Here is a 56,106-nt window from a genome sequence, read left to right on the forward strand (position 1 = left end):
CCCCAACCCTCCCCCGCAAGCGGGAGAGGGGGCTCAACCGCCGTCGCGGCTGCTATCCAGTCTACTCGCGTGACAATCTAGCTACAGCGCCGGTAGCGCGGTGACGGCGGCCTTGATGGTGCCGTCGGTTTCCACGACCACCCGGAGCGTCTTCGAATCGAACGCGATGCCGGCAAGGCGGATGCTGTTGACGTCGGCGTCAACCCGGATGCCTTCCTCGTTCTTCTGCAGGTCGGCGATGGCGGCGGCAATCTTGCGCTGCGCGTTGCTCGCGAACGGCTTGAGGTCGACCACCAGCCGGTCGGCGAGCGCCTGCTGCATGTGCGGGATCGCCGCGCGCGCGGCGGCGCCGAGCAGGCCGAACGCGGCCTCGGACTCGACCGCCAGCTCGACGTCGGCGAGCCGCAGCGTCTGCGCCGCCTGGTCGAGCCGCGGCCGACCCCAGATGTGCACGGTCGCCTCGGCGCCGAGGCCGAAGAAGCTCTTCTTCTCCTTGGCGTGCACCAGAAGCGAGATCAGAAGCCGGTCGCCGGAGGCGGCGATGCTCGCGCTCTTGACGGTGACGTCGACCGGGCCGGAGCCGTCCTCGGGGAAGGTCTTGCCCTTCAGCTGCGCCTCGACGAGTTGCGTCAGCGTGGTGAAGGACATGTCGACCGGCAGGCCGACCGAGACCTGGCTCGGCATCGGCGGCACGATCGAGAGCTTGTCGGGGAACGGGCAGTTCGGCGTGGTCTGCGTCTCCGTGATCCGGGTCTCGGCCTCGATCCCCATGGTCAGGATCAGCGAGGACGCATCGACCTTCGGCTGCGCGGCGATCGCGCGGGTCGGCCGCAACTCGAGCCACATCGGCGGCATCGATGCGGTGCCGCCGGTGCCCTGCAGCGGGATCGAGCGGCAGGCCTTGGTCCATTGCGTGCGTGCGGTGTTCTGGAACACCGGGTCGTTGTGCAACCGCGCCTCGACCACGGAGATCTGGTCGGCGACCGCCTTGTCGATGACAGGCTTGACCTGGGCCGGTACGCTGATGCGGACGCCGGCGGCCGACAGGCCGGTGTCGCCGAGATTGACCTGCGCCTGCAGGTTCGGCTCGATCCGCCAGGACGCGCCGAGCTTTGGCCGCGCGGTCAGCGTGACGCTGCCTTTGATGTCGGCATTGGCGTTGATGTTCTTGATGTTCACGGCGCCGATCTGCTTGGCGACGTTGCCGCCGAGCAGGTTGCCGAGCGCGTTGGTGACGGCGCCGGTCGCCTTATCCGACAGCGAGCCGGTGACCTTGAGCGTGCCGTTGATCGGGGTCGTCAGCGTCAGCACGTCCTGCGCGCCAGTGGCTGCGATCGGCCCGCGCGACGCGGTCCAGCCGATGTCGGCATTTTGCAGGATTTGCTGGACCGGGTTGTCGGCCTTGCCGCCGAAGGTCTTCGGCGCGCCGCGTTCGGCGGCATCGCGGATCGCCGACAGCGCGACCGAGACCTGCGCCACGACCGTCGAGGAGCGCGGCGCCTGCGGCAGCGGCGGCAGTTGCACGAGCGGCGGCGTCTGCACGGTGAGGCTCGGCGCGAGCCAGTCCATGGCCTTGAGGCTGATCGCGAACGAGACCAGCACCACCGTGAGCCCGAGCGCGATTGTCCTTGGATGCATCGGTAGACGCATCGTCCCCCCGGATGAAAATCAACTTGACGGGTTGTACAGGCCCCCCGACGAGGGCGCCAGTGTGGCGGGATCAAGCTGCTTCAGGGGCGGAAGCCCGCCGCCCGCCCGCGATCACCCAGACGTTAACGATCCCTGCGTTAACGATTGTGAACGCGACAACGGCCCCGGCATGATGCCGGAGCCGTCGTCGATGTCTGAATATGTCGGGTTTAGCGGACGGCCGAGCCGAGATCGGCGCGGCGGTCGGTCATCGGCAGCACGATCACCTTGGTGCCGACGCTGACCCGCGAATACAGGTCGGCGACGTCCTGATTCGTGAGGCGCAGGCAGCCGGACGACACGTGGGTGCCGATCGTCTCCGGCGCGTTGGTGCCGTGGATGCGGTACACGGTGCCGCCGAGATACATGGCGCGGGCGCCGAGCGGGTTGCCGGGGCCGCCGGCCATGTGGCGCGGCAGATAGGGCTGGCGGGCGATCATTTCCGGCGGCGGGGTCCAATCCGGCCATTCCGCCTTCTTGGTGATGGTCTGGGTGCCCGACCAGGTGAAGCCGTCGCGGCCGACGCCGATGCCGTAGCGCATCGCCTGGCCGTTGCCGAGCACCAGATAGAGATAGGTGTGCGGGGTGTCGATGATGATGGTGCCGGGCGCTTCGCGGGTCGGATAGACGACGACCTGGCGGCGCAGACGGGCGGGCAATTCGACGGAACGGTCTTCTTCCTGCGCCTGCGGCATCGACTGCACCGGCGGCTGCACGGCCTCGGTCGGCGGCGTCAGGATGAAGGGGAAGATCGGCAGCGGAGCGGCCGCAGCGGAATTCGAGAAGGCAACGGTGCCAATCGCCAGCGCACCGAAGGCGGCGGCAGCGAGACGTGCGTTCAGCTTGATGGAATTGAACATTGTCGACCCCTGTTGTTTGCGCCCTGCGCGCCAGTTCCGGCGCGTCGTTGGCTCAAACCAGTACAGATGAGGCGTTTCAGGACGTTTGCACGAAATCGCCAAAATGGTTTCGTGCCGTTAGGGGTTTGTTTCGTCCGTGTTTCGTCGAACGGTTAAGGGCGGGTTGCCGGGAGGTGTCCCGTCCCAAGACATTTTTCCTGGCACGGCCCTTGCTGTCCGAAGGCGTGGTTCGGAATGGAGTGGAAATCATGCCAGCGCCTTCGATCGGGAGCATGCTGGATCGGCAGAAAGGCTTTGGTCCCGGGTTCGATTTTCTCCGCGTTGCGCTCGCGATCTCGGTGGTCGCGGGGCATACGCCCTATGTTGCCACCTGTCGCGGCGATTCCGATCCGACGTGGATCCTCTGGTTTCCGCAATTTGCGATCCTCGTGATGTTTTTCGCGCTGAGCGGGTTTCTGATCGCCGCAAGCGGGCTGCGGCTCAGCGTTAAGGAATTCCTGATCAATCGCGGCTTGCGGATCATTCCGGCGCTCGCGGTCGAGATCGTGCTGTCGGCGTTGATCCTCGGGCCGATCTTCACCACGCTGCCGCTCTCCGACTATTTCACCAGCGCCGGCACCTGGAAATACTTTACGAACGTCGTCGGCCTGGTGAATTACACGCTGCCGGGCGTGTTCAACGGCAATCCCGCGCCGGAGGTCAACAGTTCGCTGTGGACCGTGCCGTTCGAATACGGCTGCTACGCTGTGATGGCGGTCATCATGGCCCTGGGGCTGCTGCGCAGGCCGCTACTGATTGTGCTTGGCGTTGTCATTCTGGTCGGCATCGGCTTTGCCGTGCAGTTCACAGGGCATACCGCCAATCCGTCGCAACTCCCTCCCGGCGTTGCGGGCACGCTGTACGACAAGATCTTCAGCACGGCGCTGTTTCTCGGACGCGGTGCGAAATTGCCGGTCGCCTGTCTGCTCGCCATCGTGGTCTACCTCTACCGCGACCGCATTCCCTATGACGGGCGGATTCTCGCCGCCTGCTGCGCGCTCTGCCTCGGCGCAGCACTGCTTGGGCCGGCGGCCTGGATGACCCAGCCCGTCCTCAATGCCATCATCGCGCCGGCGCTGATCTATATCACCGTGTTCCTCGGCGTCTCCAATCTGCCGCGGCTGCCGCTGTTTTCGAAAGGCGACTACTCCTACGGCATCTATCTGTACGGCTTTCCGATGCAGCAGGTGGTGAAAGTGTGGCTGCCGAATGCGTCGCTGATTGTCCAGTTCGCCGTCGCGCTGGTGCTGATCACGGCGTTCGCGGCGTTCTCCTGGCACTGCATCGAGAAGCCGATCCTGAAGCTGCGCCGCCATTTCTCCTTCGTGGCGCGCAAGCGGCTCGAGCCGGACGAGAAGGTCAAACCGCTAGAGGGGATCGGGCCGCTTGCGGTCAGCGTGAGCGGCAGCCGGAGCGCGCGATCGTCCTGACGGGAAGCCACAACGGCGGCACTCAGAGGTGAATGTATCCGGCCAGTCCGTCCCACAGCAGCTTGGCCGCGGTGACGACGAGAATGGCATAGCAGGCGCGGTACAGCGCGCGCTGGTCGAGCCGTTCGTGCAGCCGCCAGCCGGCCCAGACGCCGACCGGCACGGCCGGCACGCACAGCGCCATCAGCATCCACAGGCTGCGCGACGGCGTGGCGAGCACGAGCCAGGGACCTGCCTTCAGGAGGTTGCCGACCGTGAAGAACAGGCTGGTGGTGCCGGCGTAAAGCGCCTTCGACATGCCGAGCGGCAGCAGATAGATCGCGAGCGGCGGCCCGCCGGAATGTGCGACCATCGTGGTGACTCCGGAGGAGAGCCCGGCGAAAGTGGCCTTGATCGTCGAGCGCGGACGCGGCTTGATCTCGCCGCCGCCGATGAACCACAGCGCGACGAATACCAGCGTCACCATGCCCATCACGATCTCGACGGCATGCCGGTCGAGATCGCGCAGCACGAAATAACCAAGGCCGATGCCGACGATGAGCGCGGGCAGCAGCGTCGCAAGGTCGGTGCGCGACCAGGTATTGGGCCGCCAGAACCGCAGCGCCGTGATGTCCATCACGACGAACAGCGGCGCGAGCAGCGCGCCGGCCGCGATCGGATCCATCACCAGCGAGAGCAGCGGGATGCCGACGATGGCAAAGCCGCCGCCGAACGCACCTTTCATGAAGGCGATCAGGAAGACGCCGGCCAGCGCCACCGCGAGCACGAATGGCGCGGGCAGGTCGGCGATGATGGACGTGATCATGGTGTCGTGCGGAGCGTTGTGGTCGTACTCATACATGGCCACGCGCGCATGCAGGCGCAATCCAAACATTGCTCTCGGTGCACATTGCTCTCGGTGCAATCGGCGTGTGCGCGTTAGCCGGCGCGCTTCCTCGGCAGGTCCGGCCTGTCGCCGTTGATCACGGCACGGCGGTCGGAGACGGCGTGATGGAATTGCTCGAGCGTCAGCCCGATCACCGACAGGTCGCCTTCCTCGATCGCGCCGTCGTCGTAGCAATCGAGCGCCTCGCGCAGCAATGCGTCGGCATCGCTCTGCATCGCCGCGAGCTGCTCCGGCGTCTCGGCACTGCGTACTCGCGAGATCAGCGTCAGCAGATTGTCGCGATGGGTGATGTATTGCTCGCGCTCGTCACGCTTCGTGTGGTGGCGCAGCCAGGCGCCGGCCGAACCGAGGCCGGAGATCAGCAGGATGCCGCCCCAGATATAGTCGGAGTATTTTTCTAGGAAGGTGCGCTCGGTGCCGTCGATATAGGCGGCAGCGCCCTGATGCGCCGGCAATGCGGCGTCCTTGTCGGTGTCCGGCTTCTCGATCTTGGCCGCCGCCGGCAGGTCGCGCGCGACCTGGAGGCGCTGCGTAAACAATTGCCGGTCCAGCGCGCCGACGGTCGACTCGTGCAAGCTGTGCTGCGCGATGATCAGGTGATTGACGCTGACGGTCTCGACCTTGTCTTCGGGGCGTGCCGGTGACGAGGAGAAGATGCTGCCGGCGATCTCTTCCGATTCGTAGAGCGGATGCTTCTGCGCGATCGCTTCGGAGACCTCGATGGGAATGAATTTCGGCTCGCCGCGCGCAGCAGCCGTCGCCGCGATCGCTTCCGCCGTCACCTTGCTGGCGAGCGGGCCGACGGTCATGTAGGCGTCGAGCGAAGGATCGCGCGCGAGGTCGGCGACCTTGTTGACGGCGAACTGGCTGATCGCGACCTTGTCAGGATTGACGCCGGATTCGGTCAGGATCACGCGCAGCAGCGTGACATTGGCCGGGGTGCTGCCGATCACGCCGACCTTGTGGCCGGCGAGATCGTCGATGCTCTTGATCCTGGCGGAGCGGGGCTTGCCCTTGCCGCCCGAGGGGGTCCAGAGCACGACGACGTTCTTGCGCAGGATCGCAACCGACTCGGCGCTTGCCGGCAGATTGAGATCGCCGCGCACCACCGCGAGATCAACCTTGTTGGCCGTGAACAGCGCGATGCTCTCGGCGGCGCCCTGCGTCGGGACCGGCTTCAATCGCACGGAACTTCCGTCGTGCGCAAACGCCTGCGCGAAGCCCTGGATGAGCCTGACGTCGTCGCTGCCGGTCGGGCCGACGGCGATCGTCAGCGTCACCGGACGCAGCGCATAGAACAGCGCGCCGGCGGCGGCGCCAAACACAAAGATGCCGACCGCAAGTATCAGGAGTGACGAGTTTCGCCTTCTGAGCCTGCGGCGCGTGGTGCCGGAATTTTCACTCTGCTCTGACATCTGATTGTCACGTTACACGAAAAACCGGCCGTTTGCCCTGAAAAACAACCTAACATTTCGATGACGTCATACGTTTGAAACATCCATGTCAGAACGTCATGCGAGCAGAATCAAGATTAACGATTTGGGTTTCCTGCGATGCGCATACTCGTTGCGACCGATGCCTGGCATCCGCAAGTCAACGGCGTGGTCCGGACGCTGACGTCGCTCGCGCGCAGCGCCGAGACGCTTGGCGCCGAGATCGAATTCCTCACCCCCGACGGTTTCCGTTCGGTCGGCGTGCCGACCTATCCGGGCCTGCGGATGGCGCTGCCGAACCGCCGCGAGATCGCGCGCCGGATCGAGGAGGCCGCGCCCGAGGCGATCCACATCGCGACCGAAGGGCCGATCGGCTGGGCTGTGCGCGGCTATTGCCAGCGCAACAAGCTCGCCTTCACCACGTCCTATACAACGCGCTTTCCGGAATATGTTTCGGTACGCACCGGAATTCCCGACAGCGTCGGCTACGCCGTGCTGCGCCACTTCCATGCGGCAGGCTCGATGACGATGGTCGCGACCGACTCGCTGCGGTCGGAGCTTGCCGAGCGCGGCTTCCGCAGGCTCGGCTTCTGGACTCGCGGCGTCGACACCAAGATCTTCAATCCCGACCAGCCGGCGGTGCTCGATCTGCCGCGGCCGATCTTCATGACGATGGGCCGCGTCGCGGTGGAGAAGAACCTCGATGCCTTCCTGTCGCTGGACCTGCCGGGCTCCAAGGTCGTGGTCGGCGACGGGCCGCAACGGGCCGCGCTGGAACAGAAATATCCCGACGCGATTTTCCTTGGCGAGAAGAAGGGCCAGGATTTGACCTCGCACCTCGCTGCCGCCGACGTCTTCGTGTTCCCGAGCCTGACCGACACCTTCGGCGTCGTGCAGCTCGAGGCGCTGGCCTGCGGCACGCCGGTCGCGGCGTTCCCGGTCACCGGTCCGAAGGACGTCATCGCGGATCATCCGATCGGCGCGATCGACAATGATTTGCGCAGCGCCTGCCTGCGCGCGCTGAACATGTCGCGCACGGACTGCCGCAATTTTGCGTTGGAGCGTTCCTGGGAAAACAGTGCGCGTCAGTTCATCGGCAATCTGGCCACGTTGCAGCCGAGCCGCGCGCCGCGGCCCGCCCGCCGCGTCGCCGGCCGCAGTGCGGTTCCGAATTAACAGCTCAATCGAACGAAAGACGAGAGACTCTCTATGGCTGAAATCATCAAGCTGGGCGCAGACCGTTCCATGGACTTCGACCGCGAAACGGTCGAGCAGGCCTATGACCGCTGGGCGCCGATCTACGACCTCGTGTTCGGCGGCGTGTTCAGCAAGGGCCGGCAGGCGGCGATCCAGGCCACCAACAAGATCGGCGGCCGCGTGCTCGAGGTCGGCGTCGGCACCGGCATCTCGCTGCCGCTCTATGGCCAGAACGTGCGCATCTTCGGCACTGACATTTCCGAGGCGATGCTCGAGAAGGCCAAGAAGCGCGTCGCCGAGCAGGGCCTGAAGAATGTCGAGGGCCTTGCGGTGATGGATGCCGAGAAGCTCGAATTCCCCGACAATTCGTTCGATGTGGTGATGGCGCAGTACGTGCTCTCAGCGGTGCCGAACCCGGAAGCCGCGATGGACGAGTTCGCGCGCGTGGTGCGGCCGGGCGGCGAATTGATCATCCTGACCCGGGTGAGCGCCGACGCCGGCGTCCGCCGCTTCATCGAGCAGACGCTGCAGCCGGTGGTGCGCCCGCTTGGGTTCCGTACCGCTGAATTCGCCTGGTCGCGCTACACCAAGTGGCTCTCCGGCGCGCATGGCATGGAGCTCGCGGAACGCCGCCTGATCCCGCCGCTCGGCCATTTCTCGCTGGTCCGCTTCCGCAAGGCGGACGTCGCCAAGGCGGCTTAAAAAGGCGGCCTGAAGAGCCGCCTGAGGCGGCTCAGCCCGCCGGTCCTTCCGGGTGAGGTGGCGCACAGTGCGCCGCAAACCGGAAGGCTAAGATCTCCTCTGCCTCATCCCCGCAAATCTCCGGGATGAGGCGAGACCCTTCTCCAGTCGCGTCAAGGTGTCGCTCCGCATTGTCATATGTCATTATGATGATGTCACACGCGATACATCGAATCCCTGTAGATCCTGTCCCGAAAGATGTTGGGGGAACCAATGATCAAGAATTTTCTGCAAGAGCTGCGTACCCAGCGCTGGGATGACCATCGCTTCTACCATCACAGCCGGATCAACCAGAGCCTGCACTTCGTCAGCGCGCTGAGCTTCCTGTTCGCCTATGTGATGCTGTTCTTCGATCCGGTCGTGTCGGCGCTGGTCGGCTGGCTGGTCTCGATGACCTCGCGCCAGGCCGGTCACTTCTTCTTCGAGCCGAAGGGGTACGACCACGTCAACCAGGCGACCCACGAGCACAAGGAAGACATCAAGGTCGGCTACAATCTGCAGCGCAAGGTCGTGCTGATGGCGATCTGGGCGCTGTCGCCGATGGTGCTGTATTTCGATCCGACCCTGTTCGGCCTGTTCAAGCCCTGGGTCACGATGGGCGACTTCACCCGCCAGGTGGCCAAGATCTGGCTCGCGGTCGGCATCGGCGGTCTCTTGTTCCGCACCATCCATCTGTTCTTCATCCGCGACGTCGAAACCGGCCTCGTCTGGATGACCAAGATCATCACCGACCCGTTCCACGACCTGAAGCTCTATCACAAGGCGCCGCTGTTCCTGATGAAGGGCGAGCTGATCGATCCGGGTCTCGAGAAGCACGTCAAGCACGCCTGATCGTTGCTCCCAGCGTCTTCCAACTGCGTCATGCCCGGGCTTGTCCCGGGCATCACCGTTCTTAGGCCATGTCGGATACCCTCTCGTTGAGCCGTTTCGACCGCACGAGCACTTCACCTCGCCCCGCTTGCGGGGAGAGGTCGGATCGCGTTAGCGATCCGGGTGAGGGGGGCTCACCGCGAGTCCGTCTGTCACATATCTTGTGGATGCAGCCCCTCACCCCAACCCTCTCCCCGCAAGAGCGGGGCGAGGGGGGGAGAGAGCAGGGCCAGCCGTCAGCGGCCCAGCCGCACGGCGACCATCTCCTTCAGGATCTGCCGCTTGATGTTCTTGTTGGTGAGGCCTTCCTTGTGCCACCACCAGCCGTCGCGCTTCATCTTGTCGCAAGCCGCGACGAAGCGGTCGCTGACCTCCGCGAAATCCGCGTCGGTGTAGTTCAGGCTGAAGATCAGGCGGCCGGTGCCGACCCAGCTCAGCGCCAGCCCCTCGGCGCGCAGGTAGTATTGCAGCATCCAATTGTAGCGGGACGGCTCGGTGTAATAGACGGTCCAGATCGACGAGATGTTGCCGACGCGAACCGGCAAGCCTTGCGCTTCGAGCCGGTCGTTGAGCGACTTGGCGCGGCCGTTCCAGGTCTCGTCCAGCCCGTTGTAGATCGAGCGGAAGTTCGGGCTGGCGAGCCGGCTCAGGAACTCGTCCATCGCCGTCATCACGTAGGGGTGCGAGTTGAAGGTGCCGCGGGCGAAGCAGATGTCGGCCGGCCGGTCGTCGCGGAAGCGCCGCATCAGGTCCTTGCGGCCGCACACCACGCCGACCGGAAGGCCGCCGGCAAGGCTCTTGCCGTAGGTCGCCATGTCGGCCTTGACGCCGAAATATTCCTGGGCGCCGCCGGCGGCGAGGCGGAAGCCGACGAACACCTCATCGAAGATCAAGACGATGCCGCGCTCGGTGCAGACCTCGCGCAGCTTCTTCAGCCATTCGGTGTAGGCGGCGCGGTCGTACCGGGAAGAGCGCGAGGAATCGACCAGTGCGGAATCGCCGGGCGCGTTGCCGTTCGGATGCAGCGCCTGCAGCGGATTGATGAGCACGCAGGCGATGTCCTTGCGGGTGCGCAACACGTGCAGGGTCTTCTCCGACATGTCGGCGAGCGTGTAGGTCTCGTGCGGCGACACCGGGTTGCCGACACCGGGCTGCACCTCGCCCCACCAGCCGTGATAGGCGCCGGCGAAGCGCACCAGATGCGTCCGCTTGGTGTGGTAGCGCGCGAGCCGCACCGCCTGCATCACGGCCTCGGTGCCGGACATGTGGAACGAGACCTCGTCGAGACCGGAGATCTCGCAGAGCCGCTTCACATTGTCGGCAATGATCGGGTGGTAGGGGCCGAGCACCGGACCCAGCGCATGGGCGCGCTTCTCACCCTCGGCGATGCACTCCTTGTAGAAGTCGTTGCCGAAGATGTTGACGCCGTAGGAGCCGGTCAGGTCGTAGGAGACATTGCCGTCGAGGTCGGTGACGGTGACGCCGCGGGAGGCCTCGACGAAGGCCGAGGTGCCGAGATGCTCGCGCACCAGGCGGCTGTACTGGAACGGCACGCGGTAGCTTTCAGTGAACTGCAGATCGGAGATCCGCTCCGTCACCTCGGCGGTCAGCGCGCGGCCCTTGGGATAGCGGTCCTGGTAGAGGCCGGCGAGGCGGAAGAAGCCGTCCTGGCGCTGCATCGCGATGTCCTTCGGCGCTCCGTCGGAGCAGAAGAACTGGTCGATGTCGAATTCGTAGTGCGGCACCATGCGCGCCACCATCTTGGACATCTTGGAATGTCCGGTCAGCGAGCGGTGCTTGGCGCGCGACAGCGCGATGCGGGCCTGAATCTTGGGGAAAGCTGCGGCGGCGCCGGCAAGTGCGGCGGCGGACAGCGAGAGAATCGGAAGGGATGTTTCCATGACAGAAGCGCTAGCCTCGGCACCTAACAAATTCATGACAGTCAAGGGCCTGATATCGGCATTCACCCAGCAGGAAGACCTCAATTTCCTGCTAACCAACCGGATTCCGCGGGCGGCGCTGACCCGTTTCATGGGCTGGTTCTCCAAGATCGAGAACCCCCTGGTGCGCGACGCCTCGATCGCCTGCTGGAGGCTGTTCTCCGACCTCGACCTGTCGGAAGCGAAGAAGACCGAATTCAAGAGTTTGCACGATTGCTTTACCCGTGAGCTGAAGCCGGGCCTGCGCCCGGCGGCGGCCGATCCCGCCGTCATCGCGAGCCCGTCGGATGCGATCATCGGCGCGCATGGCCGGATCGAGGACGGGCAATTGTTCCAGGTCAAGGGCGCGCCCTATTCGCTGCTCGATCTGGTCGGCGATCCCGCGCTGGTGGAGCAGCATCGCAACGGCCGCTTCGTCACGCTGCGGCTGACCTCGAGCATGTATCACCGCTTCCACGCACCCTATGATCTCTCGATTGACAAGGTGACGTTCATTCATGGCGACGTCTGGAACGTCAATCCGATCGCGTTGAAGCGGATCGAGCGGCTGTTCTGCAAGAACGAGCGCGCGGTGCTGCGTGCAAAACTGCCGACCGGTGAGGCGCTGACGCTGGTTCCGGTCGCAGCCATCCTGGTGGCCAGCCTTCGCCTGCATTTCCTCGACGTCACGCTGAACGCGCAGTCGCGGGGCCCGGTGGATTTCCCGTGTGACGCGCATGTGAAGAAAGGCGATGAACTCGGCTGGTTCGAGCACGGCTCGACGATTATCGTGCTCGCGCCCGACAATTTCGAGTTCTGCGACAATGTTGCCGAGGGAACGCGGATCAAATGCGGCGAGCCTTTGCTGCGAAAACCCTCATAGCGCTTTCGAGCGAAGTGGGCACCGGTTCGCGTGAAGAAAGCGCGTCAAATAGGAATTTTGATGCCGCTTTGTCCTTCACATGTCATTGTTTGAGCATGATCTCCGCGCAAATGCATTTTGCGTTTGTCGCGAGGGAAAAGCGGTTTCCACTTTTCCGGATCATGCTTTAGAATGGCTGCGATCGTCGTGCGACGATCCTAAATCGCAAACCTTTGGGATATGAGATGGCGCGGACGCCTGTTCTGGCGGCGGGAGGTATTGTGCTGCGGCGGGAGGCGCCGCCGCGCTTTGCCGTCGTGCGCCTGCGCAAGCGCAATGAATGGGTGCTGCCGAAGGGCAAGCTCGACGACGGTGAGACGGCGCGCGCCGCCGCCGAGCGCGAGGTGCTGGAAGAAACCGGCCACGACGTCGACGTGCACGAGTTCCTGGGCACGCTGGTCTATGATTCAGGCGGGCGCTCCAAGGTGGTGCATTACTGGCGCATGGATGCCGGCGGCAAGCCGGTGCGCGAATTGATGAGCGACATCAGGGAAGTCGATTGGCTGCCGCTCGATGCGGCGCTGGAGCGGCTGTCACGCGGCTATGAACGCGCGTTCCTGGAGAATGTCGGCCCGATCGCGTTACAGGCCGCGGCGAACGCCGAGCGCGAGCGGCGCGCGCGCTTGCGCGTTGCCGCCGCAGAGCGCCGCCGTGTGCGGCTTGCTGCGGAGGAGTTGGTCGCTGAAACGCCCGTCGACGCCGATATGGCTGCGGCCGCTGAAATGTCCGTGGTCGCTGAAGAGCGCATGGTCACCGAAGTGCCCGCGGAGGCCGAGACGCCAATCGTCGTTGACGCGCCGTCGCCGGTCACGGCGGAGACGTCCGATCTCGCGGAGATGCCGGCGGTGGATGCCGGGCCGGACCGGCGCACCGTCGCGCCGGAGCATAGCGCTGTGGATGGCCGCGAAGCGGTCGCAACCGAGCCTGTCGTGGAAGCGGAGGCATCCGACGCGTCGCCATCGGATGCGCGCGAGATCGAACCTGTTGCCGCGGCCGTTCAGCCGATCCCGCGCAAGAACCTGATCGAGCGCGTGCGCGACTGGCTGCGCCGCGCGGCGTGATCAGCGGGACACTGCCTGCCGTCGCTCCGCCCGGGGCATGGCCGGCCGGGAAGTCTCGATTTGCTGCTGCAGGGCAACGCACTCGGCAACGCGCTTTGGCGAACCCAGCTCGGTTGCCAGCAGCCGTGCGGCATGAACTTCGGCCATGGCGCCGCGACTATCGCCACGCTCGAGCTGGAGCCTGGAAATCTGCAATCTCAGGCGCACGACCTGGACCCGCCCTTCGATGCTCGACCACAATTGGCGGGCGAGATGGAGATGCCGCATGGCTGCTTCATGATCCTGGCGCGCGAGGGCGAGGATCGCCTGCGCTTCGTTGGTGAGCGCGCGGATCGAGGGCATCGGCCAGCGATCCGGATTTCCCGAGAGTTCGCAGATCAATGCCTTTGCCTGACCGCTCCGACGCGTGTGTGCAGCAACCAGCGCCAGATGGGCGAGCAGGATTCCCCGCCGTTGCAATGTCCACCAGGTCTTGCCGATCAGGCTCCGTTCCAGGCCTGCATAGGCGGCTTCCGCTTCGCCTCTTGCGAGCAACAGCATGGCGCGGCCCGGCTCCGGGCACCAGCCCAGTGTGTAGGCCCTGTCGTAGGCCTCAAGTGCTGCATCGTCATCGCCGATCGCAGCCAGGATATCGCCCAGCACCCGGTTGGCATCGCCCATCGACCATGGCGCATCGCTCGTCAGCCGCGCCAGCGCGTCCTGGATACGAGCCAGCGCTTCGTCGAGCGAGCCCCTGATGCCGAGCACCTCCGAGCGATGCAGCTGGCATGAACCTGTCAATTCCATGCCGCTGCTCGAACAGAAATTCTGGTAGCTCCGTGTCCACTGGTCGGCACGTGCCCAATCTCCGAACATCCGGGCGGCCCAGAGAATGTTGCAATAGAGGCTGCCGCCCATGATCGGGTCCAGATTGTTGCTGGACAGCGCGACCGCGGCGGCATGGTCCTGATCGGCCAGTCCGCCATGCGTATCGCCGAGGCACAGCCGATAGAAGCCGCGATAGGCCAGGCTCAGCGCTTCGACGTTGAGCGCATCCTTGTATCTGACGGACGTGTAGGCGGCGTCGGCCAACGCGAGTGCCTGTTCGGGCTCGCCGTCGAACGCCGCCAGCTTCGACTTCATCCACAACAACAGGGCGGTCGTCGGAGGATCGTCGAGCTTTGAGGCCCAATCTTCCGCGCGCGCGAGCCAGCCCTTTCCGATCGCGGCCTGTCCGCTCTCGAAATGCAGACCCGAGAGCGCGATCGCATCGACCGTGGCTCCGGTGGCATCACCGGCCTCGCTGCGCGCGGCGACCGCGCGAACCAGAATCGGGATCGCTGCCGCAGCTTTGCCCAGGCATTGCAGGGCGAGCGCCCAATCGTGCAGATCTTCGGCGCTCAGCTGACGGTCGTCCTTGGCACTCTCGAACAGGGTTGCCGCCTGCAGCCACAATTGCGCGGCCGCCGCGCGGCGGGCGAGTCCGAGGGGGCCATCGGCCTGCTTTCGGGCGATCCGTTCCGGCTGCCTGATCTCGGAATCGACAAAGAAGCGATATCCCTTGCCCGGCAGGTTTCGAACCGCGCCGTCCATGCCGCCCTGGCGAAGCGCGGCGCGCAATGAACTCACCGCCCGTTGCAGCGAGTTGTCGGTGACCGTGACGTCAGGCCAGACGGCTTCGAGGAGTTCTTCCTTGGAGATGACGCGCTCGCGGTGGCGGACGAGATAGACCAGCAAATCGAACACGCGCGGCTGCAATGCGATCTCTTGGCGCGCGCACAGCAGCACGCGTCCAGCTTCATCAAGCTCGAACAGTCCAAATGAGAATGCCATGTGTATAGGTCCGGGGTCGCCGGAAAAGGTTCAGGCAAAGATCAGACAATGATCAGCCCGCGGTAAGGACAGTTGGCGTCGACGGCGTCTATAGCTGACCATGGCCGCGATCACCGCAGCCCTGCTGTTCAACCGTCGCAACTCAGGAGATTTCGATGGAACTCTATGTCATTCGCCGCCCAAGCGCGTGGGCGAACATGGGCGAACTGGAACTCGCCGGCGCAACGTCCGCGCGGATCGGCGACGAGCAGATGCCGGACCGCGTCCGCTGGATCCGCAGCTATGTGGTGCATGAGGCGGATGGTCGCATTGGCACGTTCTGCATATACGAGGCGCGTGACGGTGACTCGATCCGCGAGCATGCGCGCTGCGTCGGCATGCCGGGCGAGGAATTCTACAAGGTCGCGGCAACCGTGGTGGTGCGCGGCGATCCCGTCGAACCGCCCATTGCAGCCGAATGACGCCTGGCGAGGCGTCGCATGGCGCATCCCGGCCAAACCAACATCCGGGCCGCCATTTTCTATTCGATCAAGGAAACGATTATGCCGATTTCATTCATGGAGTTCGTGTCAAATTCGGTGCGAAGGCATTTTTCAATCCTGCTTTTGCGCATCCGCAGACTAGTCAATCAATCGGTCGCAGGTATGCTCGCGCACCGCGAGCGGCAAGCCAGTGGCTTGATGCCGCGCAAGCACCGCGGCCGGCGGTCCAAGGCCGGCGGCATCCGCTGTTCGCAGTCGATCATTCGAAGTGCGGTGCTTGGGCTGATGATCGCGGGGTTGTCCTCGCCCGTGTTCACGAGAGCGGAGGAGCCGGTCGTTCGCGAGCATCGCGCAGCCCTGGTGAAGCAAGCGGTCCGGACCCAGCGTAGCGGGCATGGCTGCAGGCATCGCACCGATTGGAGCATCGTTGCCGCATCGACCATCCCGGCGCTTCTCGGCTATCGCACGTAGCGCGCCGCACATTGAAGTCATTGCCCGCACGACGCGGATTTCCGGCGAAGCCAGCCGCCTTGCCGCGGGCCGCGCCACTTTTTCAAAGGAGAAGCATATGAATATTCAGACCGAAATGCCCGTCGTCGATCTCGCCGCCGTCAAGGCGCGCCAGCAAGCCACCTGGAGTTCGGGTGACTACGCGATCGTCGGCATCACGCTTCAGATCGTCGGCGAAACGCTCTGCGAGGCTGTCGACCTGCGCAGCAATCAAATGGTGCTTGACGTCGCCGCCGGCAATGGCAATGCGACGCTCGCCGCAGCGCGGCGCTTTGCCGACGTGGTCTCGACCGATTACGTCGCGGCGTTGCTCGAACGTGGCCGCGAGCGGGCGGCCGCCGAGCGTCTGCCCGTCACGTTCCAGGAAGCGGACGCGGAGAAGCTGCCGTTTGCCGATGCGAGCTTCGATGTGGTGCTGTCCACCTTCGGGGTCATGTTCACCGCCGATCAGCAGCAGGCGGCGAATGAACTGCGCCGCGTCTGCCGCATCGGCGGCAAGATCGGCTTGGCGAGCTGGACGCCGGAGGGATTCATCGGCCAGCTGTTCAAGACCATCGGGAAATATGTGCCGCCGGCGCCGGGGGTGAAATCTCCCGCGCTGTGGGGCACCGAGGCGCATCTCGGCGCCTTGTTCGGCCCGCGGACGACGGTTGATGCCAAACGCATGCACTTCAATTTCCGCTACCGGTCGCGCGAGCATTTCCTCGAGATCTTCCGCACCTATTACGGTCCGGTGCTGAAAGCCTTCGGGGCGATCGATCCCGTCAAGCAGCAATTGCTCGCGACCGACATGCTCGGCCTGATGGACCGGTTCAATGTCGCCAAGGACGGCACGCTGGTCATCCCCAGCGAATATCTCGAGGCTGTCATCACCAGGCGGGGCTGAGCTCCCGCGGGCTATTCGTCGATCTGAGCGTGGCGCCGGCGTTCTCGCCGGCGCCACATTCGTTGGTTCGATCGCAGGAGCCCATGCGATGGCTCAATTATGGCGCTTGTCCTTGGGCTGCGGCCTTGCCGCGCGCGGCGGCGGTGCGCGCCGTTGCTGGAAGGCTGGGCGTGCCTGCACGGCGGGCCGTTGCATGCCGGGGCGCACACCTGGTGCAGCCTGCTGAATGCCGGGCCGCGCCTGGCCCGGTGCCAGCGGTGCGGGCTGTGCCGCGCCTTGTCGCGGCACGCCGGGTTGATGAGCCGGCTGAGTCGCTGGCTGTCCTGGCTGGCGCACGCCGCCCGGCGGCTGTGTGCGTCCGGGCTGCAGGCCGCCCTGACGTGCAGGCGACTGTTGTCCGCCGGGCTGCGCCGCGCCGCCCTGACGTGCGGGTTGTTGTCCCGCAGGCTGCTGCTGTCCGGCCGGTGTCTGGACGCCGGGCGCGTGCGGCAGCGTTGTGCCGCCGGGCTGGCCGGGCAGCGCGTGCTGCGCGCCGCCTTGCTGCTGCGTGCCCGGCTGCTGCGAGCCTGGCTGTTGCGCACCTTGCCGGCCCGGCGTGCCGGGTTGCTGCGGCTGGCCGGGACGGTTTTGCTGACCGGGCTGCTGCAACTGGCCCGGACGATTCTGCTGACCCGGCTGCTGCGGAGCGTTGCGGTTCTGGCCCGGCAGGCCGTTCTGGCGCTGCGGGTTCGGCTGCACTGGCTGGCCGCGGTTCGGATAGGGCGCCGCCGGATTGGTCCTGCGGAAGTCCGGATTGGCTCTGCGGAAGTCGCGCTGCTCGGTCACGACCTGGCGGCCCAGCGTCTGCGCGGAATGCACCGCACGCACGAAACCCTGGTCGCGCGTCATCTGCTGCGGCGAGATCGTCAGCGGCACCGCGGCGAAGCGGGCGCCACCGGTGCCGGGACGAATCGCAAAGCCGCTCGCGCCGCGCGTCAGCACGCCGAGCGAGGCGCCTGCGCGGTCGTTGACCTCGATGCGGCCGACATGCCCGTCGGCGTCGGGATAGAGCTTGATGCCGACATTGTTGCTGGTCGCGGTGGCGCCTTCGGGCACTTCGACAAGGCCGGTGGTGCCGCGGATGCCGAGGGTTGCGGTCGGCGTCGAGATCTTCATGTCGCCGGTCTTGGCGACGGCAGCGGCGACGAACGCCGCCGTTCCCTTGGCGACGTTGAACAGCGCAGCGTTCTGCTGGCCGCCGTCCTCGTAGACGTAGTTGTCGATCGTGATCCTGGCGTTGGCGCGCAGATTGAAGGTGGTGCCGTCGTTGAAGGTGATGCCGAGCGAGGAGGTCGCCGATGTGGCGACATCGTCATTGGCAAAGATGTCGTCGCGGATCTGCAGCGGCGTCGTGGTGTTGTTGCGCGTGACGGTCGCGGTTCCGGTCAGCGTCGCGACGTTGCCGATCGGCTCGGGCGCAGTCGGTTGCGCACTCGCGGCTGGCGCCGGAGTTGCAGGCGCAGGTGTTGCGGGAGCAGGAGCAGCCGGTGTTGCAGTCGGCGCCGGGGCGGAAGGCGCAGGCTGCGCTTGCGCGAGCTGCGTCAGGCCGGGCGCGGTATTGGCCGTTGTATGCCAACCCATGGTGACGCCGGCACCAAGCAGGAGCGCAAAGAGAAAGGTGCGGCGCATCACCATCGATTCCCGGGGAGGCATTGGGGATCGGCAATTGAGCCGCGTCAGGCTGAATGCCGAATGAACGGTCCTGCCTTGTTGTCATGACGGACCGGAACGATCAAGCACCGCGCTCCCTGCGGGAGGCGGTGCTCATTCGTTGGTCGGGAAGGGGTTGGATCAGCCGCGCTTGTGCGGGGTGATGTTGAGCGGCTTCGCCGGCTTGGCTGCGGGCGAATAGCTCGCGGGCTGCGCGGAGGTGGCGGGCGGCACGTAGTGGAATACGGCCTTGCATCCGTCGCTCAGCAGCGCGCGCTGGCGGACCATGCAGGCGGTGACTCGATCGACATCGGGGATTTCCGAGCTGCACAGCCGCATCGCATCGCCGGTGCACATCTGCTGCTGCTCGTCGGTGTAGGCATAGGACGCTGAGGTCAACAGACCGAGCGTGAACGCGGTTGCCGCCAGCAGTTTGCCGTGACGAAGCGCGGAAGCGGTGAAAGCCATTTTGTCCCCCTTGTGGTGATCGCGCCGATGCAGCGCGTCGTCCAGCGCATCACTAGGGAGGCTTGGTTTCAGGGATTCTTCGTGCGCCCGGCAAAATGGTTTCGTCGCGCGCCGGTTTGTTTCGTTAACCACTCGCAGACGGCGTGAGATCCGCCGTTACGGCACCGCGGGCCGCCGGAGTCCCCTCGAGCGCGAGCACGGCTTCGCGCTCGGCTTCGGGCATGGCGCGGATGCGGCGCCGGGCGGTGAGGCGGAGCGCGGCAAAGCCGCCGAGGAACACCACGATCTTGCTGACGATGCCGAAGATCGGCATCACGACCGCCCAGGTCGTGATCTCGCAGGTCAGCGCGACGAAGGCGTTCACCGCGGCGGAGATAAACATCAGCCCCGACCAGACGTAGCCGACCTTGACGGCGACATCGGGCACGACTTTCTGCGCGATCGCGGGCAGATAGCGGTTGAGCCAGCCGGGCTTCAGCATTACGACGCCGACGATGGCGTAGATCACGCTCGGCTTGAACAGCACAAAGCGCGGGTCATTGGTGAGGAGCGTCGCGGTGCCTGCGGTGACCACCAGGAACAGGCTCAGCCATTCCATGGTGTCGATCCGCTTGCCGCGCATGATCTGGAGGCCGATCTGCACGACGCCGAACGCGATGCCGAGGCCGACCGAGAGCGCCGTATTGTGCGTCAGCAGGAACAGAACAAGGAAGACGAGGGTCGACGCCAGGTCGAGGGCCAGTAGCCGTGCCGCGGTGAGGAAATGCTTCATGGGCCGTTGCGCTCCGCTTGCCTTTGTCACGCCTGATCACGCCTTGCCGCGACGCGGCGCCTGCGTCGGCGCAGCTAGGCAGATTGTGGGGCTGCAAGCCTATCGATTTCTGAAATCGAGGAGCGAATTCTCATTCCGGCCGGGCGATTTTCGCCGCATCCGCGGTTTGCCCGGCAATCGCCTGGCGACGAAACTCGGTCGGTGTCAGCCCGGTGTCCGCCTTGAAGGCGCGGTTGAACGGCGCCAGCGACTGGAATCCGGCATCGAGCGCAATCGTCAGGACCGGTACCTCGGCCTGGCCGGCGTCGGCGAGCGCCGCCTTGGCCTCGTCGAGCCGATAGCGGTTGAGGAAGGCATTGAAGTTCCGGTGGCCGAGCCCGTCATTGATCAGGCTGCGCAACCGGTATTCCGGCATGCCGAGCTTGACCGCGAGCACGCCGATGGTCAGCCCCTCCTGCCGATAGGTGCGCTCGGTCGCCATCAGGTGCCTGAGGTGATTAAGCGCGGCCTGGCTGGACGCCGGCGGGCCGCCATGCGCGAGCGCGCGTGCCCCCCGCGCGGCCTGGCCGTTGCCGCCGCCGGCGACGGCCGGCTGGCTCTCGGGCGGATCGAACAGCATCATCCAGATCGAGATCAGCGCGAATGCGGCAAGGGCGAGCGCGGCGCTGAGATTGATCGACCGGGTTGGAATTGCGGCGAGGCCAGCCGACGCGGCGAACATCATCTGCAGGCCGATGCCGATCATCAGCGTGATCAGGATCCGGCCGCGCGCCGTCGCCGCGACGGTGCGCCATCCCTTCGGAATTTGCGCGACGCCGAGCGCGGCAAAGGCGATCGTCGCCAGCGCCAGGGCGCGGCCGCACGGCCCGGCGAGATCGGGCCAGATCGTCCAGCAATTGTGGCTGATGACGCCAAGACCGGCGAGCAGCGTCCACACCGCCGCGTGCCAAGGCCGCAGCGCAAATCGCTCGTCAAACATCGCCCGCGCCCACAGCCAGAAGATCGCCGGCGAGCCCATCGCGAAGGCGATGAACGGAGAGCTCCAACCGAATGACGATGCGGGAAAGAACGGCGCGGTGGAAATGGCGTAGGACGCGCCGGCTGCGCCCATCGCGGCACCGAGATGCGCGGCGCGATGCACCGCCGCGTAGCGCAGCAGCAGCACCGCGCAGACCACCAGGAACAGTGCGACCACCGCGCCGCGGAGACCGAGTTCAAGAGCCGTCATCGCCATCGCAAGCCGCCCGCAGGTTCAAATCAACCTCGACACTGCGACGCTTATAGCTCGTCCGGCAATCGACATGAAGCGACCGCCGGGCCGGTCCGAACCGTCATCTGAGGTAGCGAACGGGCAAAACAACCGATGTCCGCTCGCCGTTTGCGCGGCGGCGGACATCAGGGCGATCCGGAAATGCGACGTGCTAGCTGACCCGCTTCCAGGTCTGGCCGCCGCAGAACATGCCGCCGAAGGCGCAGCCCTGCACGCGCATCGCATTCGGGCCCTTCATCGCGATCGTCGAGTCGTAGTTGCGGCCGGAATCGGGATCGTGGATGCGGCCGCTCCACTTGCTGCCGTCGGGCTTCATGTTGATCAGGATGCGCTCGTTGGTCTTCTCGGAATAGCCGCAGAGATTGGCGCCGCAGGCTTCGACGCGGACGTTGCCCTTGTTCTCCTCGGTGGCCCAGACGCCGATCGGTCCGGTCGGCGGCGCTACCGGCGCTGCGGCAACTGTCGCGGCCTGCGGCTGCGGCGGAAGCCGTGTGGCGACCGGAGCCGGTGCAGGCGCAACGGGTGCGGCGTCGACGGGCGCGGGGGCCACCGTCGCAACATTTGCCGGTGGCGCTGGGGGCGGAGGAGGCGGCGGAACCGCGGCGGCGACCGGCGCGGCCGGCTGCGGCGCGGCGGCCTGAACCGGCGTGGGAGCGGGCACCGCCGGTGGCGGCGAGCTCGTCGCGGCGGCATCATCATCGTCGGACTTCGAGCCGAGAGTCTTGCTGATGCCGCCGATCGTGCCGTTGTAGCCCGGCGCCGAGATGCGGATGCAGGACAGCGCGCTGCAATTGCGCGGCGCCTCGACATGGACGCGCTGGCCGTCGATCTCAAAGGTGATGCCGGTGCCGCCGGCATGCGCTGACGTGGTGGCCATCAGCAGCGCGGCGATCGCAACGAGCTTCTTCATCTGGGTTCTCCGTGGCGTTGGGAGGGGTGGATCGATTGGTCCGGACGCTACGCGGCCGCGGGGCCAGCTTCTGTGATCCGCATCACGCCGACGGACGCAGCCGAAGGATCGTCACGGTGACGCAAGTCACTGCGCCGTGAGCACCGCCTCCTTAAGCGTCATCGGATGTTCTGGAGGCTTCGATGAAGCGCACCTGCCTGCTCGTCGCGCTGATGCTGATCGCGCCGTTCGCCCATGCCGGCGAGGGCATCTCGTTTTCGATCGGCGGTCACCGCGTCCATCTCGATTCGACGCGGTGCCGCTCGCTCTCCTGCGTCTCGGTGTCTGATAGATCGAGGCGCGACGAGGACAATGGCCGTACGCTGAGGCCGGTGCCCGCACCCGCAGCGGCGGCGATCCCCGTCACGCCGGCCGCAAGCCCGCCGCCGCCACCGGCTGCGCCACCCGCGACGCCGCCGGTCATTGTGTACAAGCCCGCTCTGGCCGCGCCGCCGCCGGCTGCCGCGCCACCACCGCCACCGCGTGTGATGACGCCCCAGCCGCCGCCGGTTGTCGCAGCTCCGCTTCCGGCGGCGGTGCCTGCAGCGCCCGTGCGTCCAGCGTCGCCGGTGATCCGCGTCTCGCGCGAGATGGACGAGCCGAACGACGGCCCGGTCGGCGACTGGCAGACCGAAGCCAACAACCTGGTGCGCGTTCGTCTCTGCGGCAACGCGCTATGCGGTTATGCGCTCGACAGGACCACGCGCGATCTCGGTGAAGCGGTGCTGATCAACATGAAGCCGAAGCAGGACGCGCACTGGGCCGGCGGCGTCTACAGCCGGGACAGCGGCAGCATTCGTTACGGCACGATCGCGTTGACGGGCGCGGACAAACTGCGCGTCGAATCCTGCGTGCTCGGCCGCTTCTATTGCACCGGCGCCGACTGGATCCGCGTCTCGCATTCGCGGGCGCGGGTCATCACGCAGGGGCAGCTCCGGCCCGAGCCGCGCTCCTGACTGCCAAATGTCCAATTTGTAACCGGGCGCCTTCGAACCTTCCGTCCCGTCGTGCGCGACCGATAGAGGTCAACACTGTCTTCGCAAGCGATGGAGGCAAGCATGAGATGCCTGAGCCTGGCCGCGCTGCTGCTCGCCGGCAGCGTCGCCGCCGCCCATGCCGACAACGACATCTACACCAACATGCTGAAGCAGCGGCGCGGCGACGATGCGCTGCATGTCGATGCCGCGGTCAGCGATGCGCAGTTCGGCGCGCCGCAGAACGGCACGCCGACGTCGCGGCAATACAAGAGCTGCATGCGCGCCCGCGGCTGGCGCTTCAGTCACACCATCCGCGAGCCGCGCCGCCGCGACGACGGCTATCCCGATCCCGAAAATCCCGGGCTCGTCTGCCACGATTTCACGATCGGCGGCATCACCGGATCGAGTTGCTCGAATTTTTGAAATGATGCTGAGGTGCTCTCTGGTCCGTCATCCTGAGGAGGCGCGTAGCGCCGTCTCGAAGGATGGACGGCCCGACTGTGGCCGTGCATCCTTCGAGGCTCGCTCCGCTCGCACCTCAGGATGACGGGCGAGTTAGCATCGACAAAACAACAAAGCGCCCGGCGGGGGGCGGCCGCCGGGCGCTGAACTCACTGCCTGTCGAATGTTCTAGAACACGCCGAGAATGATGGCGCCGACGAAGGCTAACGCGATGTACGCGGCCACAATGCTCAGCTTGCTCAGCAGAGGACTCGCGAAATCCATTGGGAAACTCCCTCGGTTCACAACGCTGCCCGCTTTAACGCAAAAGCTAGCAACTGGTTCCCGGCCGATAAAGTCAGCGGTGCTGTCCGGCCCGGTGTTCCCACGCCATGCCGCGTTGCGGTGCGTGGCTCAAACAGACGCCGAATCAAGGCGTTGAAGCGGCCGCAAATATATTCCGGGGCGTTGCGAAGGAGCTATGCACCAACCAGTACCGGATACCGTCCGTTAGTTCCCAACCTCGGTTGTGATGTTAGTAACGACTATCTCCGGCTGAATTTTTACGCTGGACACGGATGTCGAATGCCAGCGCATTCTCCATCACGACACGAGCGGCGATCTCCTCGCACCTCTGCGGCGTGATGCGGCGCGTTCGTCAGTTGCCGACACAACAAGCACTGCGCGGCAAGACACGCGCGCTGCTTTGCCGGGTTCCACTGCATGGTTAAGACCGCCTGAAATCATTCCGTCGAATTGCGTTGAAGAGTCTTTTAATCAAATTCGCAGAACCTCCGCGCCATGACGCGTGGAGTTCGTTTGTATCTCGTCGGCTCCCTTGTCCTTGTGTCGCTTGCTGGTTGCGGCCGCGGTCTGTTTCAGACTGCCGAGCGCGAACCGTGGCGGGCCGAGGCCGAGGCCGCTTGCCTGAAATCAGGCGCGGTGAAGGAAGGGCCCGACCTCGTCCGCATCGATCCGATTTCCGGCCCGGGTGTCTGCGGCGCCGAGTTCCCGCTCAAGGTCGCCGCGCTCGGCGAAGCCAGCTCGGCTTACGGATTTGCCGACGACAGCCTGCGTCCGCCGGCATCGGTCGGCAACCAGCCGCGTTGGCCGATCAATCGTCAACCCAGCCCGCCGCCTGCGCAGGCGCCGTATTCCGATCAGGCCGTCAGCCAGCCGAACTATGGCCGCCAGCCGAACGGACCGGTGTCGCTGTCGGCCCCCGGCGTGCCGCCGCAGCAGGGCGAGATCGACCTGCCGCCGGAAGGCTCGCCCGATGCAAACGGCGAGCGACCTTATTATCCTGGCCTGCCGCGCAATCCGCAGCGCGAGGGCGCGGCCGCGCCTTATTCACCTGCGCCTTATTCCCAGCAGCCTCAGGACGCGCCGCCGCCGCGGCTTGGTCCGTCGAACGGCAACCCGGTGGGGACGGTCGGCCCGGTCGCGGTGAAGCCGGCGGCGACGCTGGCGTGCCCGATCGTGTCGGTGCTCGAACGTTGGCTCGCGGATTCCGTGCAGCCGGCGGCACAGCGCTGGTTCGGCGCGCGCGTCGTCGAGATCAAGCAGATCTCGGCCTATTCGTGCCGCGGCATGAACGGCAATTCGCACGCGCATATTTCCGAACACGCCTTCGGCAACGCGCTCGATATCGCGGCCTTCACGCTGTCTGACGGCCGCCGCATCTCGGTGAAGGATGGCTGGAAGGGTCTGCCGGAGGAGCAGGGCTTCCTGCGCGATGTCCAGGCCGCCGCCTGCCAGCAATTCACCACGGTGCTGGCGCCGGGGTCCAACGTCTACCATTACGACCATATCCATGTGGACCTGATGCGCCGGGCCAGCCGGCGCCTGATCTGCCAGCCCGCCGCTGTCTCCGGCGAAGAGGTCGCGGCGCGCGCCGGCGGCCGTAACCCCTATGCAACGCGCGAGCCTTATGTCACAGGATCGCTTGGCGGCAGAAAGCCGGCCCCGCGGGGTAAGGCGGGGGTCAACGAAGAAGACGAATTCGCCGACGAATAGGGACGCGTCTGATACCCGTATTTTTACTGGGTGACACCGTGCAAACGGTAGCCACTTTTATTCTGCATATGCTTCGGAGCCGGGAGCGCACCCGGCTGATTTCTGGGGGATAGCTTTGCAAGACGCTCCGATCATTCTCGTCATCGAAGACGATCGTGATCTTCAGATGATGGTGGAGGACGCCCTGAGGGATGGCGGCTACGAGCCGGCGATCGCAGGCTCGGGCGAGGAAGCCCTGACGCTGCTGAAGGCGTTCCGCACCAAATACAGTGCACTGGTCACCGACATTCGCCTGCTCGGCCGGCTCGACGGCTGGCGTGTGGCGCGCGGCGCCCGCGAGATCGATCCGTCGTTCCCGGTGCTCTACATCACCGGCGGTGGCGGCGACGAATGGCCGACGAGGGGCGTGCCCGACAGCGTGTTGCTGAACAAGCCGTTCTCACCCGACGAGCTGGTTGCGGCCATCGCCAAGCTGCTGAAGAACGGCGCGCCGGCCTGAGCGAGCGATCGCCCCGGCAAGATCGGCAATGCTGAAATTGTGCTTCTAGACCGGCATGAATGACTTCGCACAGTCGATCACGGCGGCGGCATCACTGATCGCCAGCCGCGATCCGGAGTTGCTCGGGATTGTGGCGCTGTCGTTGCGCGTCAGCCTGTTGGCGAGCCTGCTCGCGCTGCTGATCGGGGCGCCGATCGGCGGCTGGCTTGCGATCTCCAGATTTCGCGGCCGGCAGGTGGTGATCGTGCTGGCCAATGCCTGTCTTGGCCTGCCGCCGGTCGTGGTCGGTCTTGGGCTCTATCTCCTGCTGTCGCGATCGGGGCCGCTGGGCTCCGCCGGTCTGTTGTTCACGCCGACGGCGATGGTGGTGGCGCAGGTCATCCTTGCCACGCCGATCGTGGTGGCGCTGGTGCATCGTCCCATCGCGCTGCTTTGGGCGGAATATGCGGACCTGATCCGCACCGATGGCCTGTCGCGTCTGCGCAGCCTTGCGCTGGTGTTCTCGCTCGGTCGCGCCTCGCTTCTCACCGCGTTCCTCGCCGCCTTCGGCCGGGCCATTGCGGAGGTCGGCGCCATCATCATCGTGGGCGGCAATATCAGCGGCTACACGCGAACGATGACGACCGCGATCGCGCTCGAGACCAGCAAGGGCGAACTGGCGCTTGGTCTCGGTCTCGGCGTGATCCTGCTTGCGCTGAGCGTCAGCGTCAGCACGGTCGCGTTTGTGCTAGTGCGCAGCGTTGGGGAAAAATAGCTGCTCGCCGCCGACCTTGTAGCCGGCGATGACCGACTGCCCGGCCGGCGAGATCAGCCAGTCGATGAAGGCCTGTCCGTCCGCCGCCTTCACCGTCGGATGCTTCGCCGGATTGACCAGCATCACGCCGTACTGATTGAACAGCCGCCGGTCGCCTTCGGTCAGCACGGCGAGCTCGCCGCGGTTCTTGAACGACAACCAGGTGCCGCGGTCGGACAGCACATAGGCATTCGACGCCGCGGCCATGTTGAGCGCCGGGCCCATGCCCTGGCCGATCTCGCGGTACCATTGCCCCTTTGCGGAAGCGAGATCGACGCCGGCATCCTTCCAGAGCCGCAGCTCGGCCTCGTGTGTTCCGGAGTGGTCGCCGCGCGAGACGAAGGCTGATTTCGTCGCGGCAATCTTGCGCAGGGCGTCCGCGACATCCTTGTCGCCGGCGATGTGCGCCGGATCGGCCTTTGGGCCGACGATCACGAAATCATTATACATCACGTCGTATCGCCTGGTCGCAAAGCCCTCGGCCAGGAATTTGTCCTCGGCGACGCGATCGTGCACGAACACGACATCTGCATCGCCGCGCCGTCCGATGTCGAGCGCCTGTCCGGTGCCGACCGCTACCACCTTCACTGCAATGCCCGAGGTCTCCGAGAACCGCGGCAGGAGATAGCCGAACAGGCCGGACTGCTCGGTCGAAGTCGTCGATGCGACGATGATGGACCGGGTCTGCGCCAGGGTGGGGCCAGCGAACAGCAGCACAGCCGCGATGATGAGATGTCGGAGGAGGGAGGTCATGTGGTCCGGATATGATGAAAGGACAATGGTCACCATGCCTCAGTTGATCCGGCGAGGCAAAGCGCACGATTCCCCGCGACGTGACGGCACTTATTCTGCGTTTACATCACGCTGCGGTATCCCCTCATTTGCCCACCGGCTCATTTTCCGCGCGAGCAAGTTCGCCGGCAAGCGTCCGAACGGTCTCAGCCGCCAACACGCGGGCTCTTTCCTGAAACGACGATCGCCCGCACAACAAGTGCGATGCGCTCATTGCGCGCGCTGGGCCGAATTCTGCCTGAACGTTCGAGTGTGGCGACCCCATGAAGGGCCGCCCAAAACGTCTCGGTCACGTCGGCGACCTCGACGCAAAACGGCGTGACGACCGCCGCAAGTGCTTCGAAACCAGCCCGCAGTTCGGGTCTGGTGCCAGCTTCGGCGAACCGCAAATCCGTTGGCAGCACAAACATGGCATCGTAAAGCGCGGGGCGATCCAGCGCAAAGGCGAGATAGGCGAGAGCGACGTTCTTGAGTGCGTTTCGTCCTGTCGATCCGCTCGCCGCTTCGCGAAGTGCGGCTGTGAGCTCCTTGAAACCCTCGACTGCAACTGCCGCAACAATCGCATCCCGGTTCTTGAAGTGTGAGTAGAGGACAGGCTGGCTGTATTCGATCTCGTCGGCGAGGCGGCGGACCGTAACGGCATCCCATCCTTCGCGCTCTGCGATCGCCCGCGCGGCTGCGATAATGCGATGCTCGCGCGCAGCCCGGTCCCTGCCTTTTCGCTCAGCGGTACCCAATCCTCGATCTCCCGAATCTGGAAGGTTCAGCCACTTCAATAGCATACCGATGCTTGACAATCTAGCAATGCTATTTATCTAGCGGTGCTAGATGTTCTTCGGCTAGAAAGGGAACAGAGTGATGCAATGGCTTGCGCTCGGCACGGGATTGCTCGTCGCCCTCGGCATTATCGCGATCGGCATCGGCTACGTCGCGAGCCCGAGGACCATGACACGCAGCTTCGGCCTGCCACTTCCCGAAAGCGGCAACAACATCGCCTGGTGGCTTCGCCTCAAAGGGGTGCGCGACATCGTCGCGGGATTGGTCGTGCTGGCGTTCTTGGCGTTCGGTACGCCGCGAGATGTCGGCCTCATCCTGCTTGTTGAAGCCATCATTCCCGTCGGCGACATGCTGCTCATTCTCGCCGCGAAAGGCTCCGCCAAGAGTGCCTTCGGGATGCACGGTCTCACGGCGGCGGTCATGATCCTTGCCGCCATCCCGCTGATCGTTGGAGTAGCCTGAGATGATGCATGCCATTTCAATCTGGCTCCTCGCTGCCGGCTTCTTTGGCGCAGGCGTCTTCAACGCGATCAGCGCGTCCGCGACGCAAAGCGATTTCGCCCGGTGGGGTTACCCCATCTGGTGGGGGATTCTTACCGGTGGACTGGAGATCACCAGCGCCATTCTGATTGCGCTTCCCGTCAGCCGCATTGTCGGCATCGCGCTCGGGGCGGCCATCATTGCGGCTGCGGTTTTCACTGTTCTACGCCACCGTGATTTCTCGCACCTTGTGCCGCTTGGCGTCTTCGTCGTCCTGATTGCGCTTGCCGCGACCTCGTCGTGAGCGCCGACCTTGCCAACCAGGTTCATCTCCGCTTCCGGCGATCTGGTCATGACCGGTAGTGAGCCCACGCCCAAGGTGTCGCGCCGCGCGTTCCCTGATGGTAGACCTAGCGCCAGCTTCGTCATTTAAATGGGATCAACGGTCATGGCTTTGGAGAAGGTCGCACTCGTCACCGCAGGCGGCAGCGGCATGGGCGCGGCAGCGGCGCGGCGGTTGGCCGCAGATGGATTTCGCGTTGCGATCCTGTCGTCGTCGGGCAAGGGCGAAGCGCTGGCGGCCGAGCTCGGCGGCCTCGGCTTCACCGGCTCGAACCGTTCCAACGACGACCTGAAGCGCGCCGTCGACGGCGTGATGACGCGCTGGGGCCGCATCGATGTGCTGGTCAACAGCGCCGGCCACGGCCCGCGTGCGGGCGTGCTCGAATTGACCGATGAGCAGTGGCACACCGGCCTCGACGTCTATCTGATGAACGTGATCCGCCCGACGCGTCTGGTCGCACCTTACATGCAGGCGCAGAAGTCCGGCGCGATCGTCAACATCTCCACCGCCTGGGCCTTCGAGCCGAGCGCGATGTTTCCGACATCCGCGGTGTTCCGCGCCGGACTCGCAGCGTTCACCAAGCTGTTCGCCGACAGCTACGCCGCCAGCAACGTCCGCATGAACAATGTGCTGCCGGGCTGGATCGACAGCCTGCCGGCAACCGACGAGCGCCGCGACAGCGTGCCGATGAAGCGCTACGGCAAGGCGGAGGAGATCGCCGCGACCATCGCCTTCCTGGTCTCCGACGGCGCGGGCTACATCACCGGCCAGAACATCCGCGTCGATGGCGGCTTGATGCGGTCGATTTGATCGACTGGTGGACCCGTCATCCTGAGGTGCGAGCGCAGCGAGCCTCGAAGGATGTGCGGCCCGATCGATGGCCGTGCATCCTTCGAGACGCACGCAAGCGCGTGCTCCTCAGGATGACGGGTCTACCGTCACGCGTCGGCTTTCGCCGATGTGAATGCCGCACTCGCGGCAAGACACTTGCGTCTACGCGCTGCGCTTTGCGTCCCAGGCCGCACACGTCACAATTGCGGCGACCTCAGATTGCGTTTGTCGTGATGACAAACTGAAAGCACAGGGCTAGCCTTCCGCAAAATCAAAACATACGGGAGGAATGGCATGCCAGACGCAGCAGTTGCAGCACGCGCTTCGGACTCCACGCACGGCGGAACCACGCAGCAAGTCGACGTCGCGGTCGTCGGCGCCGGTTTCGCAGGCCTCTATCTGCTGCATCGGCTGCGCAAGGCGGGCTTCTCGGCAGTTGCGCTCGAAGAGGGCGCCGATGTCGGCGGCACCTGGTACTGGAACAGGTATCCCGGCGCGCGCTGCGACATCCAGACCATCGATTACAGCTACACGTTCGATCCGGAGCTCGATCAGGCGTGGACCTGGTCGGAGAAATACGCGACCCAGCCGGAGATCCTGCGCTATCTCGGCTTCGTCGCCGATCGCTACGATCTGCGCCGTGATATCAGGTTCGGCACCAAGGTCACGCAGGCGACCTGGGATGACGCGACCGCGCGCTGGCAGATATCGACCAACAACGGCGCCAATGTCTCCTGCCGCTACTACATCATGGCGACCGGCTGCCTGTCGTCGCCGAAGCCGCCGGAGATCGACGGCGTCAAGGACTTCAAGGGCGAGATCTATTTCACCGGCCGCTGGCCGCATCAGGGCGTCGATCTCAAGGGCAAGCGCGTCGCCGTGATCGGCACGGGATCGTCGGGCATCCAGTCGATCCCGTTGATCGCCGAACAGGCCGCGCAACTCACCGTGTTCCAGCGCACGCCGAACTTCGCATTGCCTGCCGGCAACGGCCCGGCGCCGGAGGATCGCAAGACCTATTTCGAAACCGACCGCGCCGCCTATCGCGAGCAGGCGCGCTGGTCGATGGCCGGCGTTCCCTATCCGCAGCAGACCGTGGTGAGCTGGCAATTGAGCGACGCCGAGCGCCGCGAGCGGTTCGAGAAGGCGTGGGCGGCGGGTGACCTCGTCCACATCCTGACCCAGCTCTGGGCCGACCAGGCCGTCGACGTCGACGGCAACAAGCTCGTCGCCGACCTGATCCGCGAGAAGATCGGCGCCGTGGTCAAGGATCCGGGGACGGCCGCGGCGCTGGCCCCGCACGATCATCCCTTCGGCGCCAAGCGGCCCTGCCTCGATACCAATTACTACGCGACCTATAATCGTTCGAACGTGACGCTGGTGAATCTGCGGCAAGAGCCGATCAAGGCGATCACCGCCAGCGGCATCTCGACCAGCGGGCGTAGCTTCGATGTCGACGTCATCGTGTTCGCCACCGGCTTCGACGCGATGACCGGCGCCATCATGGCGGTGCATCCGATCTCCGGCCGCGGCGGCAAGTCGCTGTCGGATGTCTGGGCGCACGGACCGCAGACCTATCTCGGCGTCACCGTCGCGGGCTTCCCCAATCTGTTCATGATCACCGGACCCGGCAGCCCGTCGGTGCTGTCGAACATGGCGGTTTCGATCGAGCAGCATGTCGACTGGGTGGTCGACCGGATCGCCGCGCTGCGCGACGCCGGCTTCACCACGATGGAGGCAACCGAGGCCGCGCAGGCCGGCTGGGAACGCCACATGGCCGACTGCGCGACGCTGACGCTGCACCGGCTCGCCAACACCTGGTACACGGGCGCCAACGTGCCCGGCAAGCCGCAGGGCGTGATGCCTTACACGGGCGGCGTCGGTCCGTATCGCAGCATCTGCAACGAGGTGGTCGGCCGCGGCATGCTCGGCTTCAAGCTCTCGGGTCCCGGCGTTGCCGAGCAGTGCAATGACGGCGAGATCGTGCGGCTGCAGCCGGACGTGCGGCTGGTGCTGAACCTGCTCGGCGAGATGAACCTGCCGCCGCTCGAGACGATGGGGGCGCAGGGCGCGCGCGACTTCCTCACCGAGTTCAACAAGGGCCGTCCTGCGGGACGACCGGTCGGCGAGGTCGGCACCGGTTTGCTGCAGGGCGCGGACGGCCCGCTGCCTTACAAGCTGTATCGCCCGGCGACGCCGGGGCCGCATCCGGTCGTGGTGTATTTCCACGGCGGCGGCTGGGTGCTCGGCGACGAGCTGTCGGACGATCCGTTCTGCCGCGATCTGTGCCGGCGCACCGGCATGATCATCGTCAGCGTCGGCTATCGCCACGCGCCCGAGCATCGCTTCCCGGCTGCGGCCGAGGACGGCTATGCGGCGACGCGCTGGATCGCGGCCCACACCGCCGAGCTCGGCGGCAGGACCGGTCCAGTGCTGGTCGCGGGCTGGAGCGCCGGCGGCAATATCGCGGCCGTCACCTGCCAGCTCGCGCGCGACCGCGGCGGGCCGGAGATCGCAGGCCAGCTCCTGATCTGCCCGGTCACCGACTCGACCTTCGACCGGCCATCCTATGTCGACAACGCGGCCGGCTATTTCCTGACCCGTGGCCTGATGTTCTGGTTCTGGGATCTGTACTGCTCGCCGGCCGACCGCACCGACCCGCGCGTCGCGCCGCTGCGCGCCAAGCTCGAAGGCCTGCCGCCGGCGTTCATCGCAACCAGCGAGTTCGATCCGTTGCGCGACGAGGGCATTGCCTATGGCGACGCGCTCGCCAAGGCCGGAGTCAAGGTCGAGCAGCTCAAGGCGCAAGGCCACTTCCACTCGTCGTTCGTGATGGTCGACGTCATCATCACCGGCGTCAGCGGCCGCGTGAAGATGGCGAAGGCGCTCAGGCGTTTCGCCGGATTGCCCGAGGAGCTGGAGCAGGACAACGTCGCCGCGCCGAAGGTCAACGCGGCCGCGAACTAGACCGGATCGAATGGCAGCAGCAAATGCGGCGCGCTCCCTCTCCCGCTCGCGGGGGAGGCGCGTTGCCAAAATATCGAAAACAACCCCATGCAAAGGAGCCGGCGGCCGGCGTCCGACCCGGCTACTTGACACGTCGGGCAACTCACGGGTATTTTCTAATATTCCGAAATCACGCAGGCGCACGCCAGGGCGCTAGCCGAGCTCGAACGTCGTGACGCCGAACACGCGATCGATCCGCAATGGCGGGATCGCGCCGGTGTACATCCGCGCGGTCTCGAACACCGGTGAAAGCCCGAGGCCCTGCGCCAGCGCGACGGCGTCGCGGTTGACCGCGGGGACATCGAGGAAGATGTCGCCGCCGCCTGCGCCGGCGAGCAAAGCTGCCACGACGGCCTCGGCGCTCGCGCGATCATCGGCAATGAGCGGACCGATCTTGCGGCCGGTGCGGCACGGACGGATCACGCCCCAGCCGGCCAGCCTGCCGTCGTGCAGCAGCGCACGTCCAATATGTCCCGGTGTGTTGATCCAGGCGCACAGGAAGGCCGGGCGAGGAGCCGGAAACACCGTCGCGTCATCGGCCTCGATCAACGCCATGGGTACATCGGTCAGCGCGACGACGTCAGTGTTCAGCGCCGGAGGCGCTGCGACTGTGCCGCCGTAGCGCACATTGGCGTAAGCGAGCGCGAAGCCGGACTTTTGGTAGTTCGCCTGTTGCGCCACCACGCCATCGAGGCCGATCACGCGCGGGCGCGCATGCGCGATGGCCGCATTCCAGATCTTCAGACCGTAGCCACGGCCGCGCAGATCCGGACGCACGATGTAGAAGCCGAGGAAGGAAAACTGCGCGCCGTAATTGACGCAGGAGATCACGGCGGCGGGCTCGCCCTCGAGCTCGCCGATGAAGAAGCCCTGCGGGTCTTCTGCGGCAAAGCACGGCGCGTCGGCGAGACCGGGATTCCAGCCCTCTGCCGCCGCCCAATCCACCGCGAGCGGAATCTCGTCGGATCGCATCGTGCGGATGATAAACTCGCTCATGGCCAATAGTCTCGTCGGGCCGGAGTTATCGATCGTGCATATCAACGGAGCAAGAACAAGACCCCGGTGGCAGACTAATGAATCCGACGTCCGTCATGCTGAGGAGGCCGCGCAGCGGCCGTCTCGAAGCACGACGGCCACCAGCCGGGCCGCGCATGCTTCGAGGCTCGCTACGCGAGCACCTCAGCATGACGGGACCAAGAGTGCGGTGGTTCGCGAAAGAGCGCCGATCTTACCCGACCTTCGGCCGGTACGCCGCGAAGAACACACGCGTTGCGCTGTCGACGACGGTTGCGATCCGCTCCGGCGAGGGCGAGGGATTGGCCTGGAAGATGAATGCCTGGAACAGCGTCGCCTGGCACATCTGCATGAACTGCCAGGCCGCGAGCTGGGTGTCGTCCATCACGAGTTCACCGAGCGCGGCGCGCGCCTCCAGATAGGCGGCGAAGCGGTCGACGGTGTGGGCGATCACGTGAGTGTAGAAACGGCTGCCGAGCTCGGGCATCCGCTCGGCGATCGCCATCACGGTGCGGATCGCCGAGCCGCCGCCGGGCCGGCACAGCAAGGCGACATAGGCGCGGCCGAATTCGGGGAGGGTGGTGTCGACGTCGCGCGCCGGATCGAAATTGAAGGCGACCTTGCCCTGTTCGAGCTTCTCCTCCTCGACGATCGCCGCGAACAGCCCGGCCTTGTCGGGGAAATACACGTAGAGCGTGCCTTTGGAGACGGCGGCGGCGCGGGCGATCTCGCCCATGCTGGCGCCGTCGAAGCCGAGTTCCAGGAACACTTTGCGGGCGCCGTCGAGGATCTGGCGGCGTTTCGAGGATTCCTCCTCGCCGACGGCCTGGAGGGAGGTTCGGGGGGCTGCAACCATTGATTTAGCTTCTCGCGAAAGAACTCACCCAGAATGAGCCAATGGGAGAATCGAACCATTATAATTCGTGCGCCGGGAATATAGATTGACCGAACCGTTCGGTCAATGGTATTGGTGGGGGTGACGATGCGCCGCACGGCCCTTATTCCGCCATTGCGGGCGTCAAGATTTTTGGTGGGGAGCCTCGGCTATGGCCGCAGCACGGGATCAGGCTGCACGCATTGTTCGTTCCGGGCCTGACATGGCCGGGGACGCGATGGCGCGCGACGCATCGGCCGATCTCGGCGAGCAGGCGAGGGTCGACGAAGCCAAGGGACCCGCCGACAAGCGCCCCGCTGAAGCTCCGCCCGCTTCTGCTCCCGAGCAGCCGGCGGCTTCGCCCGCTGCCGCTGCGCCGAAATCCGGCAAGCGCAGATTTGTGTTGATGGGCATTGTCGGCCTGCTCGCGATCGCGGCCGCAAGCTATGCCGCCTATTACCTGATGGTCGGGCGCTTCTACGTCTCGACCGACGACGCCTATGTCCGCGCCAACAACACCATGCTCGGCGCGCGCGTCGCCGGCCATATCGCGGCGATCCTGCCCGGCGACAACGCGCTGGTGCGCGCCGGCGAAGTGATCTTCCGGATCGATGACGGCGACTATCGCATCGCGGTCGACGCCGCCCGCACCAGGATCGGGACGCAGCAGGCGACCATCGAGCGGATCGGCCGCCAGGTTGCGGCCGCGGTCAGCTCGGTCGAGCAGGCGCAGGCGCAGCTGGTGTCCGCGCAGGCCGGCCTGAAGCGCGCCGATCTCGATTACGATCGCCAGCAGGCGCTGAGCACCAAGGGCTTTGCCTCGCGTGCCACCTTCGAGGTGTCCGAAGCCGGCCGCGACCAGGGTGCGGCAGCGGTGCGCTCGGCGCAGGCGGCCTATGATGCCGCCAAGGACAATGTCGAGGTGACCAAGGCGCAGCAGGCCGAGGCCCGCGCCCAGCTCGCCGAATTGCAGACCCAGCTCGCCAAGGCCGAACGCGATCTCGATTTCACCCAGGTGCGCGCGCCGGTCGACGGCACCTTCTCCAACCGCCTGGTCAACACCGGCGATTACATCAATGTCGGCCAGCGGCTCGGCAACGTGGTGCCGCTCGACGGCGTTTTCATCGACGCCAACTATAAAGAGACCCAGCTCAAGCGCATCCGCACCGGGCAGCGGGTGACGATCAAGGTCGACGCCTACGGCTTCCGCAAGTTCACCGGCATCGTCGACAGCATTTCGCCGGCGGCGGGCTCGGTGTTCACGCTGTTGCCGCCCGACAACGCCACCGGCAACTTCACCAAGATCGTGCAGCGCCTGCCGGTCCGCATCCGGGTGCCGAACAGCGTCGCCAAGCAGGGCCTGCTGCGTGCCGGCATGTCGGTCTACACCACGGTCGACACCCGCGAAGGCGCGGCCGATGCCGACGCCGATACCGACCTCGACTCGCCGATGATGATTCATCCTCAGTGATGCCTTGAGGCCTCGGCGACAGTCCGAGGCTCGGAGCCTGATGAGCCCATGGCCGACGCGACCACTGCTTCGCCCTCGATGATGACCGGCGCTTCGGAGTCCGAGCGGCTCCAGCCCAAGCGGGTGGTCGCCTTCATCATCATGGTGTTCGGCATGTTCATGTCGATCCTGGACATCCAGATCGTCTCGGCTTCGCTGACCGAGATCCAGGCCGGCCTGTCGGCGTCGTCGACCGAAGTGTCGTGGGTGCAGACCGCCTATTTGATCGCCGAGGTGATCGCGATCCCGCTGTCCGGCTTCCTGTCGCGCGCGCTCGGCACAAGGCTGTTGTTTGCGATCTCGGCGTTCGGCTTCACGGCGTCCAGCCTCTTGTGCGGCTTCGCCTCCTCGATCGAGCAGATGATCCTGTGGCGCGCGCTGCAGGGCTTCCTCGGCGCCGGCATGATCCCGACGGTGTTCGCCTCGGCCTACACCATCTTCCCGCGCTCCAAGTTCTACATCGTGGCGCCGATCATCGGCCTCGTGGCGACGCTGGCGCCGACCGTTGGGCCGACGGTCGGCGGCTACATCACCGATCTGATGTCGTGGCACTGGCTGTTCTTCGTCAACATCGTGCCCGGCGTCATCATCACCGTCGGCGTGCTGTGGCTGATCGATTTCGACCAGCCGAACTTCGCGCTGCTCGATCGCTTCGACTGGTGGGGCCTGATCTTCATGGGCGGCTTCCTTGGCTCGCTCGAATATGTGCTGGAGGAGGGCCCGCAATATGAGTGGCTGCAGGACACCTCGGTCGCGGTCTGCGCCGCGATCGGCTTCGTCTCGGCGGTCGCCTTCTTCTGGCGGGTGCTGACCGCGGAGGAGCCGATCGTCGATCTCTATGCCTTCTCCAACCGCAACTTCGCGGTCGGCTGCGTGCTGCAATTCTGCATCGGCATCGGGCTCTACGGCCTCACTTACGTCTATCCGCGCTATCTCGCCGAGATCCGCGGCTACAGCGCGCTGATGATCGGCGAGACCATGTTCATCTCCGGCATGACGATGTTCTTCATGGCGCCGGTGGTCGGCCGGCTGATGCAGAAGGTCGATCTGCGCTACATCATCGCCTTCGGCCTCGTCACCTTCGCGCTCGGCTCCTGGCAGATGACCTGGATCACCCGCGAGTACGATTTCTACGAGCTGCTCGTGCCGCAGATACTGCGCGGCATCGGCATGATGTGCGCGATGGTGCCGACCAACAACATCGCACTCGCGACGCTGCCGCAGGACCGCGTCAAGAACGCCTCCGGCCTGTTCAACCTGATGCGCAACCTCGGCGGCGCGGTCGGGCTCGCCTTGATCAACGAAGCGCTCAACGACCGCACCGATCTGCACATCTCGCGGCTGCAGGATCGCGTCACCTGGGGCAATGCGACCGCGGTCGAAACCCTCAACAATTTCGCCCAGCGCCTGCAGGGCATGGGCGATGCCACGACCATGGCGATGAAGCAGCTCTCGCAGATCGTGCATCGCCAGGCACAGGTGATGAGCTACGGCGACGCCTTCTTCATGCTGTCGCTGTTCTATGTCGGCCTCAGCCTCCTCGTGCTGTTTGTCAACAAGCCGCCGTCGATGACCGCAGGCGGCGGCGACGCGCATTGAGCGCATCGGCCATTCGCGCGGCGTGCACCCGGTCGCGTGAATAGCGTTGCATGATCGACACATTGACGCACTCACGCGGATGTCATCTTGCCAATTGCGCGTGATGCATTTATAAGCAGCGCCATCGTTTCACGAACCGGGGAGATGCACATGATGTCGTTTGTTTCGCAGACCGTGCGCCCGCGTTCGTTGCTGCTGGGCGCTCTCGCGCATTAGGTCCCGGCGCTGATCGGGCTTGATGCCCGATCATCCAAACTTCCCAACACGTTACCGATTGTTTTCAGCGACGTCTGCGGCCGGATTCCGTCCGCGCGTTGCCTCAGATGGAGCCGGCGGGCGCAGCGTATGCGTGGCCGGGATGTGCCATGAGCTCTCTAACGACCAAGCGTCCGGCCGCGATCCGGATCGTGCTTCCCTTCGTGTTTCGTCACTGGCTGGAACAGCCGTTTCGCGCGTCCATCGTAACGGCCGGCTTCCTCGGCGCGACCGCGGCCGACCTGTTCATGCCGGTATTTTCAGGCCATCTGGTCGACGCGCTGACCGCGGGCGCCACTGACGCCGCCGCGCGCCATGCGGCGATGCTGGCATTCGGCGCCATCGTCGGCCTCGGCGCGCTGTCGGTGCTGCTGCGGCTGATCGGTATCGAGACCATCGTGCCGTTCACGCTGAAGATGATGTCCGATATCGGGCAGCAGGCCTTCATGCGCGTGCAGCGCTTCTCGACCGACTGGCACGCCAATTCGTTCGCCGGCTCCACCGTGCGCAAGATCACGCGCGGGATGTGGGCGCTCGATTTGTTGAACGACACCATCCTGATGGCGCTGTTGCCGTCGCTCGTCGTGCTGGTCGGCTCGATGATCCTGCTCGGGCTGCACTGGCCGCAGCTCGGCGCGGTGATTGCCGTCGGCTCGGTGATCTATGTCGCGATGACCATGGTGTTCCAGGTGCGCTACGTCGCGCCGGCCGCGCGCGTCTCCAATGCGTGGGACACCAAGGTCGGCGGCACGCTAGCGGACGCCTTGACCTGCAACGCGGTGGTGAAGTCGTTCGGTGCGGAAACGCGCGAGGACATGCGGCTGGACGGCGTCATCAGCCGCTGGGGCCGGCGGGTGCGGCGGACCTGGCTGCGCTACAACCGCACCTCGACGGCGCAGCTGCTGGTGCTGTTGTGCTTCCGCGCCTCGGTGGTGGGCGGCGCGATCCTGTTGTGGGCGCAAGGCGCCGCCACGCCGGGCGACGTCACCTATGTGCTGACCAGCTACTACATCATCCACGCCTATTTGCGGGATGTCGGCATGCACATCAACAACCTGCAGCGTTCAGTGAACGACATGGAGGAGCTGGTGCAGATCCATGGCGAGCCGCTCGGCATCATCGATGCTGACGATGCCAGGACGATCGACATCCAGGGCGGCCGCATCGTGTTCGACGACGTCACGTTCCATTATGGCGGCCATCGCCGGCCGCTGTATGACGGCCTGTCGGTCGACATTGATGCCGGTGAGCGCGTCGGCCTGGTCGGGCGCTCCGGCTCCGGCAAGACGACGTTCGTCAAGCTGGTGCAGCGGCTCTACGATGTCTCCGGTGGCAAGATCCTGATCGACGGTCAGGATATCGCCAAGGCGACGCAGCAATCGCTGCGCAGCCAGATCGCGATCGTGCAGCAGGAGCCGATCCTGTTTCACCGCACGCTGGCGGAGAACATCGCCTATGGCCGGCCGGGCGCCAGCATGGCGGCGATCGAGCAGGCGGCGCGGCTTGCCAATGCGCACGACTTCATCATGCGGCTGCCGAAGGATTACGGCACGCTGGTGGGCGAGCGCGGCGTCAAGCTGTCCGGCGGCGAGCGGCAGCGCGTGGCGCTGGCGCGCGCCTTCCTGGCGGATGCGCCGATCCTGATCCTGGACGAGGCGACCTCGAGCCTGGATTCGGAATCCGAGGCGCTGATCCAGCAGGCGATGGAGCGGCTGATGAAGGGCCGCACCTCGATTGTGATCGCACACCGGCTGTCGACCGTGCGCAGCATGGATCGCATCCTGGTGTTCGATCGCGGCGAGATCGTCGAGCAGGGCACGCACGAGGTGCTTGCCGCGCGTCCCGGCGGCATCTACCGCGGCCTGTTCGAGCGGCAGGCGACCGAGTTCGGTCAGGAAGCGGCGGCGGAGTAGAGCGATGGCGCGTGGCTGATGGGTGGTGTCCGCCAGCCACGCGCCGGAATCGATACGAGAATCGATTTTGAGAATGGAATTGATATGAAGGACCTTACGCGCGGCTCCATCGTGAGCCACATATTGACCATGGCTCCCCCGATCGTGGTCGGCATGATCACGATCATGATCTGCCAACTGGTCGACTTGTATTTTGTCGCCGGTCTCGGCGAGGCCGCCGTCGCCGGAGTGGCTGCCGCCGGCAATGCCGGCTTTCTCGTCAACGCGCTGATGCAGGTGCTGGGCGTCGGCACCGTCGCGCTGATTGCGCACGCGGTGGGACGTACCGATCGCGCCGATGCCAATCTTGTGTTCAACCAGTCGATCGTGCTGTCGGTGCTGTGCGGGCTGTTGACGCTGGGCGCTGGGGCCGTGCTGTCGCGCCCTTATATGCGATCGGTTGCGGCCGACCAGGCTACCGTTGACGCGGGCACCACCTATCTGTTGTGGTTCATGCCGGCGCTGGCGCTGCAATTCCTCATTCAGGTGATGGCGTCAGCGTTGCGGGCGACCGGCATTGTGCGGCCCAGCATGCTGGTGCAGGCGGTCGCGGTCATCATCAACATCGCACTGGCGCCGGTGCTGATCGCGGGCTGGGGCACCGGTCATGCGTTCGGCGTTGCCGGGGCGGGTCTGGCAAGTTCGATCGCCGTCCTCATCGGCGTGCTGATGTTGTTCGCGTATTTCCGCAAGCTGGAGCGCTATGTCGGGTTCGATCCCGCGCAGTGGCGCCCGCAACTGCGCCAGTGGACGCGCATCTTCAATGTCGGCCTGCCTGCCGGCGGCGAGTTCGCACTGATCTTTGCGTGGATGGGCGTGATCTATTGCGTGCTGCGCGATTTCGGCCCGGCGGCCCAGGCCGGCTTCGGCATCGGGACGCGCGTGCTCGGCCTGATCCAGATGCCGGCATTGGCGGTCGCGCTCGCCGCCGGCCCGATCGCCGGTCAGAATTTCGGTGCCGGCAATGCTGGGCGCGTGCGGGAGACCTTCATCCAGGCGGTGTCGATTGGCACCATCGTCATGATCGCGATCACGATCCTCGCGCAGTGGAAGCCGGGGCTGTTGCTCGACGGCTTCTCGAACGATCGCGAGACCATGGCGGTCGCCGCCCAGTTCCTGCACTTCGTCTCCATGAATCTGGTGGCGCAGGGTCTGGTCTTTACCTGCAACAGCATGTTCCAGGGCCTCGGCAACACCCGGCCGGTGCTGCTGAGCTCGTTCGTGCGCCTCTTCGCCTACGCGGTGCCGGTGATCTGGCTCTCGACGCGGCCCGGCTTCCGGATCGAGCATGTGTGGTACCTGTCGATCGTGTCGACGTGGCTGCAAGCTGGTCTGAGCTTGTGGTTGCTGCGTCGCGAATTCAACAGGCGTCTCGCGCCGCCGGCGCGGGAAGCCACTCCGGAGCGCGTTGGTCTCGAGCCGGTCGGATGACCGGCTCAGCCAATGTGCGACGGCGGCTGATCATCGCGGCGCCAGCCCATTCCACAACAGCGCCACGCCGGACAGGAACAGCAGCACCAGCACGACATCGGAGAAATTGCGGTCGCTGAGCGCGTGATAGAGTCGGGCGCCGATCCAGGCGCCGAGCAGCGTTCCCGGAAACGCGCAAGCCACGAGCCAGATCAGTTCGGGCTTCACCAAGCCGCTTGCGATCTGGACCAGGAGCGCGGCCGCCAGAATTGTGAAGTTGAAGATCTGGAACACGCCGCGGCGCTGCTGCTTGCCCCAGCCGCGCACGCTCGCCCACAGGATCGGCAGCGGGCCCGACAGTCCGGCGAGGCCGCCGAGGATGCCTCCGGCAAATCCGATCGCGCCGTCAGCCCATTTGCCGCCGAACGAAATCGACATCGGCTTGCGTTGCAGGAACAGCAGGGTCGGAAACACCAGCAGGAACACGCCGACCGTCAGTTTGAAGACTGCGGGGTCGGCCCGCGCGATCAGCAGGATGCCGATCGGCACACCTAGGAGGCCGCAAATGACGAATGGCCAGACCAGGCGGAAATCGATCGTCTTCCAGATCGACGGCAGCGTCGAAACCTGCGCGATGACGGAGCAGACCAGCACCAGCGGCACCGCAAGCGTCGGCGGCAGCACATAGAGCCAGATGCCGAGCGCCATCAGCGCGGTGCCGAAGCCGGCGAGGCCGGAGACGAAACCGCCGGCAAGCGCGCCGAAGAACAGGATGGCGTAGCTCGCCGGGTTCATTCCTCATCTCGTTGTTTTTGATCGTTGCCGCGACGTTTACACGACGCCGGCTGTGGGTACACTTCAAAATCTTGCCTCATCAACGATAATCGGAATGGAAGCATCCTCATGATTGCTGGTTCGTCGAAAACTTTTCTGGTCTGCCACGGCGCCTGGTCGGCAGGATGGGCGTGGAAGAAGATGCATCCCCTGATGCAGGCCGCCGGGCACCGGCTCGTGACGCCGAGTTACACTGGGCTCGGCGAGCGCGCGCACCTCGCGCATCAGGGGCTCGACCTCGAAGCGCATATCCAGGACATGCTCAACGTCATTTCCTATGAGGACCTGCGCGACATCGTGCTGGTCGGCCATTCCTATGGCGGCATGGTCGCGACCGGCGTCGCCGACCGGGTGCGCGAGCGCATCGCGCAGCTGATCTATATCGACGCCTTCGTGCCGCGTGACGGCCAGTCGCTGTTCGATCTCAACGAGTCGGCCATCGAGACCATGCGTGAGCTCGCCAGCGATGGCGACGGCTGGCGCATCCCGCCGATGCCGACGCCGCCGGATACGTCTCCCGCGGATGTCGAATGGCTGACCGCGCGCAGGGTCGACATGCCGATCAAATGCTTCGAGCAGAAGCTGAAGCTGCGACACGGCGAGACCAGCCTGCCGCGCAGCTACATCTACGCTACCCGCGCCACGCAGGCCGATACGTTCGGCCAGTTTGCAAAACGCACGAAGAATGAACCCGGCTGGCGTTATCTCGAGATCGATGCCAGCCATTCGCCGAACGTCACCGCGCCCGAGGCGCTGATGGCAATGCTGCAGGAGATCACGGCCTGGGCTGTGTAGCAGCAGGTATGGCTACACCGCATGCATGCGTCGTTTTTGAACAATGCAGCGTTGCGGTCACGAGCCATCCTTTGACATCAACGGTGACGGCAACTTGATCTCGCTTGTTCAGCCGATCTGCGACATAATCCGTGGAGCGATGTGGGCGTGGACCGATGAACCGAAGCCCTGTACTCGTAGACTTGGCGCTTCAAGGCGGCGGATCGCATGGCGCGTTCACGTGGGGCGTCCTGGACCGGCTGCTTGAAGAGCCGTGGTTTCAGATCGTGGGCATTTCCGGAACGTCGGCCGGCGCAATGAATGCCGCCGTGCTGGCGGATGGCTGGGCTGCGGCCGGCGCTGCCGGCGCGCGCGAGGCCCTCGAAAAATACTGGCGCAGCGTTTCGCGTGCCGCCGCATTCAGTCCGCTGCAACGCTCACCATTCGACCGCCTGATGGGACGATGGTCGCTCGACAGTTCTCCGGCCTACTTCTTCACTGATTTGATGTCGCGGGTGCTCTCGCCGTACGACCTCAATCCTCTTGGTTTCAATCCGCTACGCCGGATCCTGGCAGAGAGCATCGATTTCGAGCGCCTCGCGCGCGCGCCGATCAAGCTGTTCGTGACCGCCACGCGCGTGCGGACGGGGCGCGGACGAATCTTCCGCAATGCGGAGATTACCGCCGATGTCCTGCTCGCATCGGCCTGCCTGCCGACGATGTTTCGCGCCGTCGAGATCGACGGCGAGCCGTATTGGGACGGCGGCTATGCCGGAAACCCAACGATCACGCCGCTTGTCCGTGAGACCGACGCCCAGGACACCGTCATCGTCCAGATCAATCCGACCGAGCGGCCGGAGGAGCCGCGCTCCGCCGCTGATATCCTCAACCGCCTCAACGAAATCTCGTTCAATTCGCCGCTGGCAAAGGAGCTGCGGATGATCGCGCTGCTCCGTCAGGTCGCCGATCCCGGTACCGGCGAGGGGGCCCGCTGGTCGCAGATGAAGACGCATCGGATCAAGAGCGACTTGCTCGCGACGTTCGGTTCGTCATCCAAGCTCAACGCCGAATGGGCCTTCGTCGCCAAGCTGCAGGAGGAGGGACGGCGCGCCGCCGGCGAATTTCTCGACGCGCACGGCGCGGATATTGGCCAGCGTTCGACTGCCGATCTCGACATCTTGCTCACGGAGTGCTGAGGCGATGGGGCTGCTCGGCATTCTCGTCGGACTCGGCCTGCTGGTCGGTCTCGCGTTCCGCGGCTGGAGTGTCCTGTTGCTGGCGCCGCTCTGTGGGCTGGTTGCCGCGGCGTTCGGCAGTCAGCCCTTGCTCGCGAGCTGGACGCAGACCTTTATGACCAGCGCGGCGGAATTTCTCGCGCAGTTCTTTCCGATTTTTCTGCTCGGGGCCGTGTTCGGCAAGCTGATGGATGATAGCGGCGCCGTGGCTGCGGTCGCGCGTTTCATGACCGAGCGGTTGGGCGAGCGCCGTGTCATCGTTGCGGTCGTGCTCGCCGGTGCATTGGTCACCTATGGCGGCGTCAGCCTGTTCGTTGCGTTCTTCGTTATCGTGCCGATGGCCCAATCGCTGTTTCGCACGGCGGGGATTCCGCGCCGCCTGGTGCCGGCGGCGGTCATCCTCGGAACCTCGACCTTCACGATGTCGGCGCTGCCGGGCACGCCGTCGATCCAGAATGCGATCCCCATGCCGTTCTTCGGCACGACGCCGTTCGCGGCGCCCGGCCTCGGCATCATCGCCGCGATCGTCATGCTTGGCATCGGGCTGTGGTGGTTGCTGCGGGCGGAGACGGCGGCGCGCCGCGCAAACGAGGGCTATGGCGCCGAGCCGCCGCCGGCGTCCAGCGACGCAGCCGACGATGAGCTGGTGCGCGAGCGGGCGACGACGGCGCGGGAATTCGACCCGGCGGAGATCCGCCACGGACATCGCAGCGAAGCCGCTGTTCCGATCTTCAACGCCGTGCTGCCCCTGATCGTCGTCGTCGCCGTCAACCTGGCGATGTCGCTTCTCGTCCTGCCGCGGCTTGATTTCGCATTCCTGGCCGAGCAGCGCTGGGGAAGCACGTCGCTGCCGGCGGTTGCCGGCGTCTGGTCGGTTGTCGTCGCGCTGGGGGCCGCGATCGCGACCGTCATCCTGTGCAACCGGACGAGACTGACCGCGCTACGGCGAACCATGGACGCTGGCGCCAATGCGTCCGTCCTGCCGGCGTTGAGCGTCGCGAGCCTGGTTGGATTCGGCGCGGTCATCGCGTCGCTCCCCGCCTTCGGCGCGGTGCGCGACTGGGTGCTGGGCATCGAAGGCGGCCCGCTGGTGTCACTTGCCGTGGCGACGAACATGCTTGCCGCGCTGACAGGGTCGGCCTCCGGCGGCTTGACGATCGCACTCGATGCGCTCGGGCCGACGTATATGGGCCTTGCCGCGCAGGCGGGCATCGATCCCGGCCTTTTGCACCGCGTGGCGGTGATCGGCTCCGGAACTTTGGACATCCTGCCGCACAACGGCGCGGTTGTCAGCCTGCTCGCGATCTGCGGCCTCACGCATCGCGACAGCTATCTCGACATCGTCATGGTCGGGATCATGAATTCCGTCATCGCGCTCATCGCGGTGATCGCAATCGGCACCGCGTTCGGGTCGTTTTAGCGGGCCGCCGCGCAAATGCGCCAGGCGACGCAGGACGGCGACGGCTGACGCACCTTCGAGATCGACGCCAGCCACTCGCGAACGTCACCGCCCCCGAGGCGCTGATGGCGATGCTGCAGGAGATCGTTTCCTGACGAGCGGTCACTCTGGGGCGATGCCAAGCATTGTGCCAGAGCCAATCAGGTGTGCGTGTTCATGCACCGCGCGCATCGCGCACGGCCTGAGCGACTTTCGTCGCCTGCGACACCCGTCCGATCTTCGCGCCTGCAACGATCTTTCGTCGGTGTTCGCTCGGCTTCGGCGCCATGCCTTCGCCCGCGTTGGCTCCGGCCGGTGGACGCGTCGTGAAGTTCGCGGCCCGGTGCAGCGCGAGGGCCTTTCGTGCTGCTTCGACATGCGCCGTCCGGGCCGCCAGATTGTGCTGGCGCCGGAGCTCCGTGTTGACCCGCTTCAGCGCCGCGGCGAACACCTGCTTCCGTTCCGATGCATGCTTGGCAGTTCCCGGAAAGCTCGTCCCGCGAGCTTCGCCCTTTCCGCGGCTCTCGCGCTGCTTGTGGCGACCAACCGTCCGCTCCCTGTCGCGCATCTTGCGCAAGCGCGGTCGCATCGCCTCGAGCTCAGCCACCTCAACGCCGTAGATGTCGGGGTGATGCGTCAGACGGATGGCCTCGTATTCCTCGTGGCTGAGAATGCTGCGCTCGAACTTGCAGGCAACCGACATCACCATTCCTCCGTTTGATTTTCTTGAATCTTGGGCAGAAGGACAGGTCCAGTTCCAGCGAGTGGCCCTTACTTTTCTGCGTCGTCGTCCTTGAGGCGAATCCCCTCAGTCCGCAAAGCCGTAAAGAGAGCCGCGATATCTTCGGGCTCCATATTGTTGGGGCACATCCCGTTGAGTTGTTCGGTCGTGATCGTGCCGCTGCTTTTGGCGACGTCTCGGGCCTTCGCCATGATCTTTTGAAGATCCATCTGCGATCCTCCGCGAAGCAGGTAGTCTAGCAGATGACGCGCGATTGTGGTGTCGGATATGGCGAGGGGCCCGGCGTGTTGCGCCGAGCCCCTCATACTCCAAAATATCAGCCGGCCTGTAAGCCGGGTTCTGTAGGGCACCATTCTCGCGAATGGTACGCGACGGCCATTCCTCTGGGACAAGGTTTGCACCTTGCCTCGAGCAACCTACCCGGACAGCGGGCCTGACATCGCCCTGCGGTGTTATCGCGCGTGCGCGAACTAACCGCGTTGCCGTCCCTATTCGGTTTTGCTCCCGGTGTGGTTTGCCATGCCGTCTCCGTTGCCGGAAACGCGGTGCGCTCTTACCGCACCTTTTCACCCTTACCTCGCCGAAGCGGGGCGGTTCGTTCTCTGTGGCACTTTCCCTGGGGTCGCCCCCGCCGGACGTTATCCGGCACCGCATGTCGATGGAGCCCGGACTTTCCTCTCCTGCGGCCTTTCGGCACCAGCGGGAGCGGCCGTCCGGCCGACTGACGCCCATGGCATGGGCGTTTCGGGCGGTCCCGTCAAGCGGACATTAGCCCCGCCAAGGCCGCCAAAATAATTTATCCTGAAGATGTCGTCCCGCCTGCCGCCCGTTCGACTGGGTGTCGGCGATCCAGCCGATCAAGAGGAGAGATGAGATGCAATATTTGCTGCTGATCTACCGGAGCGACGCGGAATATGGCCGCATGAATGCCGACGACCGCAAGGCGGTAACGGCGGAGTACGGAGCCTACACCCAGTCCATCATCCAGAGTGGGCACTTCAAGGCCGGCGACGGGCTGCAGCCGGTGTCGACGGCAACCACGGTGCGGGTCCGCGACGGCAAGACGCTGACGACCGACGGGCCGTTCGCGGAAACCCGTGAGCAGCTCGGCGGCTACTATCTGGTCGAGGCCAAGGATCTCGACACCGCGCTCGGTCTTGCGGCGCGGATCCCCGGCGCCAAGACCGGCTCGATCGAAGTCAGGCCGGTGATGATCTACGACAACCCGCAATGACGCCATTGTCGCATCATGAATGCAGCGGCCGCGTCATCTGGCGCGGCCGTTGAGTAACGATTGATGGCCATGACCCCTAGCCAGATCGAGAAAATCTTCCGCGACGAGGCGGGCCGGGCGCTCGCGACGCTGATCCGCCTCGTCGGCGATTTCGATCTGGCCGAGGATGCGCTTCAGGATGCTTTTGCGATCGCGTTGCAACGTTGGCCGATCGGTGAATTCCCCGCCAATCCGCGCGCCTGGCTGGTCAATGTCGGGCGCAACAAGGCGATCGACCGCGTCCGCCGCGCGGTTGCGTTTCGCGGCAAGCAGCAGGAACTGACGCATCAATTGCTCTTGGATGCGGAGGCGCCGTCCGAGCCCGCCGATGCGACGCTCGATGACGATATGCTGCGGCTGATCTTCACCTGCTGCCATCCGTCCTTTGCCGCCGAGGTGCAGGTCGCGCTGACCCTGCGCACGGTGTGTGGGCTGACGACGGCGCAGGTCGCGCGCGCCTTCCTGGTGAGCGAGGACACGATGGCGCAGCGCCTGTTGCGCGCCAAGCAGAAGATCAAGCTCGCCGGAATTCCCTATGAGGTGCCGGAGCGCGAGGCGCTGGAGCCGCGCCTCACCGGCGTGCTCGCGGTGATCTATCTCGTCTTCACCGAAGGCTATGCGGCGACCGCCGGCGAGGATTTGATGCGGCCCGATCTTGCGCGCGAGGCGATCCGGCTGGCGCGGCTGCTCGATGGGCTGATTCCGGCGCGCGGCGAGATCAAGGGCCTCTTGGCGCTGATGCTGCTGCACGACGCGCGCCGTGCCGGCCGCCAGACCGCCGGCGGCGACATCGTCCTGCTCGAGGAGCAGGACCGTTCGCTGTGGGATATCAGGCAGATCGCCGAAGGTGTGAGGCTGGTCGAGCAGGCGCTGCAGATGCCGGGCCGGCCGCAATCCTACGCCGTGCAGGCTGCGATCGCCGCGCTGCATGCGCGGGCGCCGAACTATGAGGATACCGACTGGCCGCAGATCGCCGGTCTCTATGAGGTGTTGCTTCGCATCAGCCCGTCGCCGGTGATCGAGCTCAATCACGCCGCTGCGGTCTCGATGGTCGACGGACCGGCCCGCGCGCTCGATCTGATCGACGCGCTGGATGCGCGCGGCACCCTGAAGGGATACGACCAGCTGCCCGCGGTGCGCGCCGACCTGCTGCGCCGCCTCGGCCGCAAGGACGAAGCACGACAGGCCTATCTCGTTGCAACCGCCGCGACGCAACTCGAGCCGCTGCGGCGGCTCTACGCGCGCAGGATCGCTGAGATGGGGTGAGCAACTCACCTCATCTCGTGCGCGGTTTGCGAGGGCACGCCTCTCCAATCAGCGATCGTCAGCGTGCCGTTCGGCATTGAACGTGCTCAGTACCCGGTCTTCGCCTTGGTGTCGCCGGTGGCGCCGCCGGTCGACTTGTCGGTCGTCGTCTTTCCAGTCGACATGCCGGTCGTGGTGCCAGGTGCCATCTTCTTCTGCGCATGATGGACTTTGTGGGTCTTGTGCATAGTCGACGTGGACTTGCCTTGGTTCGTCATAGCGGCTGCCGGAGCGGCGATCAGGCCAACGGCGACAGCTCCCGCGATCAGTGCTTTGAACATGGACGAATCTCCACTCAGACCGCCCCAGCTAAAAAAGGCGGCACGTGGTCAAAAGTTCCATTTGCGCACGCGCATTTGGCGGGAAAAAAACGGCGCTACTCGGCCTACGCCACAATCGCCGTCGCAGCGTCCGGCGGCAGGCTCTCGAGCAGCGCGTACAGCGTCGCCATGGTGGAGCGGTCGGCGATCCCGTCCACACGCTCGGGGCGGAAATGGCGCTGGAAGGCGGTGACGACTTCCATGGTCGGGCCGTCGAACTTGCCGTTGGTTGGGATGTTGTAGCCGTAGCGGCGGAACGCGGCCTGCATGTTGGAGACGGCATCGCTGATCGCACCGAGCTGCAGCGCGTCGCCGCGCACGATCGGCGCCGGCTGCACCCAGTGCCCGACGCCGGAATTGGCCAGCGAGTGCCACGGGAATTTCTCGCCGGGATCCTTCTTGCGCCCCGGCGCGACGTCGGAATGGCCGAGCACGCGATGCGAGACCACGTTGCGACGAAGCATGATGCCGCGGCACAGCGCGATGACGGCCGCGATCTGGCGCAACGGGAAGTCGGGATAGCCCCAATCGTGACCGCGATTGACGATCTCGACGCCGATCGAGCAGGAATTGATGTCCTCCTCGCCGGCCCAGGCGGAGACGCCGGCATGCCAGGCGCGCTTGCTCTCCGGCACGCATTGCACGATGCGGCCGTCCTCGAGCACGATGTAGTGCGCCGAGACCTCGGTGCCGGCGGTGCAGAGCTGGGCGATCGCGCCCTCGACATCGGGCATGCCGGTGTAATGCAGCACGATCATGTCAGGCTGCCGGTCGCCCGTGCGGTCGCCGAAATTCACCGACGGGATGACGTCGGAGGCGATCGAGGAATCCGGCGTAAACGTCTTCACGTCGGCCACGCCCTTCGGAACAGGAAGGACGCGCTGACGCTTCGGATCAGCGTTGCCGGACGAGGACGAACCAGAAGCCATACGAATCACTCAAACCCAAACCAGGAGTACGCATTTTGACATATGGATAAACAAAGAGGCGTTTACTATTCCTTTACCGTGCAGGGCCGCGCAATCGGCCTCTTGGGTTCCAGGGGCCCGCATTATGACCTGAGCGGGCGCCGAAGGCATCACTCGAATGCGGATCAAACCCGCGCGATTCCGCTAACCGATCATCAACGTTTTCTTAACGTTAAGTGCCGTTACTGAGAGGGTAAGTGCCGAACCGGTTTCGGGGGACGGCCCAAGGACGTTGAGCCCCGCTGTTTGCGCGAAATCCCATGGAAACCCTCCCAATTCCGGTCGGATATCAGGATTTGCGGCCGAGGACGGGAGTTGGCGCTGGCTTCACGCGGCGGCTTTTTTGCCGGAACGGTCGGGCAAGGCGCGAGGATTCGAGACGCAATGGATCGGCGCGCAACCAGCTTGCATGCCAGTTACGCGGCCCTTGCCGGGGACTGCGCATGAGCGAGCGTGCGCCGCGTCACATTTCGGTGCTGGGCCGCGAGGCGGTCGCCTATCTCGCTCCGCGCGCCGGCGGCATCTATGTCGACGCGACCTTCGGCGCCGGCGGCTATAGCCGCATGATTCTCGACGTCAATGATACGCGCGTGATCGGCATCGATCGCGACCGCACTGCGATAACAGGCGGTTTCGATCTGGTCGACGGCGCGGGCGGCCGGCTGACGCTGGTCGAGGATCGCTTCTCTGAACTCGCCGAGGTCTGCGCCGCGCAGGGCGTGGATGCGGTCGACGGCGTCGTGATGGATGTCGGCGTCTCCTCGATGCAGCTCGACCAGGCCGAGCGCGGATTCTCCTTCCGCCTGAGCGGTCCACTCGACATGCGGATGGCGCAGAGCGGCCCGACCGCGGCGGATGTGGTCGCGACTGCGACCGAAAAGCAGCTCGCCGACATCATCTACATCTTTGGCGAAGAGCGCCATTCGCGCGGCGTTGCGCGCGCCATCGTCGCCGCGCGCAAGGACGCGCCGATCACGACGACCGAAGCGCTTGCCGACATCGTCGCGAAAGTCGTGCGCGCCAAGCCGAACGAGATCCATCCGGCGACGCGGACGTTTCAGGCGCTGCGCATCTTCGTCAATGAAGAGCTCGACGAGCTGCATCGGGCGCTCGCGGCGGCCGAGCGGGTGCTGAAGCCCGGCGGCCGGCTCGCCGTGGTCTCGTTCCATTCGCTGGAAGACCGCATCGTCAAGAATTTCCTCAGCGAGCGCGGCAAGCTCGCGGCCGGGTCGCGGCATCTGCCCGAGGTCGCGCAGGCTGCGCCGAGCTTTCAGATCCTGACCAAGCGCCCGGTTGTGCCATCCGATGCGGAGATCGCGGCGAATCCGCGCGCGCGTTCCGCAAAACTGCGCGCGGCCGAACGCACCTCAGCGCCCGCGCATGCGGACGATGACTTGCCGTCCTGGCCGCGGCTGTCTGACCTGAAGCGGGGAGGGTGACGATGCGCCTTCTCCATCTCCTCGTCATCGGCATGCTGATCTTCGCGGCGTCCTATGTCTACCGCATCAAGATGGAATCGACCGCGCGCGTCGAACGCGTGCTGCAGCTCAATGCCGAGATCCGCGAGCAGCGCAATGCGATCGCCGCCTTGCGCGCCGAATGGGCCAAGCTCGATGCGCCGCTGCGGCTGCAGGGGCTTGCCGAACGCCATCTGCCGCTGAAGCCGCTCAACGCCAACCAATATGATTCCCTGAAGAACCTGCCGGAGCGGCCGCCGAGCTTCACGCGGCCCGGTTCGCGCGATCCGATCGGCGCGATGATCGACACCATCGAGGCCGCGGCCGCGCCTGACAGCACGACCGGATCGATCGACAAGCCGGCGACCGACCAGCCCGCCGCCGACCAGCCCGTGTCCGACGATTCCGGACAGGGCGGGGGAGACCAGCAATGACGGGACCAGCCATGACCAATCCGGCGCCCGCCAACAAACCGACAGCGAAATCCGCCGAGCCGCTGCGCCAGCGGCTGATCCGCTCGCTGCTGTACGGAAGCAATGTCGACCGTGCCGCCAAGGCGCGCGCGCGCGTCGGTCTTGCGATCCTCGCCTTCGCCGCGGTCTATTGCGTGCTGGCCGGACGGCTCGTGCTGTTCGCCGTCGGCGCCGACAGCCATGGCGCGCGGCGCACCGCCTCGCAGGACGCGATCGCAACCGCAAGGCCCGACATCACCGATCGCAACGGCGAAATCCTTGCGACCGACGTCAAGGCGCCGAGCCTGTTCGCTGAGCCGCGCCGCCTGATCGACAAGGACGAGGCGATCGAGCTCTTGACCGGGGCCTTGCCCGACCTCGACACCTCAGAGGTGCGCGACCGCCTGTCGTCGCGCAAGGGCTTCGTCTGGCTGAAGCGCGAGATCACGCCAAAGCAGCAGCAGGACATCCATCGCCTCGGCCTTCCCGGCGTCGGCTTCCTGCGCGAGAACAAGCGCGTCTATCCGACCGGCAACGAAGTCGCCCACCTGATCGGCCTCGTCAATATCGACAACCAGGGCATCGCCGGCATGGAGAAGTGGCTGGACAATAATGGTCTGGCCGATCTGCATCGCGCGGGCTTCGCCACGGACCGGCTGCAGAAGCCGGTGGAATTGTCGGTCGACCTGCGCGTCGAGCACGCGCTGCGTGACGAGCTGATCAAAGCGAAAGAGAAGTTCAAGGCCAAGGCCGCCTCGGGCCTGGTTTCCAACGTGCGCACCGGCGAGATCGTGGCGATGGTGTCGCTGCCGGATTTCGATCCGAACAATCCGAAGGAGGCGCACGATCCCGATCGCATCAACCGCCTGACCACCGGCGTCTACGAGATGGGGTCGACCTTCAAGGCGTTCACGCTGGCCATGGCGCTGGATAGCGGCAGGTTCGACCTCAACTCGATGTGGGATGCGCGCGGCCCGCTGCATTACGGCAAGTTTGCGATCCACGACGATCACAATCTGGGCCGCATGATCAACATGAAAGAGGTGTTCTATTATTCCTCCAACATTGGCGCCGGGCGCATTGCGCTGGCGATGGGCGTCGACGCGCACAAGGCCTTCCTGCGCAAGATGGGGCAGCTCGAGCGGCTGCGCACCGAACTGCCGGAGAGCGCCTCGCCGATCGTGCCGAAGAAGTGGGGCGAATTGAATACCGTCACGATCTCATTCGGTCACGGCATCGCGGTGGCGCCGCTGCAGGCGGTGATGGGCATCGACGCGCTGGTCAATGGCGGCTATTTGATCCCGCCGACCTTCCTGAAGCGCACCGAGCAGGAGGCGATGGCGTTGGCCAGGCGCGTCATCAAGCCCGAGACTTCGGACAAGATGCGCTATCTGATGCGGCTCAACGCCGAGGTCGGCACCGCGAAGAAGGCCGACGTCAAGGGCTACTATATCGGCGGCAAGACCGGCACCGCGGAGAAGGTTATCAACGGCCGCTACGCCAAGAAGCGCGTGCTCAACGCGTTCACCGCGATCCTGCCCGCCGACAATCCGAAATATCAGCTGCTGATCATGCTCGACGAGCCGCAGCCGCTGAAGGAGACCTATGGTTTCATCACCTCGGGCTGGAATGCGGTGCCGACCGGCGGCAATGTGATCGCCCGAATTGCGCCGCTTTTGGGCGTCGAACCGCGATTCGACCTGCCGCCGTCCGACCGCCTTATTCTTGCGGCATCCAGAACAACCCAGTAAGGCGTATAGTCACAGCATGATCCGGACCGGAACGGCCGCGTTAGCGAAAACTGCGAAGCGGCTTTCCGATCAGATCATGCTCAAATAGCGGCGCCAGAACGGCGCCGGCCAGACTGGAAGATCATGAGACTTCGCGACCTCTTCAGCGCCGATGCCACGATTGATCCAAGGATCGATCCAAGTGCCGACGCTGTCATGGTCGGAGGCCTTGCAGTCGACAGCCGCGCGGTAAAGCCGGGTGATCTGTTCTTCGCGCTGTCGGGCAGCAAGACCGATGGCGCGCGCTTCATCGATGCGGCGATCGCCGCAGGCGCGGTTGCGATTGCCGGCGACCATCCGCCGCAGGTGCCGCTTCGCGTTCCGTTTGTCGCAACGCCAAATCCGCGCCGCGCGCTGGCGCTCGCCGCCGCAAAGTTCTACCCGCGCCAGCCCGCGACGATCGCGGCGGTGACCGGAACCAGCGGCAAGACCTCGGTCGCCGCCTTCACGCGCCAGATCTGGCGGCGGCTCGGTCACTCCTCGGCGAGCATCGGCACCATCGGTCTCGTCTCCGACAAGCGCACCGTCTACGGCTCGCTGACGACGCCCGATCCGATCGCGCTGCATCGCCAGCTCGACGAGATCGCGCGCGACGGTGTCACGCATCTGGCGTTCGAGGCCTCCTCGCATGGCCTCGACCAGTATCGGCTCGACGGCGTCCGCATCGCGGCCGGCGGCTTCACCAATCTGTCGCGCGACCACATGGATTATCATCCCGACATCGCGCATTACCTGAACGCCAAGCTGCGGCTGTTCCGCGATCTCGTCGCCGATGGCGGCGCGGCGGTGATCTCGGCCGATCACGACTGTTCGGCCGAGGTGATCGAGGCGGCGCGCGCACGGGGCTTGCGCATCATCACGGTCAGTCGCAACGCCGACGCAGGCGGGGGCATCAGGCTTACGGACGCCGCCATCGAAGGTTTTGCGCAGAAGCTCGTGATCGAGCACCGCGGACGCAAATATGCGATCCGGCTGCCGCTGGTCGGCGAATTCCAGATCGAGAACGCGCTGGTCGCGGCCGGACTTGCGATCGGCACCGGCAGCGCCGCCGATGAGGTGTTCGCCAGCCTCGAACACCTCGAAGGCGCAAAAGGCCGGCTGGAATTTGTCGGCGAGCACAATGGCGCGCCGATCTTCGTCGATTATGCGCACAAGCCTGATGCGCTCGCCAAGGCGCTGCAGGCGCTGCGGCCCTATGCGAAGCGCAAGCTGGTCGTGATCTTCGGCGCCGGCGGCGATCGCGATGCCGGCAAGCGTCCGATCATGGGCGCGATCGCGGCCGAGAATGCCGATCAAATTATCGTCACCGACGACAATCCGCGCAGCGAGAACCCCGAGGCGATCCGCGCCGCGATCATGGCGACCGCAAAGGGCGCGCGCGAGATCGGCGACCGCGCCGAAGCGATCCGCGCCGGCATTGCCGGCCTCGAGCCGGGCGATGCGCTGGTCGTGGCCGGCAAGGGCCACGAGGTCGGGCAGATCGTCGGCGGCACGACGCTGCCGTTCAGCGATCATGAAGCGGTCGCGAATGCATTGGCCGGGGAGGGCGCATGAGCACGCTATTGTGGACCTCGGATGCGATGGCGACGGCGATGCGCGCCACGACGCAGGGCACGCTGCCGGACGGCGTCACAGGCCTCTCGATCGACAGCCGCACCATCGCGCCGGGCGAGGCGTATTTTGCGATCAAAGGCGACGTCCATGACGGCCATGCCTTCGTCGCGGCGGCGCTGAAGGCCGGCGCCGGACTTGCCGTGGTCGAGGCCGCGCAACGCGACAAGTTTCCCGCTGATGCGCCGCTGCTGGTGGTCGACGACGTGCTCGCCGGCCTCGTCGAGCTCGCGCATGCCTCGCGCGCGCGGCTCAATGCGCAGATCATCGCGGTGACCGGTTCGGTCGGCAAGACCTCGACCAAGGAGGCGCTGCGCCGCGTGCTGTCGGCGCAGGGCGAGACGCATGCCTCGGTGGCGTCGTTCAACAATCACTGGGGCGTGCCGCTGTCGCTGGCGCGCTGCCCGGCGAGCACGCGCTTTGCCGTGTTCGAGATCGGCATGAACCATGCCG

The 56,106-nt window shown here is 65.5% G+C and carries 52 protein-coding genes and 1 other RNA gene (1 of these 53 only partly in view); 32 read left to right on the forward strand and 21 right to left on the reverse strand.

Features of this window, described 5'->3' with window-relative positions; all coding sequences use genetic code 11:
• Positions 1-81: 81 nt before the first annotated feature.
• Together QMZ05_RS05465 and QMZ05_RS05470 are read right to left on the reverse strand one after the other, a co-directional pair.
• A complete protein-coding gene (locus QMZ05_RS05465) occupies positions 82-1,650 on the reverse strand; it encodes a DUF4403 family protein (protein WP_353699854.1) in 1,569 nt (522 codons plus the stop codon).
• Positions 1,651-1,859: 209 nt separating this feature from the next.
• Complete coding sequence (locus QMZ05_RS05470) at positions 1,860-2,549, reverse strand: L,D-transpeptidase (RefSeq protein WP_353699855.1); 690 nt, start codon at positions 2,547-2,549, stop codon at positions 1,860-1,862.
• A 248-nt stretch (positions 2,550-2,797) separates the two neighbouring features.
• Here QMZ05_RS05470 and QMZ05_RS05475 point away from each other — a divergent pair, with 248 nt between their 5' ends.
• Entirely contained in the window at positions 2,798-4,018 is a 1,221-nt protein-coding gene (locus QMZ05_RS05475; RefSeq protein ID WP_353699856.1) for an acyltransferase, read from the forward strand.
• Between the two features lie 22 nt (positions 4,019-4,040).
• On the opposite strand, the gene QMZ05_RS05480 is transcribed toward QMZ05_RS05475, so the two are convergent.
• Both QMZ05_RS05480 and QMZ05_RS05485 read right to left on the reverse strand, forming a co-directional pair.
• A complete protein-coding gene (locus QMZ05_RS05480) occupies positions 4,041-4,823 on the reverse strand; it encodes a sulfite exporter TauE/SafE family protein (RefSeq protein ID WP_353699946.1) in 783 nt (260 codons plus the stop codon).
• A 113-nt stretch (positions 4,824-4,936) separates the two neighbouring features.
• Positions 4,937-6,319 carry a TAXI family TRAP transporter solute-binding subunit gene (locus QMZ05_RS05485; protein ID WP_353699857.1) on the reverse strand — a complete coding sequence of 461 codons (1,383 nt, stop codon included), beginning with the start codon at positions 6,317-6,319 and terminating at the stop codon, positions 4,937-4,939.
• 138 nt (positions 6,320-6,457) lie between these two features.
• On the opposite strand from QMZ05_RS05485, the gene QMZ05_RS05490 reads away from it, so the two are divergent.
• The 3 genes from QMZ05_RS05490 to QMZ05_RS05500 all read left to right on the forward strand — a co-directional run bounded on the left by QMZ05_RS05490 (position 6,458) and on the right by QMZ05_RS05500 (position 9,106).
• Positions 6,458-7,513 carry a glycosyltransferase family 1 protein gene (locus QMZ05_RS05490; RefSeq protein WP_353699858.1) on the forward strand — a complete coding sequence of 352 codons (1,056 nt, stop codon included), beginning with the start codon at positions 6,458-6,460 and terminating at the stop codon, positions 7,511-7,513.
• A gap of 33 nt (positions 7,514-7,546) precedes the next feature.
• The gene (locus QMZ05_RS05495; RefSeq protein WP_353699859.1) at positions 7,547-8,236 is read left to right on the forward strand and encodes a methyltransferase domain-containing protein; all 690 of its coding nucleotides are present in this window, start codon (positions 7,547-7,549) and stop codon (positions 8,234-8,236) included.
• A 252-nt stretch (positions 8,237-8,488) separates the two neighbouring features.
• Positions 8,489-9,106 carry a hypothetical protein gene (locus QMZ05_RS05500; RefSeq protein WP_095735897.1) on the forward strand — a complete coding sequence of 206 codons (618 nt, stop codon included), beginning with the start codon at positions 8,489-8,491 and terminating at the stop codon, positions 9,104-9,106.
• A 275-nt stretch (positions 9,107-9,381) separates the two neighbouring features.
• Here QMZ05_RS05500 and QMZ05_RS05505 read toward each other — a convergent pair whose 3' ends face one another.
• Positions 9,382-11,046 (reverse strand): aminotransferase class III-fold pyridoxal phosphate-dependent enzyme, encoded by a 1,665-nt coding sequence (locus QMZ05_RS05505; RefSeq protein ID WP_353699860.1) that lies wholly within the window; start codon positions 11,044-11,046, stop codon positions 9,382-9,384.
• A gap of 34 nt (positions 11,047-11,080) precedes the next feature.
• On the opposite strand from QMZ05_RS05505, the gene asd reads away from it, so the two are divergent.
• Both asd and QMZ05_RS05515 read left to right on the forward strand, forming a co-directional pair.
• Complete coding sequence (asd, locus tag QMZ05_RS05510; protein WP_353699947.1) at positions 11,081-11,947, forward strand: archaetidylserine decarboxylase; 867 nt, start codon at positions 11,081-11,083, stop codon at positions 11,945-11,947.
• 224 nt (positions 11,948-12,171) lie between these two features.
• Positions 12,172-13,047, forward strand: coding sequence for an NUDIX domain-containing protein (locus tag QMZ05_RS05515; protein ID WP_353699861.1), 876 nt, complete (start codon positions 12,172-12,174; stop codon positions 13,045-13,047).
• Here QMZ05_RS05515 and QMZ05_RS05520 read toward each other — a convergent pair whose 3' ends face one another.
• Entirely contained in the window at positions 13,048-14,859 is a 1,812-nt protein-coding gene (locus QMZ05_RS05520) for a transcriptional regulator (RefSeq protein ID WP_353699862.1), read from the reverse strand.
• Between the two features lie 155 nt (positions 14,860-15,014).
• Here QMZ05_RS05520 and QMZ05_RS05525 point away from each other — a divergent pair, with 155 nt between their 5' ends.
• From QMZ05_RS05525 to QMZ05_RS05535, 3 genes are all read left to right on the forward strand, one after another.
• Complete coding sequence (locus QMZ05_RS05525; RefSeq protein ID WP_050424385.1) at positions 15,015-15,320, forward strand: nickel-binding protein; 306 nt, start codon at positions 15,015-15,017, stop codon at positions 15,318-15,320.
• Between the two features lie 18 nt (positions 15,321-15,338).
• The gene (locus tag QMZ05_RS05530) at positions 15,339-15,812 is read left to right on the forward strand and encodes a hypothetical protein (protein WP_353699863.1); all 474 of its coding nucleotides are present in this window, start codon (positions 15,339-15,341) and stop codon (positions 15,810-15,812) included.
• 97 nt (positions 15,813-15,909) lie between these two features.
• Complete coding sequence (locus QMZ05_RS05535; RefSeq protein ID WP_353699864.1) at positions 15,910-16,737, forward strand: class I SAM-dependent methyltransferase; 828 nt, start codon at positions 15,910-15,912, stop codon at positions 16,735-16,737.
• A 93-nt stretch (positions 16,738-16,830) separates the two neighbouring features.
• Here the strand turns inward: QMZ05_RS05535 and QMZ05_RS05540 are convergent, their stop codons facing one another.
• The 5 genes from QMZ05_RS05540 to QMZ05_RS05560 form a co-directional block, all read right to left on the reverse strand.
• Positions 16,831-18,411, reverse strand: a complete 1,581-nt coding sequence (locus tag QMZ05_RS05540) for a FecR domain-containing protein (RefSeq protein ID WP_353699948.1) — start codon at positions 18,409-18,411, stop codon at positions 16,831-16,833.
• A 156-nt stretch (positions 18,412-18,567) separates the two neighbouring features.
• Positions 18,568-18,894, reverse strand: coding sequence for a hypothetical protein (locus QMZ05_RS05545; RefSeq protein WP_353699865.1), 327 nt, complete (start codon positions 18,892-18,894; stop codon positions 18,568-18,570).
• 124 nt (positions 18,895-19,018) lie between these two features.
• The gene (locus tag QMZ05_RS05550) at positions 19,019-19,666 is read right to left on the reverse strand and encodes a septation protein IspZ (protein ID WP_353699866.1); all 648 of its coding nucleotides are present in this window, start codon (positions 19,664-19,666) and stop codon (positions 19,019-19,021) included.
• Positions 19,667-19,796: 130 nt separating this feature from the next.
• Entirely contained in the window at positions 19,797-20,900 is a 1,104-nt protein-coding gene (locus QMZ05_RS05555; protein WP_353699867.1) for a helix-turn-helix domain-containing protein, read from the reverse strand.
• 187 nt (positions 20,901-21,087) lie between these two features.
• Positions 21,088-21,846: a DUF2147 domain-containing protein gene (locus QMZ05_RS05560; protein ID WP_353699868.1), complete on the reverse strand. Its 759-nt coding sequence runs from the start codon at positions 21,844-21,846 to the stop codon at positions 21,088-21,090.
• Positions 21,847-22,028: 182 nt separating this feature from the next.
• On the opposite strand from QMZ05_RS05560, the gene QMZ05_RS05565 reads away from it, so the two are divergent.
• The 5 genes from QMZ05_RS05565 to QMZ05_RS05585 all read left to right on the forward strand — a co-directional run bounded on the left by QMZ05_RS05565 (position 22,029) and on the right by QMZ05_RS05585 (position 26,572).
• Positions 22,029-22,841, forward strand: a complete 813-nt coding sequence (locus QMZ05_RS05565; RefSeq protein WP_353699869.1) for a DUF2147 domain-containing protein — start codon at positions 22,029-22,031, stop codon at positions 22,839-22,841.
• A gap of 102 nt (positions 22,842-22,943) precedes the next feature.
• Positions 22,944-23,285, forward strand: a complete 342-nt coding sequence (locus tag QMZ05_RS05570; protein WP_353699870.1) for a hypothetical protein — start codon at positions 22,944-22,946, stop codon at positions 23,283-23,285.
• A gap of 819 nt (positions 23,286-24,104) precedes the next feature.
• Positions 24,105-25,319: an extensin family protein gene (locus QMZ05_RS05575; protein ID WP_353699871.1), complete on the forward strand. Its 1,215-nt coding sequence runs from the start codon at positions 24,105-24,107 to the stop codon at positions 25,317-25,319.
• Between the two features lie 115 nt (positions 25,320-25,434).
• Positions 25,435-25,818: a response regulator gene (locus tag QMZ05_RS05580; RefSeq protein ID WP_146990688.1), complete on the forward strand. Its 384-nt coding sequence runs from the start codon at positions 25,435-25,437 to the stop codon at positions 25,816-25,818.
• A gap of 55 nt (positions 25,819-25,873) precedes the next feature.
• On the forward strand, positions 25,874-26,572 hold the full coding sequence (locus QMZ05_RS05585) for an ABC transporter permease (RefSeq protein WP_353699872.1): 699 nt from the start codon (positions 25,874-25,876) through the stop codon (positions 26,570-26,572).
• On the opposite strand, the gene QMZ05_RS05590 is transcribed toward QMZ05_RS05585, so the two are convergent.
• The gene (locus QMZ05_RS05590; protein ID WP_353699873.1) at positions 26,546-27,364 is read right to left on the reverse strand and encodes an extracellular solute-binding protein; all 819 of its coding nucleotides are present in this window, start codon (positions 27,362-27,364) and stop codon (positions 26,546-26,548) included. The two genes, QMZ05_RS05585 and QMZ05_RS05590, sit on opposite strands and share 27 nt — an antisense overlap.
• Positions 27,365-27,549: 185 nt before the next feature.
• The gene (locus tag QMZ05_RS05595; RefSeq protein WP_353699874.1) at positions 27,550-28,140 is read right to left on the reverse strand and encodes a TetR/AcrR family transcriptional regulator; all 591 of its coding nucleotides are present in this window, start codon (positions 28,138-28,140) and stop codon (positions 27,550-27,552) included.
• A gap of 121 nt (positions 28,141-28,261) precedes the next feature.
• On the opposite strand from QMZ05_RS05595, the gene QMZ05_RS05600 reads away from it, so the two are divergent.
• The 4 genes from QMZ05_RS05600 (at position 28,262) to QMZ05_RS05615 (ending at position 32,801) form a co-directional block, all read left to right on the forward strand.
• Entirely contained in the window at positions 28,262-28,642 is a 381-nt protein-coding gene (locus QMZ05_RS05600) for a DUF4267 domain-containing protein (RefSeq protein ID WP_353699875.1), read from the forward strand.
• Position 28,643: 1 nt separating this feature from the next.
• Positions 28,644-28,964 carry a DoxX family protein gene (locus QMZ05_RS05605; protein WP_353699876.1) on the forward strand — a complete coding sequence of 107 codons (321 nt, stop codon included), beginning with the start codon at positions 28,644-28,646 and terminating at the stop codon, positions 28,962-28,964.
• 144 nt (positions 28,965-29,108) lie between these two features.
• The gene (locus QMZ05_RS05610; protein WP_353699877.1) at positions 29,109-29,813 is read left to right on the forward strand and encodes an SDR family oxidoreductase; all 705 of its coding nucleotides are present in this window, start codon (positions 29,109-29,111) and stop codon (positions 29,811-29,813) included.
• Positions 29,814-30,128: 315 nt separating this feature from the next.
• Positions 30,129-32,801, forward strand: coding sequence for an alpha/beta hydrolase fold domain-containing protein (locus QMZ05_RS05615; RefSeq protein ID WP_353699878.1), 2,673 nt, complete (start codon positions 30,129-30,131; stop codon positions 32,799-32,801).
• A 192-nt stretch (positions 32,802-32,993) separates the two neighbouring features.
• Here the strand turns inward: QMZ05_RS05615 and QMZ05_RS05620 are convergent, their stop codons facing one another.
• On the reverse strand, positions 32,994-33,836 hold the full coding sequence (locus tag QMZ05_RS05620) for a GNAT family N-acetyltransferase (RefSeq protein WP_353699879.1): 843 nt from the start codon (positions 33,834-33,836) through the stop codon (positions 32,994-32,996).
• A 232-nt stretch (positions 33,837-34,068) separates the two neighbouring features.
• Positions 34,069-34,710, reverse strand: coding sequence for a TetR/AcrR family transcriptional regulator (locus tag QMZ05_RS05625; protein WP_050425589.1), 642 nt, complete (start codon positions 34,708-34,710; stop codon positions 34,069-34,071).
• A 190-nt stretch (positions 34,711-34,900) separates the two neighbouring features.
• Between QMZ05_RS05625 and QMZ05_RS05630 the strand changes: the two genes are divergently transcribed.
• From QMZ05_RS05630 to QMZ05_RS05645, 4 genes are all read left to right on the forward strand, one after another.
• A complete protein-coding gene (locus QMZ05_RS05630; protein WP_353699880.1) occupies positions 34,901-36,199 on the forward strand; it encodes an HlyD family secretion protein in 1,299 nt (432 codons plus the stop codon).
• A gap of 48 nt (positions 36,200-36,247) precedes the next feature.
• Positions 36,248-37,837: a DHA2 family efflux MFS transporter permease subunit gene (locus QMZ05_RS05635; RefSeq protein ID WP_353699881.1), complete on the forward strand. Its 1,590-nt coding sequence runs from the start codon at positions 36,248-36,250 to the stop codon at positions 37,835-37,837.
• Between the two features lie 365 nt (positions 37,838-38,202).
• On the forward strand, positions 38,203-40,005 hold the full coding sequence (locus QMZ05_RS05640; RefSeq protein WP_353699882.1) for an ABC transporter ATP-binding protein: 1,803 nt from the start codon (positions 38,203-38,205) through the stop codon (positions 40,003-40,005).
• An 84-nt stretch (positions 40,006-40,089) separates the two neighbouring features.
• Positions 40,090-41,475 carry an MATE family efflux transporter gene (locus QMZ05_RS05645; RefSeq protein WP_353699883.1) on the forward strand — a complete coding sequence of 462 codons (1,386 nt, stop codon included), beginning with the start codon at positions 40,090-40,092 and terminating at the stop codon, positions 41,473-41,475.
• Positions 41,476-41,505: 30 nt separating this feature from the next.
• Here the strand turns inward: QMZ05_RS05645 and QMZ05_RS05650 are convergent, their stop codons facing one another.
• Positions 41,506-42,249, reverse strand: coding sequence for a sulfite exporter TauE/SafE family protein (locus tag QMZ05_RS05650; protein ID WP_353699884.1), 744 nt, complete (start codon positions 42,247-42,249; stop codon positions 41,506-41,508).
• Between the two features lie 111 nt (positions 42,250-42,360).
• On the opposite strand from QMZ05_RS05650, the gene QMZ05_RS05655 reads away from it, so the two are divergent.
• The 3 genes from QMZ05_RS05655 to QMZ05_RS05665 all read left to right on the forward strand — a co-directional run bounded on the left by QMZ05_RS05655 (position 42,361) and on the right by QMZ05_RS05665 (position 45,717).
• The gene (locus QMZ05_RS05655) at positions 42,361-43,083 is read left to right on the forward strand and encodes an alpha/beta hydrolase (protein WP_353699949.1); all 723 of its coding nucleotides are present in this window, start codon (positions 42,361-42,363) and stop codon (positions 43,081-43,083) included.
• Positions 43,084-43,238: 155 nt separating this feature from the next.
• Complete coding sequence (locus tag QMZ05_RS05660) at positions 43,239-44,258, forward strand: patatin-like phospholipase family protein (protein WP_353699885.1); 1,020 nt, start codon at positions 43,239-43,241, stop codon at positions 44,256-44,258.
• Positions 44,259-44,262: 4 nt separating this feature from the next.
• Entirely contained in the window at positions 44,263-45,717 is a 1,455-nt protein-coding gene (locus QMZ05_RS05665) for a GntP family permease (protein ID WP_353699886.1), read from the forward strand.
• Positions 45,718-45,910: 193 nt separating this feature from the next.
• Here the strand turns inward: QMZ05_RS05665 and QMZ05_RS05670 are convergent, their stop codons facing one another.
• From QMZ05_RS05670 to rnpB, 3 genes are all read right to left on the reverse strand, one after another.
• A complete protein-coding gene (locus tag QMZ05_RS05670) occupies positions 45,911-46,438 on the reverse strand; it encodes a hypothetical protein (RefSeq protein WP_353699950.1) in 528 nt (175 codons plus the stop codon).
• A 68-nt stretch (positions 46,439-46,506) separates the two neighbouring features.
• A complete protein-coding gene (locus QMZ05_RS05675) occupies positions 46,507-46,686 on the reverse strand; it encodes a hypothetical protein (protein ID WP_353699887.1) in 180 nt (59 codons plus the stop codon).
• Positions 46,687-46,789: 103 nt separating this feature from the next.
• Positions 46,790-47,202, reverse strand: an RNA gene (gene rnpB, locus QMZ05_RS05680) — RNase P RNA component class A.
• Positions 47,203-47,351: 149 nt separating this feature from the next.
• Between rnpB and QMZ05_RS05685 the strand changes: the two genes are divergently transcribed.
• Together QMZ05_RS05685 and QMZ05_RS05690 are read left to right on the forward strand one after the other, a co-directional pair.
• Positions 47,352-47,711, forward strand: coding sequence for a YciI family protein (locus tag QMZ05_RS05685; protein WP_353699888.1), 360 nt, complete (start codon positions 47,352-47,354; stop codon positions 47,709-47,711).
• A 69-nt stretch (positions 47,712-47,780) separates the two neighbouring features.
• The gene (locus QMZ05_RS05690) at positions 47,781-49,016 is read left to right on the forward strand and encodes an RNA polymerase sigma factor (RefSeq protein WP_353699951.1); all 1,236 of its coding nucleotides are present in this window, start codon (positions 47,781-47,783) and stop codon (positions 49,014-49,016) included.
• A gap of 86 nt (positions 49,017-49,102) precedes the next feature.
• On the opposite strand, the gene QMZ05_RS05695 is transcribed toward QMZ05_RS05690, so the two are convergent.
• Together QMZ05_RS05695 and QMZ05_RS05700 are read right to left on the reverse strand one after the other, a co-directional pair.
• Entirely contained in the window at positions 49,103-49,336 is a 234-nt protein-coding gene (locus QMZ05_RS05695) for a hypothetical protein (protein ID WP_353699889.1), read from the reverse strand.
• 104 nt (positions 49,337-49,440) lie between these two features.
• Complete coding sequence (locus QMZ05_RS05700; protein ID WP_353699890.1) at positions 49,441-50,304, reverse strand: N-acetylmuramoyl-L-alanine amidase; 864 nt, start codon at positions 50,302-50,304, stop codon at positions 49,441-49,443.
• 482 nt (positions 50,305-50,786) lie between these two features.
• Here QMZ05_RS05700 and rsmH point away from each other — a divergent pair, with 482 nt between their 5' ends.
• The 5 genes from rsmH to QMZ05_RS05725 all read left to right on the forward strand — a co-directional run.
• Positions 50,787-51,782, forward strand: a complete 996-nt coding sequence (rsmH, locus tag QMZ05_RS05705) for a 16S rRNA (cytosine(1402)-N(4))-methyltransferase RsmH (RefSeq protein ID WP_353699891.1) — start codon at positions 50,787-50,789, stop codon at positions 51,780-51,782.
• Between the two features lie 2 nt (positions 51,783-51,784).
• Complete coding sequence (locus QMZ05_RS05710; protein ID WP_353699892.1) at positions 51,785-52,234, forward strand: hypothetical protein; 450 nt, start codon at positions 51,785-51,787, stop codon at positions 52,232-52,234.
• An 11-nt stretch (positions 52,235-52,245) separates the two neighbouring features.
• On the forward strand, positions 52,246-54,003 hold the full coding sequence (locus QMZ05_RS05715; RefSeq protein ID WP_353699952.1) for a penicillin-binding protein 2: 1,758 nt from the start codon (positions 52,246-52,248) through the stop codon (positions 54,001-54,003).
• 123 nt (positions 54,004-54,126) lie between these two features.
• Positions 54,127-55,596, forward strand: coding sequence for a UDP-N-acetylmuramoyl-L-alanyl-D-glutamate--2,6-diaminopimelate ligase (locus QMZ05_RS05720; protein WP_353699893.1), 1,470 nt, complete (start codon positions 54,127-54,129; stop codon positions 55,594-55,596).
• Positions 55,593-56,106 carry the beginning of a UDP-N-acetylmuramoylalanyl-D-glutamyl-2,6-diaminopimelate--D-alanyl-D-alanine ligase gene (locus tag QMZ05_RS05725; RefSeq protein WP_353699894.1) on the forward strand. The gene runs 920 nt beyond the window's last position, so 514 of the gene's 1,434 nt are visible here — the first part of the coding sequence; the start codon lies at positions 55,593-55,595; its stop codon lies off the right edge, out of view. The genes QMZ05_RS05720 and QMZ05_RS05725 overlap by 4 nt, the downstream gene beginning before the upstream one ends.

It is taken from the genome of Bradyrhizobium sp. INPA03-11B, from assembly GCF_040446015.1.
Taxonomy (GTDB): domain Bacteria; phylum Pseudomonadota; class Alphaproteobacteria; order Rhizobiales; family Xanthobacteraceae; genus Bradyrhizobium; species Bradyrhizobium macuxiense_A.

Bases quoted from the DNA above. Each gene is read 5' to 3' on its own strand.
- QMZ05_RS05465 (WP_353699854.1), bottom strand. From the start codon at position 1,650: ATGCGTCTACCGATGCATCCAAGGACAATCGCGCTCGGGCTCACGGTG.
- QMZ05_RS05470 (WP_353699855.1), bottom strand. From the start codon at position 2,549: ATGTTCAATTCCATCAAGCTGAACGCACGTCTCGCTGCCGCCGCCTTC.
- QMZ05_RS05475 (WP_353699856.1), top strand. From the start codon at position 2,798: ATGCCAGCGCCTTCGATCGGGAGCATGCTGGATCGGCAGAAAGGCTTT.
- QMZ05_RS05480 (WP_353699946.1), bottom strand. From the start codon at position 4,823: ATGATCACGTCCATCATCGCCGACCTGCCCGCGCCATTCGTGCTCGCG.
- QMZ05_RS05485 (WP_353699857.1), bottom strand. From the start codon at position 6,319: ATGTCAGAGCAGAGTGAAAATTCCGGCACCACGCGCCGCAGGCTCAGA.
- QMZ05_RS05490 (WP_353699858.1), top strand. From the start codon at position 6,458: ATGCGCATACTCGTTGCGACCGATGCCTGGCATCCGCAAGTCAACGGC.
- QMZ05_RS05495 (WP_353699859.1), top strand. From the start codon at position 7,547: ATGGCTGAAATCATCAAGCTGGGCGCAGACCGTTCCATGGACTTCGAC.
- QMZ05_RS05500 (WP_095735897.1), top strand. From the start codon at position 8,489: ATGATCAAGAATTTTCTGCAAGAGCTGCGTACCCAGCGCTGGGATGAC.
- QMZ05_RS05505 (WP_353699860.1), bottom strand. From the start codon at position 11,046: ATGGAAACATCCCTTCCGATTCTCTCGCTGTCCGCCGCCGCACTTGCC.
- asd (WP_353699947.1), top strand. From the start codon at position 11,081: ATGACAGTCAAGGGCCTGATATCGGCATTCACCCAGCAGGAAGACCTC.
- QMZ05_RS05515 (WP_353699861.1), top strand. From the start codon at position 12,172: ATGGCGCGGACGCCTGTTCTGGCGGCGGGAGGTATTGTGCTGCGGCGG.
- QMZ05_RS05520 (WP_353699862.1), bottom strand. From the start codon at position 14,859: ATGGCATTCTCATTTGGACTGTTCGAGCTTGATGAAGCTGGACGCGTG.
- QMZ05_RS05525 (WP_050424385.1), top strand. From the start codon at position 15,015: ATGGAACTCTATGTCATTCGCCGCCCAAGCGCGTGGGCGAACATGGGC.
- QMZ05_RS05530 (WP_353699863.1), top strand. From the start codon at position 15,339: ATGGCGCATCCCGGCCAAACCAACATCCGGGCCGCCATTTTCTATTCG.
- QMZ05_RS05535 (WP_353699864.1), top strand. From the start codon at position 15,910: ATGAATATTCAGACCGAAATGCCCGTCGTCGATCTCGCCGCCGTCAAG.
- QMZ05_RS05540 (WP_353699948.1), bottom strand. From the start codon at position 18,411: ATGGTGATGCGCCGCACCTTTCTCTTTGCGCTCCTGCTTGGTGCCGGC.
- QMZ05_RS05545 (WP_353699865.1), bottom strand. From the start codon at position 18,894: ATGGCTTTCACCGCTTCCGCGCTTCGTCACGGCAAACTGCTGGCGGCA.
- QMZ05_RS05550 (WP_353699866.1), bottom strand. From the start codon at position 19,666: ATGAAGCATTTCCTCACCGCGGCACGGCTACTGGCCCTCGACCTGGCG.
- QMZ05_RS05555 (WP_353699867.1), bottom strand. From the start codon at position 20,900: ATGGCGATGACGGCTCTTGAACTCGGTCTCCGCGGCGCGGTGGTCGCA.
- QMZ05_RS05560 (WP_353699868.1), bottom strand. From the start codon at position 21,846: ATGAAGAAGCTCGTTGCGATCGCCGCGCTGCTGATGGCCACCACGTCA.
- QMZ05_RS05565 (WP_353699869.1), top strand. From the start codon at position 22,029: ATGAAGCGCACCTGCCTGCTCGTCGCGCTGATGCTGATCGCGCCGTTC.
- QMZ05_RS05570 (WP_353699870.1), top strand. From the start codon at position 22,944: ATGAGATGCCTGAGCCTGGCCGCGCTGCTGCTCGCCGGCAGCGTCGCC.
- QMZ05_RS05575 (WP_353699871.1), top strand. From the start codon at position 24,105: ATGACGCGTGGAGTTCGTTTGTATCTCGTCGGCTCCCTTGTCCTTGTG.
- QMZ05_RS05585 (WP_353699872.1), top strand. From the start codon at position 25,874: ATGAATGACTTCGCACAGTCGATCACGGCGGCGGCATCACTGATCGCC.
- QMZ05_RS05590 (WP_353699873.1), bottom strand. From the start codon at position 27,364: ATGACCTCCCTCCTCCGACATCTCATCATCGCGGCTGTGCTGCTGTTC.
- QMZ05_RS05600 (WP_353699875.1), top strand. From the start codon at position 28,262: ATGCAATGGCTTGCGCTCGGCACGGGATTGCTCGTCGCCCTCGGCATT.
- QMZ05_RS05605 (WP_353699876.1), top strand. From the start codon at position 28,644: ATGATGCATGCCATTTCAATCTGGCTCCTCGCTGCCGGCTTCTTTGGC.
- QMZ05_RS05610 (WP_353699877.1), top strand. From the start codon at position 29,109: ATGGCTTTGGAGAAGGTCGCACTCGTCACCGCAGGCGGCAGCGGCATG.
- QMZ05_RS05615 (WP_353699878.1), top strand. From the start codon at position 30,129: ATGCCAGACGCAGCAGTTGCAGCACGCGCTTCGGACTCCACGCACGGC.
- QMZ05_RS05620 (WP_353699879.1), bottom strand. From the start codon at position 33,836: ATGAGCGAGTTTATCATCCGCACGATGCGATCCGACGAGATTCCGCTC.
- QMZ05_RS05625 (WP_050425589.1), bottom strand. From the start codon at position 34,710: ATGGTTGCAGCCCCCCGAACCTCCCTCCAGGCCGTCGGCGAGGAGGAA.
- QMZ05_RS05630 (WP_353699880.1), top strand. From the start codon at position 34,901: ATGGCCGCAGCACGGGATCAGGCTGCACGCATTGTTCGTTCCGGGCCT.
- QMZ05_RS05635 (WP_353699881.1), top strand. From the start codon at position 36,248: ATGGCCGACGCGACCACTGCTTCGCCCTCGATGATGACCGGCGCTTCG.
- QMZ05_RS05640 (WP_353699882.1), top strand. From the start codon at position 38,203: ATGAGCTCTCTAACGACCAAGCGTCCGGCCGCGATCCGGATCGTGCTT.
- QMZ05_RS05645 (WP_353699883.1), top strand. From the start codon at position 40,090: ATGAAGGACCTTACGCGCGGCTCCATCGTGAGCCACATATTGACCATG.
- QMZ05_RS05650 (WP_353699884.1), bottom strand. From the start codon at position 42,249: ATGAACCCGGCGAGCTACGCCATCCTGTTCTTCGGCGCGCTTGCCGGC.
- QMZ05_RS05660 (WP_353699885.1), top strand. From the start codon at position 43,239: ATGAACCGAAGCCCTGTACTCGTAGACTTGGCGCTTCAAGGCGGCGGA.
- QMZ05_RS05665 (WP_353699886.1), top strand. From the start codon at position 44,263: ATGGGGCTGCTCGGCATTCTCGTCGGACTCGGCCTGCTGGTCGGTCTC.
- QMZ05_RS05670 (WP_353699950.1), bottom strand. From the start codon at position 46,438: ATGTCGGTTGCCTGCAAGTTCGAGCGCAGCATTCTCAGCCACGAGGAA.
- QMZ05_RS05675 (WP_353699887.1), bottom strand. From the start codon at position 46,686: ATGGATCTTCAAAAGATCATGGCGAAGGCCCGAGACGTCGCCAAAAGC.
- QMZ05_RS05685 (WP_353699888.1), top strand. From the start codon at position 47,352: ATGCAATATTTGCTGCTGATCTACCGGAGCGACGCGGAATATGGCCGC.
- QMZ05_RS05690 (WP_353699951.1), top strand. From the start codon at position 47,781: ATGACCCCTAGCCAGATCGAGAAAATCTTCCGCGACGAGGCGGGCCGG.
- QMZ05_RS05695 (WP_353699889.1), bottom strand. From the start codon at position 49,336: ATGTTCAAAGCACTGATCGCGGGAGCTGTCGCCGTTGGCCTGATCGCC.
- QMZ05_RS05700 (WP_353699890.1), bottom strand. From the start codon at position 50,304: ATGGCTTCTGGTTCGTCCTCGTCCGGCAACGCTGATCCGAAGCGTCAG.
- rsmH (WP_353699891.1), top strand. From the start codon at position 50,787: ATGAGCGAGCGTGCGCCGCGTCACATTTCGGTGCTGGGCCGCGAGGCG.
- QMZ05_RS05710 (WP_353699892.1), top strand. From the start codon at position 51,785: ATGCGCCTTCTCCATCTCCTCGTCATCGGCATGCTGATCTTCGCGGCG.
- QMZ05_RS05715 (WP_353699952.1), top strand. From the start codon at position 52,246: ATGACCAATCCGGCGCCCGCCAACAAACCGACAGCGAAATCCGCCGAG.
- QMZ05_RS05720 (WP_353699893.1), top strand. From the start codon at position 54,127: ATGAGACTTCGCGACCTCTTCAGCGCCGATGCCACGATTGATCCAAGG.